Below are 53958 nucleotides of genomic sequence, written 5' to 3'. Positions count from 1 at the left end.
GAGTTCGTCGACGGCGGCGGCAACGCCGGCCTGGTCGCGCTCGAGCTGGAGGATACCGTCACCGGCGAGCATTCGCGGCTCGACGTCGAGGGCGGCTTCGTCGCGATCGGTCACCATCCCGCGACCGAGCTGTTCCGCGGCCATCTCGACCTCGACTCCGACGGTTATATCGCGGTCGAGACGGGATCGACCCGGACCAGTGTGCCGGGCGTGTTCGCCTGCGGCGACGTCGCCGACAAGGTCTATCGCCAGGCGGTGACGGCGGCGGGTACCGGCTGCATGGCGGCGCTGGACGCGGAGCGCTTCCTGGCGGCGGCCGAGTTCGCCGAACTGGCCGAAGCGGCGGAATAGACCGTCGCCTGCGGCTAAGCGGGCAGGGGGGCGGCCGCCGTCAGCGCGCGATGCCAGGGGGGCAAGGATCCTCCAGCGTCGCCAGCACCGCTGCCAGCAGCGCCGCCTGATCCTCCTCTCCCGCGAAGCTGTGCGAGGCGGTGGCGATCGTGGTGGCCGTCATGCCCGGCGCCGCGTCGCGGAATGCGATCGCGGTCGCGTCGCGTTCGGCCAGCAGGATGCGTGCGTTCGCACCCCAGTCCGCAATGGCCGCGAGAATGCGCGTCGTCAGGGCCGCGCGTGGGGCAGGCGCGGCGACCTTGCGCAAACCCCTGATCGCCTTAGGCAGATCGATGCCTCCGCTCAGCAGCCGTCGCCAGGCCGCGGGATCGCGCAGCCGATCCGCGTAATGCACACGGATCGCGGCGGCCGGGGGGAGGTCGTCCGCCGTCGCCACGACCCAGGGATTGGCAAGCAATAGCCGGTCGATGCCCGCCGACCGCCCGAAGAGCGCGAGCGTGGATGCGCCATCGCAATTACCGAAGCCGACGACGTGGATAAGGTGCGGCTGTGCCGATCGGAAGGCGGCGACCGCTGCGGCCAGATCGGCGGCGCCCGCGAGGAAGCCGCCATTGTCGCCGCTCGAGTCGCCGACGCCGCGACGGTCGTAGCGGAAGACCGGATAACCGCGGGCTGCGACCTGCCCGGCGAGTCGCGCCATGCCGCGATGCGCGCCGCAGCGTGTCTCGTTGCCGCCCGAGACGATGAGCAGTCCCGTCGATGCGTCTCCGCCGTCCAGAGTGGCGAGCAGGACTTCGCCTTCGCATGCAAATCGCAGGACCTGTCTCATCCCCGGATCCAGTCGAGGATCGCATCGGCCAGCGACCGCGCGAGCGCCGGATCGTCGCCGGGCTCGCTCGCCCGCCAGACGGCGACACGCGTTGTCGCGGCAAGCGTGGGATGCGGCGACCCGGGCGCGGGAAAGAGCGTGTAGGCCCGATCCGCCGTGCCGGGCTCGGCGTCCATCAACGCTTTCAGCAGCGTGCGATCGATGTGATTGCCCGCGAGTTGGAGCGGCGGGCCGGGGGCGCGGGGATCGTCCGCCCGCACGACGTCGCCCGCGGCCAGCGCGGCGGCACGACGGGCGCGCAGCAAGTCCCTGACCAGGTCCGCGCCGCTTACGGGGGCGAAGTGGAATCGGGGCGCCCGCGCCGCCGCGTCGACCAGCGTGCCGCCACGGATAGCAAGAATGCGGACGGGGACGTCGACCCGCGCACAGGCGGATGCGAAGGCGCTGCGCCAGTGTTCGAGCCGCGCATCGACGGTCGCGACGAGGCTGTCGCCCGTCCCCGGAAGGTCGGGCAGCGCCCCGCCGATCCCCTCCGTCGCGAGCAGACGCAACACGGTAACGATGAGCCGGCGCGTGCGATTGGCTTCCTCGAACAGCGGCTGCGCCACGACGATCGTCGGCCAGTCTGGCCGCCCGAAGCGCAGCATCGCCTCGCGCCCGCCGGCCCAGTCGTAATGGTCTGTCGCAAGGCCGGTCATCCGGCCGCAGGCTAGACCAGCGCCTTGCCCGCGGCAAACGTGACGAGGGCGCCGAAGGTCTCCAGCATCTCGCCGTCGATTTCGTCGTCCTCGATGAGGATGCCGAGCCGATCCTCCAATTCGGTGAGGACGCCCGCGACCGCCATCGAATCGAGCTCGGGTAGCGCGCCGAACAGCGGCGTCGCGTCCTCGAACGCCTCGACACGCTCGCGCGACAGGCCAAGGACGTCGGCAAGCACGCCGCGAACGGTGGTTTCGACTTCGGTACGGCCTTCGGGAACCACGCTCTGGCGCCTTCGATCGGTTGCGGTGCAGCATGCGGTAGAGGCGGGGCGCCTGGAGAGCAAGACACGCAAAACGGGGGCATGGGGGTGTCGTTCGCACGGTGGGTGGCTAAAGGAACGATGATGAAGCCGCTCGATCCGATACCGAAGCCGATCGACCATGTCCTATGTGGGGGAGCGGAGACCGTCGCGCTGATCGAGAAGACGCGGCGCTGGACGTTCGACGACGTGGAGCGCGCGGTGTCGTCCGCTGCCGGCTGGCTGGCGGCGCAGGCGCTCGATCCGGGTGCGCGGATCGCCACCTGGCTACCGAAGACGGCGCTCGCCTGCGTGATGCCGCTCGCTGCGGCGCGGGCCGGGCTCGTCCATGTGCCGGTCAATCCGGCACTCCGCCGGGCGCAGGTCGCGCATATCCTGGCCGACAGCGGCGCCGCGATGCTGGTGACGCAGGACGGGCGGGCGGCAACGCTGACGGCGGACGACGTGCCGGCGCCATGCCGGCTCATTCCCGACGCGGCGGTTCCGCTCGGCGCATCCGGCCCGGGCCGCTCCGCGCACGATCCCGGTGCTTTGGCCGCGCTTCTCTACACGTCCGGGTCGACCGGCCGCCCGAAGGGGGTGATGCTGAGCCACGCCAATCTGTGGCTGGGCGCGGTATCCGTCGCGCATTATTTGCGCCTGACGCCCGAGGATCGCGTGCTCGGCGTTTTGCCACTGTCGTTCGACTATGGGCAGAACCAGCTGTTTTCCACCTGGTTTGCCGGCGCCGCGGTGGCACCGCTCGACTATCTCGCGCCGCGCGACGTGGTGAAGGCGGTGACGCGCGTCGGGGCGACGACGCTGGCGGGCGTGCCGCCGCTGTGGGTGCAGCTGCTCGAGGCGGAGTGGCCGGCGGACACCACGCTCCGGCGGCTGACCAATTCGGGCGGCGCGCTGACCGAGCGGCTCGTACGCGGGCTGCGCGCGCAGTTTCCGCACGCGGATCTCTATGCGATGTACGGCCTGACCGAGGCGTTCCGGTCGACCTATCTCGACCCTGCGCTGATCGACGAGCACCCTGACGCGATGGGGCGCGCGATCCCCTTAGCGGAGGTGACGGTCGTCCGCCCCGATGGGGGCCGCGCCGCGCCGGGGGAACCGGGCGAACTGGTCCATGCCGGGCCGCTTGTGGCGCAGGGATATTGGCGCGATTCGGACCGCACCGCGCAACGCTTCCGCGCCGCGCCTGCCTGGACGCAGAGCGGCGGCACCGCGGTCTGGTCGGGCGATACGGTGGTCGAGGGTAGCGACGGCCTGCTGCGGTTCGTCGGGCGGGAGGACGAGATGATCAAGAGCGCGGGCAACCGGATCAGCCCGCTGGAAGTGGAGGAAGCGGTGTTGGCAGGCGAGGAGGCACGCGAGGCGGTGGCGATCGGCGTGCCGGATCCGCGACTCGGTCAGGCGATCGTCGTCGCGCTTGCGGGCGACTCGGCGCACGAGGCAGCCCTGCGCACCCGGTTGCGGGCGCTGCTGCCGAGCTTCATGCAGCCCGCGCGCTACGTGTGGCGTGCCGAACTGCCGCGCAATGCCAATGGCAAGCTCGACCGGGCGGCGATCCGTGGCGAGCTGTCGGCATGAAGCCGATCGGGCCGTTGCCGCCGGAATTCGCGGGTCAGAAGGGGGCGCTGACCATCGCGGGCCGCGACGCGGAGACCTGGGCGGCGACGGCGGGCGACACGCCGCTGTTCGTCTATGACAGCGACATCGTGGCCGCGCGGGTGGCGCGGTTCCGTACGGCCTTTCCGGCGGTCGACCTCCACTATGCGATCAAGGCCAACCCGCACGCCGACCTGCTCGCCCGCATCGCGCCGCTGGTCGACGGGCTGGACGTCGCGTCGGTCGGCGAGTTGGAGGTGGCACTGGCCGTCAAGCCCGCGGCCGCGATCAGTTTCGCCGGACCCGGCAAGCGCGATGGGGAACTCGCCGCCGCGATCCGCGCGGGCGCGACGCTCAACGTTGAGTCGGAAGGCGAGGCGGCGCGCGCGTTGCGGCAGGGGGAGGCGCTGGGCATCGCGCCGCGACTGGCGGTCCGCGTCAATCCCGACATGGAATTGCGCGGGTCGGGGATGAAGATGGGCGGCCGGCCGTCGCCGTTCGGCGTCGATGCGGCGCGCGCGGCGGCGCTGGTCCAAGCCATCGTCGCGGGCGGCGCCGACTGGCGCGGCTTCCACATCTATGCCGGCAGCCAGGCCTTGTCGGCGGAGGCGGTGATCGAGACCCAAGCGGCCACGCTGACGCTGTCCGAGCGCTTGGCCGAAGAGGCCGGTCACGTGCCGCCGTTGGTAAATTTGGGCGGTGGATTTGGCGTACCCTATTTCGCCGGCGATATTCCGCTCGACGTCGAGCGCATCGGCGCCGCGTTGACGGCTGCCCTCGCGCGCTGCGATCTCACGATCGCGGGTACGCGTTACGCGATCGAACTCGGCCGTTGGCTCGTCGCGGAAGCCGGCGTCTATCTTACGCGCGTCGTCGACGTGAAGGAAAGCGGCGGCGAGATCTTCGTCGTCGTCGACGGCGGCCTCCACCATCAGCTTGCCGCCAGCGGCAATTTCGGCACCGTCGTCCGGCGCAACTATCCGATCGCGGTCGCGGCGCGGATGGGGGAGGCGGCGGAGGCGACCGTCTCCGTCGTCGGTCCGCTGTGCACGCCGCTCGACCGGCTGGGCGATCGCGTGGCGTTGCCCCGCACGGCGGTCGGCGACCTCGTCGCGATCTTCCTCGCGGGCGCCTATGGCGCGAGCGCGAGCCCGGCGGCCTTCCTTGGGCATCCGCCCGCCACCGAGCTCGTCGCGCCGCTCAGCGGATCATGATGGCGGTCTCGATCGGCGCGCCCGGACCGCTGGCGGATCGATCGCGGAACGTGAAGGTCTGGCCGGGCGCGATACGCGGTACGCGATAGGTGATCTCGAGCCCGCCGATCGGCTGACCCGGCGTGCACGCGCCCGCCGCACGCTGCGGACCGCACAGCGGGCGGGTCGACGAGGGCAGGCTGCGTGCCTCCCCGTCGATCATCGTCACGCGGGCGCCGCCGATACCGGATTCCTCGATCACGATGGAAACCGGGCCGGGAGCATGATGCCGCTGCGTGTCCGTCTGGCCCGGCGCGATCCGCTCGACCCCGGCCGTCGACCCGACGGACACGATGGCGACACCGGTCAGCGCTGGCGCCGACTGGCCGGCCACGGGCGCCGCGAGGATCGCCAGACAGAGCGGAAATGTACGCATATCGGAGAGGATAGCGACCGTCGGCCAGCGTTACTAACGCTATCTTCACCTCTCTCCGGCCATAGCGATGCGAAGCCCCCGCCACGTCCGAAGCCGGATGCGGCGGCGGCGTGAAGGAGATCTGCATGCGTTCCGGTGTATCGTTCCGTGCCCTGCTTGCCCTGGGAAGCGCCGCGTCGCTGCTCGCAGGCTGCACGAGCGGCAGCGGCCGTCCCGAACTGCCGCCGGCGACCTATGTCGCAAACAAGGAGCAGCCGGGCGAGGAATATGTGATCGGTCCGCTCGACCAGCTCAACATCTTCGTCTGGCGCAACCCCGAGCTGTCGGCGAAGGTGTCGGTACGGCCCGATGGTCGCATCACCACGCCCTTGGTCAACGACATGCCGGCCGTAGGCAAGACGCCGGCGATGCTGGCGACCGACATGAAGCGGGCGCTGGGTGAATATGTGAAGGACCCGATCGTCTCGGTCATCGTCGAGAACTTCTCGGGTACCTACAGTCAGCAGGTGCGCGTGATCGGCGCGACCGAAAAACCCGCCTCCATTCCCTATCGGGCCAACATGACCTTGCTCGACGCGATGATCGCGGTCGGCGGGCTTAACCAATATGCCGCGGGCAACAAGGCCAAGCTGGTGCGGCACGACCGCGAGACCGGGGAGCAGCACGAATACAAGCTGCAGATCGGCGACCTGCTGAAAAAGGGTGACTCGAGCGCGAACGTCAGCCTGCAGCCCGGCGACGTCATCATCATTCCCGAATCGATGTTCTAAGGGATGAACGGCATCTACGACGAGGCGCGGCTGGCCCTGCACGCGATCTGGACCCGGCGCTGGCTGGCGCTGGCCGTCGCGTGGGGCGTCTGCGTGCTCGGGTGGTTCTTCGTCAGCCAGATGCCCAGCCGCTACGAATCGCGTGCGCGCGTCTTCGTGCAGATGCAGTCGATCCTGCCGCCGACCATGGATGCCCCTGCCGGTCAGGCGCAGCAGGATGTCGACACCGTCCGCCAGACATTGATCTCCGCCGTCAACCTGGAAAAGGTGGTGCGCGGCACGGACCTCGCCAATACGGTGTCGAGCGACCGCGACGTCGCGGATCGCGTCGCCGGCCTCGCGCAGGCGATCAAGGTCGAAAGCCAGCAGAACAACCTGTTCCAGATCACCACGACCGCTGCCAGCCCGAAGCTGGCCAAGGCGATCACCCAGAAGCTGATCGACATATTCGTCGAGCAGAACCTCGGCCGCGACCGCAGTCAGACGAGCCAGAGCCTCGATTTCCTCAACAAGCAGCTGCAGCAGTTGCAAGGGCAGCTGAACGACGCGGAAGCCAAACGCGCGGACTTCCAGAACCGCTATCTCGGCGCGCTGCCCGGGTCCGGCACGGTCAGCGACCGTATCGGCGCGGCGCGCAGCCAGATGGCACAGGTCGACAGCGATCTCGCGGCGGCCCAGTCGAGCGTCGCGGCGGTGCAGGGACAGATGGCGGGAACGCCGCAGACGATTCCCGGTCCCGGCGGCACCACCGGCGGACCCGCGCGCGCCGCGCTCGCCGCGGTGCAGGGCCAGCTCGCCGACGCACGCGCGCGCGGCTATACCGATCAGCACCCCGACGTCATCGCCTTGAAGCGCCAGCTCGCGGCGGCGCAGGCGGCGGCACGCGGTGAACCGACGGGCGCCGCCGGCGGCGGCACGCCCAACCCCCTCTATCTGTCGCTTCAATCGATGCTGGCGGAGAAGCAGTCGACCCTCGCGAGCCTGAGGATGCGCAAGGCGCAGCTGGAGGGCGACCTCGACCAGCTGAACGCGAAGATTGCGGGCGATCCCGCCGTCGCGGCGGAACAGGGACAGATCGACCGGGACTATCAGGTGCTCAAGGTGCAATACGATCAGCTGCTCGCGCAGCGGCAGCAGATCGCGATGCGCGGCCAGGCGCAGACGCAGACGGACAGCATCAAGTTTTCCGTGATCGATCCGCCGACGCTGCCGCGGACGCCGGTCGCGCCGAACCGCATGCTTTTGCTGACGGGCGTCCTGATCGTCGGGTTGGCGGCGGGCGTCGCCGCGGCCTTCCTGCTCGGCCAGCTGCGCGCGACCTTCGCCACCGCGACCCGGCTGGAAAAGGCGACGGGTATGCCCGTCATCGGGGCGATCGGCGAAGTGGTGACGCGCATCCAGGCGGATCATCGCGCCAAGCGGCTCAAGCTGTTCCTGGGCGGGGCAGCCGGGCTGGGCGCCGCCTTCGTCCTGTTGCTGTGCGTCGAAGTGCTCCAGCGCGGCATGGCGGCCTGACGAGGATGAGCAACATGTCCCCCCCGAAGCGCCCGATCCGGCCAGGCGGCGATTCGCTGCTGGAGCGCGCGGCGAAGGTCTACGACTTCGGCGCGCATGCCCGCTCGCGCCCGCCGATCCCCGACTCGGTTATTCCAGAGGCCGTGCCGTTGGTCCGGCCGGCGCCGGTGGCGTCGCGCGATGTCGTGTCGATGGTCCCGCCGATGGCCCCGGCGGATGATTGGAGCAGCGTCGATCAGGACGCGGAACCGGTCGCGCCGAGCGACGATCCGACCTTTCTGGCGATTCCGGAGGAGCTGCGCGCCCCGGTCGGGCATGAGCTGCCCGCCGCCTTCTACGAGACGCCCGAGCTGTCCGACATCGCGAGCATCGATCGCGGCCTGCTCGCCGAGACGGGCATGATCGTGCCCGGCGCGCCGGTGGGTCCGCTGGCGGAGGAATTCCGGCTGGTGAAGCGCCAGCTGCTGATCACGCGCGAGCGCGTCGCGCAGGGTGTCGAGGCCGACAAGGCGCGTACCGTGCTGGTCTGTTCGGCCCGACCGGGCGACGGCAAGACGTTCTGCGCGATCAATCTTGCCCTATCGATGGCGGCGGAGCGCGACACCGAGGTGCTGCTGGTCGACGCCGATTTTGCCAAGCCCGACGTGCTCGCCCAGCTCGGCCTCGCGGAAACGCCGGGCCTGCTCGATGCGCTGGCCGATACGACGATCGACGTCGAGACGCTTGTGGTCCGCACCGATGTCGGCGGCCTGTCGATCCTGCCCGCGGGCACGCGTACAGCGACCGATACCGAGCTGCTCGCGTCCGCGCGCACGCGCGCGGTGATCGCGCGGCTACTCGCGGCCAATCCGCGCCGCATCGTGATCTTCGATTCACCGCCGGCGCTCGCCGCGTCGCCGGCAGCGGTGCTGGCGATGCTGGTTGGGCAGGTGATGCTGGTGGTGCGCGCCGATCGCACGCCGGAAAGCGAGCTGAAGCAGGCGGTGCAGCTGCTGGACGGCTGCGACCATATCGCACTGGTTCTCAACGCCGTGTCGTTCGTTCCGGGGGCGCAACGGTTCGGCACCTATTACGGGCAGGAGGCGGGGAAATGATACGGACACTCGTCCTCGGCGGCGCCGGCGTCCTGTGCACGGCAAGCGCCGCGCTGGCGCAGGATCGCGGCCATGTCGCGGTTACTCCTTATGTCGAGGTCGGCCAGTCGCTGATCGCCGATCTCAACAACGACGACGTGCTGACCTATTCCAGCCTCGCCGCCGGGATCGACGTCGCATCGACCACCCGGCGGGTGCAGGGGCAATTGTCCTACCGGTACGAGCGACGATTCTCGTGGGACAAGGCCGTCGGCGACGACGACATTCATTACGGCCTTGCCCGCCTGTCGGCGCATGTCGCCGCGGGCCTGAGCCTGGAGGCGGGCGGCATCGCGACGCGGACGCGCGCCGATATCCGCGGCGCCGCGCCCGGTATCGTCACCGCCAACGACGCCAACATCAGCCAGATCTATGCCGTGTTCGGCGGCCCCAGCTATGCGACGCATGCCGGGCCGGTCGCGGTCGCCGCCAGCTATCTGGCCGGCTATACCAAGGTGAAGGTTCCCACCTTCACCGGCCTGCCCGCGGGTTCGCCGCGCCTCGACTATTACGACAGCAGCTTCGGCCAGGTCGCTGGCGTCAGCCTGGGCGTCAATCCGGGCGATGTCGCGCCGGTCGGTGCGACGCTCTCCGCCGGCTGGAATCGCGAGGACGCGGGCCAACTCGACGGCCGTTTCGAATCGTGGCGGGTTCGCGGCGACGTACTGGCGCCGGTGTCGCCCTATGTCGCGCTGACCGCCGGGCTTGGCTACGAGCGGATCGAGACGAGCCAGCGGTCGCCGCTGTTCACGTCGCCCGGGGCGCCGGCGCTCGATTCCAGTGGCCGCTACGTCACCGACGACAGTTCGCCGCGCCGTATCGCCTATCGTACGGACGGCGTCTATTACGATGCCGGCGTGGTCTGGCGGCCCAACCGTCGAGCCTCGGCGGAGGCCCATGTGGGCAAGCGATACGGCAGCATCAGCTACACCGGCCTCGTTACCTATCGCGCCTCGCGCAGCGCCACCATCGCCGCCGACGCCTATGATACGGTGACGACTTTCGGACAGCAGCTGCGGAGCGGGCTCAACAGCCTGCCGACCAGCTTCATCTCGGCACGAGACGCGTTCACCCAGCAATATAACGGCTGCGTCTTCTCGACGAGCGGATCGACGCCGGGCGGCTGCCTCAACGACGTTTTCCAGTCGATCACCACCGCCAGCTATCGCGCGCGCGGCGTCGACGCGGTGTTCAGCGCCACGCGCGGGCGCAATACCTATGGCGGCGGCGTCGGCTATGCCAACCGCAGGCTCTACAACCCCGATACGGTCCAGGGCGTGACCCTGTACGGGATCGAGGATCAGAGCGTCTATGGCCAGCTGTTCTTCAACCGCACGCTGACCGCGGTGTCGAGCATCGACGCCACCGTCTTCGTCAACTATTACGAGCCGGGGGCCGCGCGCAGCGCGGGCGTCTGGTCCTATGGCGCGACGACGAGCTACGGCCGCAGGTTCGGCCGGATCACCACCAGCGCGTCGGCGGGCCTCTACGCCTTCGATTTGCCCGACGTCGATACACAATGGTCGGCGCAGGCGCAGGTCGCCGCGCGCTACTCCTTCTGACGGGACCTGGCATGTACGAGGACCATTACGGGCTGACGGGCCGCCCATTCCAGCTGACGCCGGACGCACGTTTCTGGTACGAGACCGCGACGCACCGCAAGGCGATGGCCTATCTGGGATACGGACTGGCGCAGGGCGAGGGCTTCATCGTGATCACCGGCGAGGTCGGCGCCGGCAAGACCACCCTGGTCGGCCACCTGACCGAGCAGCTCGACCGCCAGGCGCTGAACGTCATCACGATCGTGTCGACCGCCATCGAGGCGAGCGACCTGCTGCGCATCGTCGCCACTGGCCTGGGCGTCGATCCCGGCGGCCTGACCAAGGCGCAGCTGCTGACGGCGATCGAACGCGGGCTGCATGCCGTCGCGCGCACCGGACGGCGCACCTTGTTGATCGTCGACGAGGTGCAGGCGCTGCCGGTCGATTCGGTCGAAGAGCTGCGCATGCTGTCGAATTTCCAGGCGGGTGGGCACGCGCTGCTGCAGATACTGCTGCTCGGCCAGCCCGAGTTCCGCGAGCGCCTGCAGGGATCGGCACGGCTGGAGCAGCTGCGCCAGCGCGTCATCGCCATCCACCATCTCGACCCGATGGAGCCGCACGAGGTCGCCGACTATATCGCGCATCGTCTGTCGCTGGTCGGCTGGCAGGGGCAGCCCGATTTCAGCGAAGACGCCTTCGACGCTTTGTATCGCGGATCGGGCGGCGTGCCGCGCCGGCTCAACCTGCTGGCCGGACGCGTGATGTTGCAGGCGTCGCTCGAGGACCGCGCTCTGATCGACGGCCGCCTGGTGCGCAGCGTCGTTCGCGACATCAGCGCCGATTTGCCGGGGGCCGGTGCGCAGCCTGCGGGCGAGACGCCGGCGCCCGCGTCCGCCGCCGCAGAACCCGAACGGCGGTTCGTCCCCCGCACGACGCGCTGGCTCGATTTCGCGCCCGCGGAAGAGCCGGCGCCGGCCGCATCAACGCTGGAACAGGCCGATGTCGAGGTGCCGCCGAACCCCGCTGTCGCGGAGGACACCGGCTCGTCGACGAACGACATGCCGGTCACGCCAGTCCGGGACGAGGCGCTGCACGAGCGCGTCGCGCTGCTCGAGACGCGGATCGAGGAACAGGAACGCGCGCTTCGCCGCGTGCTGACCCTGCTGGTCGACTGGGTCGAGGCGGATCGCGATGCACCGTCCGCGACCGCCGTCCATGCCGTCGCCGATGCGCCGTCCGCGACGGTCGTCCCCACGGCCTCCGACACGCCGGACGGGGCCGTCGCCATGCCCATCCGCGCACCGACGGCGTGGGACGATGCGGCCTGATCGCGTGCTCAACGGCCTGTCGGTCGACGTCGAGGAGTGGTTCCAGGTCGGCGCGTTCGAACGCGTCATCGACAAGCGCGACTGGGACGGGATGGCGAGCCGCGTGGAAGCCAACACGGGCGCGGTGCTCGACCTGTTCGCCGCAGCGAATGTTCGGGCGACCTTCTTCACGCTCGGCTGGATCGCCGCGCGCCACCCTCGGCTGATCCGCCGCATCGTCGACGCGGGGCACGAGGTCGCGAGCCATGGCTGGGACCATCAGCGTGTCTTCACGATGGACGCCGCGACGTTCCGTGGCGATCTGGCCCGCGCCAAGGCCGCGCTGGAGGATGCGGGCGGGCAGGCGATCACCGGCTATCGCGCGCCCAGCTTCTCGATCGACGCGCGTACGCCCTGGGCGCATGAGGAACTCGCGGCTGCGGGTTACGTATATTCATCGAGCGTCGCGCCGGTCCGCCACGATCATTACGGCTGGCGCGAGGCGCCGCGCTACGCCTTCAGGCCGGTGGCAGGCAGCACGCTCATCGAACTGCCGGTGACGGTGGCCAGCCTGGGCGGACGGCATATCGCCACGGGCGGCGGCTTCTTCCGCCTGCTGCCCGCTGCGCTGACAGACTTCGCCGTGCGCCAGGTCAATGCGGAGCGACAGGCGGCGGTCTTCTATTTCCATCCCTGGGAGGTCGATCCCGGACAGCCGCGTGTCGCGCATGCGCCGCTGCGCTCGCGCGTGCGCCATTATTCGCGACTGGGTGCGATGGCGGGCAAGTTGTCCGGCCTGATCGCGCGACACGACTGGGGGCGCGTCGACGCCGTCGTCGCGCGCGCCGCCGCGGCGCTGCCGGCATGACCCCGTCCTTCGTCGTTCGCGAGGCGGCGCTGGGCGACGCGCGCGAGGCGGCGCGTATCGACGATTTCGTGAACGCGGCCGAGGGGGCGACGCCCTTTCACCTGAGCGGATGGAGCCGCGCGGTCGCGATCGGCACCGGACAGCGCGCGCGATACCTCGTCGCGGAACGGCCCGGCGGAACGCTGGCGGGGGTGCTGCCGCTCAGCGAGATGCGCTCGCCGCTGTTCGGCAAGGCGCTTGTATCCGCCGGCTTCGCGGTCGATGGCGGCATTTTGGGGGACGGCGCGGAGGCGCTGGCGGCGGCGGCCTGGGCGCTGGCCGCGCGGATCGGCTGCCCCTCGGTGGAACTGCGCGGCGGACCGTCGCCGGAAGGCTGGTCGATCGACTCGACGAGCTATCTCGGCTTCGCCCGTGGCCTGGCCCCGGACGACGCGACCGAGCTGCTCGCCGTCCCGCGCAAGCAAAGGGCGGAGGTGCGCAAGAGCCTGGAGCGCGATCTCACCGTCGAGACCGGCGACGACGCTGCGATGCGCCGCGAACATTATCGGGTCTATGCCGAATCGGTGCGCAATCTCGGCACGCCGGTATTTCCGGCCCGGCTGTTCAGCGCGGTTGCCGATGCGCTGGACAGCGACGTGCTGACCGTGCGCCATGCCGGGCGCGCGGAGGCGAGCGTGCTCAGCCTCTACTTCCGCGGCACGGTCTATCCCTATTGGGGCGGGGGCACCGCCGCAGCGCGCAGCCTGCGCGCGAACGACCGGATGTATTTCGCGCTGATGAGCCATGCGCGTGCGCGCGGCTGTTCCCGCTTTGACTTCGGTCGATCGAAAACGGGGACGGGGGCGGCGGCGTTCAAGAAGAACTGGGGCTTCGTGCCGCAACCGCGCATCTACGCGACGCGGCACGCGGGGGCGGCGCGCGCGGTCAATCCGCTCAATCCAAAATATGCGCTGATGGTGCGTGCGTGGCAGCGGTTGCCCCTGCCGATCGCGAACGTGGCGGGGCCGTGGATCGCGCGCGGACTGGGCTGATGGACATCCTGTTCCTCGCGCATCGCGCGCCCTATCCACCCGATCGCGGCGACAAGATCCGCAGTCACCACGTCCTTCGCCATCTCGCCGCGCAGGCGCGCGTTCACCTGATCGCCTTCGCCGATGACGGGGCCGACCAGGTTGTGCCGCATGACCTCGCCGCGGCGCTCGCGAGCGCGACAATCGTCCCGCGTCGCAAGCAGCGGGCGCTCGCCCTAATCGAGGCGTTGGCGACGGGGCGTCCGGTGTCGCTGGCTGCGTTCGACGCGGTGGCGATGCGCCGTGCCGTCCGCGACCTGCTGGATCGCCATCCGATCGACGCGATCTACGCCTTTTCCGGCCAAATGGCGCAATATCTTCCCAGCGGCGGCGCGCGGGTCGTGATGGACTTCGTCGACGTCGATTCCGCGAAGTTCGCCGGCTACGCCGCGGAGGGCCCGGCCCCCGCGCGCTGGATGATGCGCCGGGAGGCGAGGCTGCTCGGCGCTTTCGAGCGGGAGGTCGCGGCAAGGGCGGACGCCAGCCTGTTCGTCAGCGCGGCGGAGGCGGCGCTATTCCGCAAGGGCGGCGGCACCGGGCGGATCGTCGCGATCGAGAACGGCATCGACGCCGCTTATTACGATCCCGCGCGCATCGTGCCGGTCGCCGCCGACGGCCCGCTGCTGCTGTTCACGGGTCAGATGGATTATCGCCCGAATGTCGAGGCGGTCTGTTGGTTCGCGCGGGACGTGCTGCCCCTGATTCACGCGACGCATCCGGATGCTACCTTTGCCATCGTCGGGCGTGCGCCGACGGCGGCGGTCCGTGCGCTCGCCTCCGATCGCATCCGCGTCACGGGTGCGGTCGACGACGTCCGGCCGTGGCTGGCGGCGGCAAGCGTCTGCGTCGCTCCGCTGCAACTGGCCCGGGGTATCCAGAACAAGATACTCGAAGCCATGGCGATGGCGCGCGCGATCGTCGCTTCGCCCGCCGCGGCGGAGGGGATCGACCATCTCGGCACCATCCGCATCGGCGCGGACGCGGCCGGCTTCGCGCAGGCGGTGACGACGCTGCTAGACAGCCCGGGAGACGCGGCGGCGCAGGGACAGCTGGCACGGATGCAGGTGATGGCACGCTATGCATGGCCGGCGCGGCTTGCGCCGCTGGACGCGTTGCTGGCGCTGCCGAACGGGCGCGCGGCGGCGTGAGCGCGACGCTCGTCCTGGCGACGCCCCGGGTCGCCGGCGCGTGGCGTCGTCATCTCGTCGCCCTCGCGGCCGCTGCGGCGGTGATCGTCGCGATCTTTCATCGCGATGTCGCGCGGCTGGTCACGATCTGGTGGACGAGCACGACGTTCGGCCACTGCCTGTTCATCGGTCCGGTCATCGGCTGGCTGGTCTGGCAGCGGCGCGAGGAACTCGGCCGATTGACGCCGCGCGCCTGGTGGCCCGGCCTCGCCCTCGTCGCGTTGGGCGGTTTGGGCTGGCTGATGGGGGAGGCGGGGGGCGTCAGCTTCGCCCGCCAGTTCGGCCTCGTCGCCATGCTGCAGGGCGCGGTGGTGACTCTGTTGGGGGCGCAGACCGCGCGCGGGCTGCTGTTCCCGCTCGGCTATGCGCTGTTCCTCGTTCCGTTCGGCGAAGCGATCGAGCCGCCGCTCCAGCAGCTGACGGTCGCGATCGTCATGCCGCTGCTGCATCTGTCCGGCATTCCCGCGACGTCGAACGGCGTGCTGATCCATGCCGGCCGCTATTGGTTCGAGGTGGCGGAGGCCTGTTCCGGCGCGAAGTTCGTCATCGCGATGGTGGCGTTCGGCGTGCTGGTCGCCAACACCTGCTTCCTGTCGTGGCGACGGCGTGCCGCCTTCCTCGCGATCAGCGTGATCGTGCCGATCCTGGCCAACGGGCTGCGCGCCTTCGGCACCATCTACGCCGCCGACCTGACCAGCGTCGAGGCCGCCACCGGCTTCGATCATATCGTCTATGGCTGGGTGTTCTTCGGCATCGTCATGGCCGCGGTGCTCGCCTTGGGCTGGCGCTGGTTCGATCGCGCGCCCGATGGGCCCGCCTTCGACCCCCGGACCCTGTCCGCGCCGGCGGGCGGCGCGATCGGGCTGCCGATCGCGACGCTGCTGACGGTGGCGGTGGCGGGCATCTGGCCGATGTGGGCAGCCGCGACCGCGCATGCGACGGTCGTGGCCGGCACGCTCGCCCGGCCGCATCCGCCGGGCTGGCGCGACATCGGCGACGTGCCGGCCGGCGCGTGGCGCCCCTATTATCCGGGTGCGAATCGCCGGCTGTCGGTGCGCTACGTCGGCGCCGGTGCGCCCGTCGATCTGTCGATCGCGGTGTTCGCCTTCCAGGGCGAGGGGCACAAGCTCGGCGCGTTCGGCACCGGCGTGCTGCGCGAGGAGGGGCGCTGGCTGCGTGTGGACGACGAGGCGCCGATCGACGGCGCGTCGGTGATGCGCATCACCGCACCCGACGCAGGTCGCCATGCGGTGGAGCGGCTGGTCGCGACGTGGTACGTGGTCGGCGACACGGTGACGGCGGACGAGCGGCGAGTGAAGATCGAGACGATGAAGGCGAAGCTGTTCGGCGGTTCGCAGCGGGCGGTGGCGATCCACCTGTCCACCCCGATCGTGCCCGGGCGCGACGCACGCGCCGATATCGCCGCGATGGCCCGCGCCCTCGGCTCGATCCGCACGCTCGGCGACCGCGCCGCGGGCCTCTGACCCCATGTGCGGCATCGCGGGGATCTTTCACCCCAATACTCCCAAGCCCGTCGATCCCGCCCGCGTTCGCGCGATGATCGACGTGCAGGCGCATCGCGGACCTGACGGCGACGGCATATGGACCGGGGCCGGCGTCGGCCTCGGCCATCGGCGGCTGTCGATCATCGACGTCGCCGGCTCGCCGCAGCCGATGCACGACGGTGCGCTCTCGGTCACTTACAATGGCGAGATCTACAATTTCGCCGCGTTGCGCACGGAGCTTGCCGGCAGGGGCGCACGGTTCCGCACCCTCGGCGACACGGAAGTGCTGTTGCACGGCTGGCGTGCCTGGGGCGTCGGCCTGTTGGATCGGTTGCAGGGCATGTTCGCCTTCGCGCTTCACGATGCCGACGCGGGCCTGTTGGTGCTCGCGCGCGACCGGTTCGGCGTGAAGCCGCTGCACTATGTCGAGCTGGCCGACGGCAGCGTCGCATTCGCGTCGGAGCTGAAGGGATTGCTGGCGCATCCCATGCTGCGGCGGATGCCGGATCTGACCGCGGTCGAAGATTTTCTGGCTTATGGCTACGTCCCCGACGACAGCTGCATCGTCGCGGGCGTGCGCAAGCTGCCCGCGGGTCATGTCCTGATCCTGCGCCGCGGCCGACCGGTGCCGCGCCCCAGCCAATGGTGGGACCTCAGCTTCGCCGACCGCGCCGGCGGATCGGCCAAGGCGCTGCAGGGCGAATTGCTCGCGCGGATGCGCGACGCCGTGCGCAGTCGCATGGTCGCCGACGTGCCGCTCGGCGCGTTCCTCTCCGGCGGCGTCGACAGCAGTGCCGTCGTCGCGCTGATGGCGGAGGCGAGCCCGCAGGCGGTACGTACGTGTACGATCGGTTTCGACGAAGCCGGCCATGACGAGCGCGCGCATGCCGAGTCCGTGGCGCGCCGCTTCGCCACCGATCATCATGCCCAGGTCGTGCGCAGCGATGATTTCGCGCTCATCGACACGCTGGTCGCGCATTTCGACGAGCCCTTCGCTGACGGCAGTGCGCTTGCGACCTATCAGGTATCCGCGCTCGCGCGGGAGCGTGTCACGGTGGCGCTGTCCGGCGACGGGGCGGACGAGGCGCTGGCGGGATATCGCCGTTATCGGTTCCAGGCGGCGGAAGAGCGCGTGCGCGGCCTGATGCCCGCGTCCTGGCGTCGGCATGCCTTCGGTGCGCTCGGGAACGCCTATCCGAAGGCGGACTGGGCGCCGCGGCCCCTGCGCGCGAAGACGACGCTGCTGGCACTGGCGATGGACGGCGACGAGGCCTATGCGCGTGCCGTCGGCGTGACGTCTCCCGAATGGCGTGGTCGCCTGTTCAGCGCCGGCGCGCGTACCGCGCTGCAGGGGCACAGGGCGGAGGACCGCTACGTCGCCGCGATGCGCGACGCGCCAGCCCGCGATCCGATCGACCGGGCGCAATATGCCGATATCAAGATCTGGCTGCCGGGCGATATCCTGACCAAGGTCGATCGAACCAGCATGGCGGTGAGCCTGGAAGCGCGCGAGCCCCTGCTCGACCATCGGCTGGTTGAATTCGCCGCGCGGCTGCCGGCGCGGCTGCGCTTGCACGGCGGCGAGGGCAAATGGCTGATGAAGCGGGCGCTGGAGGCCTATCTGCCGCGCGAAACACTGTACCGACCCAAGATGGGTTTCGTCACGCCGATCGGCGCGTGGTTTCGCGGCGACCTCCGTCCCGCGGCGGAGGCCTTGGGCACGTCGCGCTTCCTCGCCGACACGGGCTGGTTCGATATGGCGACGATCGGGCGCATGGCCGGCGATCATGCCGTCGGGCGGGCTGACCATGGCCGTACGCTGTGGCAGCTGCTCATGCTGGAGCGGAGCTGCCGCAGGCTGTTCGGATGACGGCAAAGCGCCGTGACGGCGGTTTTGTCGAAAAATGACCGTTTGTCATCGTAGCGTCATCAAACCCTAACCCGGCGTTTACCGTCGGGCGCTAGCGCCTGCCGCATGTTTCTCGACCTCGACATGCTGCGTGACGGATCGATCTCGAGCCGTGGGCGCGACGAATTGGGAGACCTGCGCTCGCTGCGGCGTACGGCGAGCCTCGCCCAGGCGATCGAACAGTTCCGGGCCTTCCCCGATCTGCGCCTGCTCGCCATCGTCGATGAACACGATCGCCCCGTCGGAGTGGTGCGCGAGCTCGACGTGCGGGGAATCCTTTTCAATCCGTTCGGCCATGCGCTGATGCAGAATCCCAGCTTCGGCAGCTCGCTCGACGTCGTCATCCGACCTTGCGTCTGCGTCGAATCGGATTTGCCGCCTGAGACGATCCTGGCGGCTTATGCCCGGCAGGGCGGCGATGGACTGGTGCTGACCCGCAATGGCCGGTTCGCGGCGATGATGGACGCGGACGCGATCGCCGCCTTGGCCGCGAAGCGTGAGGCAGACCTGGCCGCCGAGCGCGACGCGCGCGCGGCGCGTGTCCGCGCGGCGGGCGAAGCCTTCACGGCGGAGGTGACGGCACTGGCGACCGAACTGGCCGGTATCGGCGGGGACATAGGCTCGGTTGCCGCGTTGCTGGCGCGGCGTGCGGGCGTCTCGCACGGTGATGCGGCCTCCGTCGCCGCCGCTGCCATCCAGACCGCGCAGGCGCTCGACGAAATCGCGGGCCGCGGCCACGCGCTGTCCGCCGCGCTCGATCGGATCGGCGAGAATACCGTCGCGGCGCGGCAGATGCGGATCGGCGCGCGTGATGCCATGCGCGATGCGGGCGACCGCATAGAGGCGCTGGCCAACTCCGCTGCCGCCGTCGACGACATGCTCCAGCTGATCCAGAGCATCGCCCGCCAGACCAACCTTCTCGCGCTCAATGCCGGCATCGAGGCCGCGCGGGCGGGGGAGGTGGGACGCGGCTTCGCGGTCGTGGCGAGCGAGGTGAAGTCACTGGCCAGCCAGACAGCGGCGACCGCAAAGGATGTCGGCGCGCGTGTCGACGGCATGCACGCCCTGCTGCGCGAGGTGGTCGAGGGGCAGCGCGCGGCGCAGCGGGCGATGGACGCTATCGCCGGGCTGGGACAGTCGATCGAACAGGCGATCGGCGAACAATCGGACGCAACCCGCATCATCGCCGACAATGTCGATCACTCGGTGGCGGCCGGCACCGATATATCCCATCGCACGCGCGCCATCAGCGACGAGGCTGCCGCGGTCGGCGAAGATGCGATGCGGCTGGAGGGGCTGTCCGAAACGCTGTCGGACACGACCACGCGGCTGCGCATGCGGGCGCAGGCGTTCGTCGAACTGACGGCACGCGTCTAGAGTTTATCCACGGGCGTGGGAGCGATACCGGCGCTCGCCCCGCCCGGCTGCCCACTCTGCCTATCCCGGATGGGCAGCCGGGTGGGGGTGAGGGCGGGTACCGCGCCGATCCAGTCTTGCTGGATCGGAAACTAGGGTCGGACCCGCCCGCGCGGCACCACTCCGCCTCCCGCTGCCCCGTGTTCGGCGCCTCTGCCAGGGGGCATCAGAACACCGCCATCGCGGCATGGAGCGTCAGCGCGACCAGCGCTAGCGTCGACAGGCCGAACAGCACGAAGCGGATCGCGACGCGGTTGATCGTCGCCTGAACGAGGCTGTGCGCGATGCGCAGGGCGACATAGGCCCAGGCGATCCAGGCATTCGGGCCATCGCCGGTACCGGAGAGCGCGATCACCGCGCAAACGGCATAGAACAGCGTCGGCTGCTCGGTCAGGTGATTGTAATTGTGCGCTTTCCACTGGACGTTTGGCGGCAGTACACGATCGGCGTCGCTGGCCTTGCTACCGACCAGCTTGCGGATATCCACGCCCGCCGCGCGCATGGCGGGCATGCGCGTTGCGACGGTCCAGACGAGCATGACCAGCGTCCACGCGATCAGCGCGACCATCGGCCGCAAAATTTCACTGTGCATCGACGTTCCCCCTCATTGCCCGGTGCCGATCTGGTGGACGAAGCGCAGCGGGCTCGACACCGAGCCCGGTTCGAGCAGCGCGGCGTCGACGACCTTCTGCTCGACGACGAGCAAGTTTTCAAAAAGCTTGCCGGGTAGCGGACGGCCCTGCATCTCAGCATGGATCTTGATGCCGCCGCGTATCATGTCCATCGGCTCGCCCGCGGTGAAGCCGCGGTGGCTGGCCATGAAAGCGTCGGCAACCGCGCGATAGGGCTGGAGATCGCCCGTCGCGACCATCGGGTCGCTGGTACGCACCGAACAGGCGTGGAAGGGCGGCAGCTCGAGCACGACGTCATAGACCTGGTCGCCTTCGCGCAGCGTCCAGCCGCGGCCGGGATCGTCGCGCAGCGTCACCTTGACGTGCGCCGCGGTCATCGGTGTCGCCTTCTTGCGGATCATGAGCGCGTCGACCGCGGCGTCGATCGGGAAGGTCTGCAGGCATACTTCGTCGTAGAGCGCCGCCATGCGCGCGATGTCGATCGCTACGGCCGCAGGGCCCGCCACGGGCGTCGTGGGCGGCGCCGTCGTCGCGGCCGCCTGGAGTAGCAAGGCGGCGGCCAGCATCATCATCGTTCATCCCCCCGCTTGGGTGGGGAGAGTGTGCGCCGACGCGCGCGGGGGCTCAAGCCCCTTCACGGAAAGGGGCGGCGGGTTTTCCCGCCGCCCCCAATGGACTTACTTGTTGCCGAAGATCGCGCCCCACTTGCGGACGGGGCGATCCTTCCAGTGGCCGCGATGATAGGCGTCCGACGCCAGCAGCGGCATGACGCTGCCCGCTTCCGCGAACACCATCTGCTCGATGCCGGTGTTGACCTTGCCCCAGCTTGCCGCCTCCTGCAGCGTCGAGGAGGAGCAGGCGCCGTCGCGCACGTCGGCGACCGTGATCTGCACGGCGTACTTATGCACCTGCACATCGTCATGGCCGAGGATCTCGGCGCAGACGACGGTGTCCTGGATGAAGTTCTTCGGCACGCCGCCGCCGATCATCAGCAGGCCGGTGGTGCCCGCCTGGATCTTGATTTCCGTCAGCTCGCGGAAGTCCGCCACCGCGTCGATCATCAGATAGGGCTTCCCCGCCTTCATCTGGTCGACCTGATGCTTGACGAGGCCGAAGCCCGCCGACGAGTCGACGAACGCCGGGCAGAAGATTGGCACGTCATGCTCATAGGCGAGCTTGACCAGGCTGTTCTCCTTCTTGCCGTGCTCCGACAGATACTTGCCCATCGCGCGGATGAATTCGCGGCTCGAATAGGCGCGCGGCTCCAGCTCGTTCGCGATCTTGTTGATCGTGAAGTCGCAGTCCTGGAGCTGCTCCTCGTCGATATAGGTGTCGTAGATGCGGTCGATGTACAGCGAGCGCAGCGTATCGTCGTCGGGGATTTCGAGCGCCTGGTAATGCTTGTGGCCGAGGCCTTCGAAGAAATCCATGTCGACGATGGTCGCGCCGGTCGCGACGACGACATCGACCATGTTGTTGCGGATGAGCTCCGCATACAGGTCCATGCAGCCGCCGGCCGAGGTCGAACCGGCGATGACCAGGCACACGGTGCAGTCCTTGTCGGCCAGCATCTCGTTGTAGATCTTCGTCGCGCGGCCGAGGTCGCGGCTGGTGAAGCTCATGTCGCTCATCGCGTCGACGATCGGGCGCGCGTCGAAGCTCTTGATGTCGATATGCTTGACCTGCTTCGCCAGCAGCTCCGCCTTGCGGGTGTCGTTGATCGGCGCGTTCGCACCGGCGGTTTTGGTGAGAGTATCGGTCATGACTGGCCTTTGCCTGTTCCAAGACCCGCCGTCGTTCGATTGGGGACGCGGAAAACCCAAATGGCCCCCTCCCGCCGTGAGGCGGGAAGGGGAAGCGGTTGCATTAGGAAGACGGCGTTACAGCTTGACGACGTTCGATTGAACCGCCGGCTGTTCGCCCATGTACATGGACGCCATCGGCTCGTCCGAAACGGTGACCGTCTCGCCGGTGCCGAATCCGTTGAAGCCGGTCCGCATCGCCGCGCCGTAGGCGCCCAGCATGCCGACCTCGATGAAGTCGCCCGTGCCGACGTCAGCCGGCAGGGGGAAGGGGCCCTCCATCCGGTCGAGGTCGTCGCACGTAGGGCCCCAGAAGCTGAACGGATGGTCGCGGACCGTCGACTCCGGCTCGCGCAGCAGCGCGACCGGATAGTTCCAGCCGATGTGCGCCGCGTCGAACAGCGAGCCATAGGCGCCGTCGTTGATGTACAGCTCCGAGCCGCGGCGACGCTCGACGCGCACGACGACCGAACTGTATTCGGCGCACAGCGCACGGCCCGGTTCCGCCCAGAGTTCCGCCGAATAGCTGATCGGCAGGCTCTCGAAGGCGCGATGGATCGTCTCGAAATAGCGCTCCAGCGGCGGCGGGGTCATGCCGGGATAGGCCGAGGGGAAACCGCCGCCGACGTCGATCACGTCGACCGTCACCGCCGCCAGCACGATCGCCGCGCGGACGCGCTCCATGGCATTGGCATAGGCCTCGGGCGTCATCGCCTGGCTGCCGACATGAAAACATATGCCGAGCGCGTCCGCGACCTGGCGGGTGCGGATCAGCAGGTCCTTCGCCTCGTCGGGACCGACGCCGAACTTCGAGCCCAGCGACAGCGCGGCATGTTCCGACGATACGCGCAGGCGCACGCACAGGGTCAGGTCGCTCGCGCTCCGGCCCTCTTCGTCCGTCGTCGCCACGACGATCTTCTCCAGCTCCTCGATCGAATCGAGGCTGAAGGTGCGCACGCCATGGACGAAATACGCCTCGCGGATGGCCTCCGGCGCCTTGACCGGGTGCATGAAGCACAGGCTGGCCTCAGGCTCGGTACGCGCGACCAGCCGCACCTCGGCGATCGAGGCGACGTCGAACGTCGTGATGCCGTTCGCGAACAGCGTCGCGATCAGCGCGGGATCGGGATTCGCCTTCACCGCATACATGGCCTTGCCCGGAAACTTCTCGGCGAAGAATCGGGCAGCCCGTGCCGCGGCGTGCGGACGAACCAGCGTTACCGGCTCGACCGGGTTACGCTTTGCGATGTCGATGCCCCCCGCGAGAACGGCGGAACGGGCGGTCGAGAGGGGCGCTAGCCCCAGCGCGCGATGATGCTGGTGCAACTCAAGGGACCTCCAATTGCCTTGCGGCATGACGACAACAAAAGCTGCCTTGCGGTTGGAAGTCCCATGGGGCAGCGGAGGCGCGAGTTAGGAGTGATGATCCCCCATGTAAAGTGGGTTATGGGCCGAAAGGATAAAAAGTGACGATTTTGCGACAGCCGACGCGCGCCGGGGTCAGGGACGCCGCGGAGAAGGTCGCCCGCATCCTGCCGCCGACGCCGCTATTCGTGAAGGAAATCAAGGGCATAGAGGTCGCGTTCAAGGCGGAATCGCTGCAGCCGGTCGGTGCCTTCAAGATTCGTGGCGCATGGCACCGCCTGACTGCGCTGGACGAGGAAACGCGCGCGCGGGGTGTCGTCGCCTTCTCGAGCGGCAATCACGCGCAGGGCGTCGCCTGGGCGGCGAGGCGACTCGGCATGGCGGCGACGATCGTCATGCCCGCCGACGCGCCCGCCGCGAAGCTCGCCGGGACGCTCGCTTTGGGTGCGGAGGTCGTGCGCTATGACCGGGCGACGGAGTCGCGCGAACGGATCGCGGCGCAGCTCGCGGAGGCCCGCGGCGCCACGCTCGTTCCGAGTTTCGACGACCCCTGGATCATCGAAGGGCAGGGCAGCGCCGGGGTCGAGGCGGCGGTCCAGATGCATGCGGCAGGTCTGGGTGCCCCCGCACGCGTCGTCGTTCCGTGCGGGGGCGGGGGCCTGGCGGCGGGGATCGCCCTCGCGCTCCAGGACGCGGCGATCACCGTGGTCGAGCCGGAAGGTTGGGACGACATGCGCCGCAGCCTGGAAGCAAGCTGGATAGAGCCCGTCGGACCCAATCCGCCGCCGACCGCGTGCGACTCGCTGCAAACCCAGCGCGTATCGCCGCTGACGTTCGACGTGCTGTCGCGGCGCGACGCCACGGGGGTGGCGGTCAGCGAGCGCGAGGTGCGGGCCGGGCAACGCTGGGCCGCGGAGCATCTGCATCTGGTCGTCGAGCCGGGCGGCGCCGTCGCGCTCGCCGCGCTGCTGGCGGGCAAGGTCGAGCCCCAGCCGCGCACGCTGGTGATCCTGTCGGGGGGCAATGTCGACATGGAAGCCTATGCGCGCGCGATCGGCGTCGAAGCCGCGGCCCGGGCCGGGGAAATGGCATGAACGGGCCGCTCGGCGCCATCGCCCAAGCGGCACCGGCCATCGCGATGATCGCCTGTTTCGCCTGCCTGATCGGCGGCGGCGCGCTCTGGGCCAAGGGGCAGGATCGCAAGAAGGCCCTTCTGCTGCTGATCATGGCGGCAGTCCTGCTCGGCAATGTCATGATCTGGTCGCTGTGACGGCGCGCGCCGGCTCCCGACTATGGTTTTGCTTACAAAATTCTATTCAATCATATTTCGAATAGAACTGAATTGGTTCGTAGAACTTCGCTTGCTCATGACGGTGGTGCTAATATCCAACCGCGGCGGTTCAATCTCCTGTCGCTCGTAAACCTTCCATTATCTCAAATTGATCAGAATACGCGCAACGCTTGGCGGTTATTGGGTGGGGCGGTGTTCAACGTTTTGGAATGTGTGATCGGCCAGCACGATTACCGGCTGGTGATCCTGGCCGCGGCGATCTGCACGATCGGCATCGGGTCGCTGTTCTTCCTGCTGCGGCGATCGCTCGATTGCGTCGAACGGCGACGGCGGCACTGGATCGCCGCGGCGGCGCTGGTCGCCGGGGGCGCGATCTGGGCGACCCATTTCATCGCGATGCTCGCCTATCGCGGCGGCATGCCGATCGGTTTCGACGTGGCGCTGACCACCCTGTCCGTCGTCGTCGCCGTCGCGGCATTCTGGATGGCGTTTCTGGCGCTGGGCCGGTCGCCGGGCGCCGTTCGGGCGACGGCCGCGGGATGCATCTCGACGCTGGGTATCGCCGGCATGCATTTCACCGGCATGGCGGCGATCATCGCGCCGGCGACGATCCGCTACGATCCCCGGCCGATCGCCGTGGCCTTCGGCATTGCGTGGCTGGCGCTGTCCGGCGCCTTCGTCGCGTTCTACGCGCTGCGTGGCTGGCTGCGGCTCGCGGCGCCCAGCGGAGCGACAATCCTGGCGATCGTGACGCTGCACTTCACGGCGATGTCGTCCGCCACGCTCGTTCCCGATCCGACGCTGGGGCTGAGTGCGGACGGCGGATCGGGCGCATGGCTGGTATGGGCGATCGTCCTCGTCACGCTCGTGCTGGTCGGATCGTCGATCGCCGCGGCGGTGTTCGATCGGCTGCTCACCGATCTCCACGGGCTGGCGGACGCGACGCGCGAGGGGCTGGTCATCGTCAACGACGGCAGGATCGTCGAGGCGAATGCCCAGGCGTGCGCGATGTTCGGTTGCAGCCTCGGCGATCTCCTCGGCACCGCGCCATCGCGATGGCTCGAGGGGTGCGACGCCGGCGAGCCCGGCGGTCCCGCGACGGAAGCCCGTGACGCCCGTCCCTTCGAAACGCGGTTCCGCCGTCGCGATACCGAGGACCAGGTCGTCGAGGTTGCGGTCCATCACCTCGAATACCGGGGGCGGGACTGCACCGTGCTGGCGATCCGCGACCTGACCGAACGCTATCGCGCCCAGCGTGCGGTCGAACATCTCGCGTCGCACGATCCGCTCACCGACCTGCCCAACCGGGCGGCGTTCGACCGGCAGCTCGCGCTGGCGATCGTGCAGGACCGGCCGTTCTCGTTGATCGCGGTGGACCTGGACCGGTTCAAGGCGGTCAACGACGTCTTCGGCCACGCCGCCGGAGACGAGATCCTGCAGCGCGTGTCGGGGATGCTGCGCGCCAGCGTCCGCGAGGGCGATGTGGTCGCGCGGATCGGTGGCGACGAATTCGTGATCCTCCAGCGCCACGAAACCGGCGCGGACGGCGCCCGCGTGCTGGCCGCGCGCATATTGGCGATGTTCGCGGGCGAGATGGATCCCGCGCGCGATCCGATGGCGGTCGGCTGCAGCCTGGGAGTCGCCAATTACCCGCAGGACGGTGCCAGCGCGGACGTGCTGAGGCACAATGCCGACGTCGCCCTCTATCGCGCCAAGCAGGAGGGGCGGGGCCTCGCCTGCTTCTTCGACGACGAGATGGACCGGCTGGCGCGCGACCGGCGGGCGCTGGAGCACGATCTGCGCCATGCGATCACGCGCGACGAGCTCCACCTTGCGTTCCAGCCGCTCGTCTCGACCGCCTTCGGCTCCGTCGTCGGTTACGAGGCGCTGCTGCGTTGGACGCACCCGGAGCGCGGCGACGTGCCGCCCGAACTGTTCGTGCCGATCGCGGAGGAAACGGGCGCGATCATCCCGATCGGCGAATGGGTGCTGCGCCAGGCGTGCCGTGCCGCCGCCGGCTGGCCGGACGGGATCAGCATCGCGGTCAACGTCTCGCCCGTCCAGTTTCGCCTGCCCAATCTGGCGGCGGTGGTGCGCGCGGCGCTGGAGGACAGCGGCCTCGCGCCGGGGCGACTGGAACTGGAGATCACCGAATCCGTCCTGCTGCGCCATCGGGAGACGACGCTGCGGACGCTGCACGCCGTCAAGGCGTTGGGCGTGCGCGTCGCGATGGACGATTTCGGCACGGGCTATTCCTCGCTCAGCAACCTCCAGTCCTTCCCGTTCGACAAGATCAAGATCGACCGCAGCTTCGTCAGCTCGGTCGGCGACGACGAAACCGCGCGATCGATCGTCCGCGCGATCGTCGGCCTGGGCAGGAGCCTGAACTTGCCCGTCGTCGCCGAGGGCGTGGAGACGGAGGCGCAGCGCCAGATGGTGCTGGAGGAGGGGTGCCCCCAGGCGCAAGGCTATCTGTTCGGTGCGGCGCGAAGCGAAGCGCCGTTCGCGATGCCGCAGCAACGCCAGGCCTGAGCGCGGAACGGCCCCCGCCGTCCCGCGCCCGACCAACGATCAGCGGATCGGAGAGTTCGGGTCGAGCCGCATGTCCAGATAACGGTCCACCGACGCCATCAGCTCGGGCGTCTCGTGCTCGAAGAAATGGTTCGCCTTCGGGATCACGTCGTGATGGATCGTGATGTGCTTCTGCGTGCGCAACTTGTCGACCAGCTTCTGCGTCGCGCCCGGCGTCGCGACCTCGTCCGCCTCGCCCTGGATGATGATGCCGGAGGACGGGCAGGGGGCGAGGAAGCTGAAATCGTACATGTTGGCGGGCGGCGCGATCGAAATGAAACCGCGGATCTCAGGCCGACGCATCAGCAGCTGCATGCCGATCCAGGCGCCGAAGCTGACTCCCGCAATCCACGTCGTCGAGGCCTCGGGGTGGAAGCTCTGCACCCAGTCGAGCGCGCTCGCCGCATCGCTCAGTTCGCCGACGCCATTGTCGAACACGCCCTGGCTCTTGCCGACGCCGCGGAAGTTGAAGCGCAAGGTGGCGAAACCGCGGCGCTGGAAGGTCTTGTAGAGTTCCTGCACCAGCCGGTTGTTCATCGTGCCGCCGGCATTGGGATGCGGGTGGAGGATCATCGCGACGGGTGCGCGCGGGCGTGGAGCGGGGGCGAAGCGCCCTTCGAGGCGGCCTTCCGGGCCGGGAAAGATGACTTCGGGCATGGGTCTCGCGCCGTAGAGGGACGCGCGCCGCGCAGGTCGCATCCTGGATCAGGACGCGACCCGGTGGAGCGCAGGGATTGCCGCGCTATATAGGCGGACCGCCCCTTCACGCAATTGGAACCCGCCGCCTTGGCTGCCCGCATCTATCTCGACCATGCCGCGACTACGCCGACGACCGCCGCCGCACGTGCCGGCGTCGAGCGCGGCTTCGCGCTCTGGGCCAATCCGTCGTCGCCGCACCGCGAGGGCCGCGCCGCGCGCGCCGCGCTGGAGGAGGCGCGCGCCGCGATCGGCGCGGCGCACGGCTGGGTAGGCGAAGTGCTGCTGACCAGCGGTGCCAGCGAGTCACTGGCGATCGCGCTCGGCCGCACGACGGTATCGCGCCGCCTGATCACCGCGGTCGAGCATGATGCGGTGATGCGCGCCGGCGCGGAAGCCTCGGCGGTGATTCCGGTCGGCGCCGATGGCATCGTCGACCGCGACGCGCTGCAGGCGGCGCTGGCGGGCGCGGAGCCTACCCTCGTCTGCGTGCAATGGGCCAATAGCGAGACTGGCGTGCGCCAGCCGATCGCGGAGATCGCCGCGATCGTCCATTCTGCGGGTGGCTGGCTGCTGGTCGATGCGGCGCAGATGCCCGCCTCGGTCGCGCTTGCCGATCACGCCGACCTGGTCGCCCTGTCCGCGCATAAGCGGGGCGGGCCGCCGGGCGTGGGCGCTCTGCTCGTCCGCGACCTCGCGATGCTCAGCCCGAGCGGCGGGCAGGAACGCGGCTATCGTCCCGGCACGGAGAACCTGCCCGGCGTACTGGGCTATGCTGCCGCGCTCGCCGAGGAGGAGCCGCAGCATGCGGCGCTGCGGGCGCATCTCGACGATGCGATCCGCCGCTCGGGGGGAGAGATCGTGGCGGATGCCAGCCCGCGCCATTCCGCCATCGCCTCCTATCGCCTGCCCGGCGTCGCGGCGGCAGTGCAGCTGATCCGTCTCGATGCGGCCGGCTTTTCGGTGTCGGCCGGCAGCGCCTGCTCCAGCGGCAGCATGAAGCCCAGCCATGTCCTTGCCGCGATGGGCTGGGACGAGGCGGCGGGGCGGGAAGTGATCCGCGTCAGCTTCGGCCGCGACACGGATGCGGCGGACGTCGATGCCTTCATCGCCGCATGGCGCGCGATGGCCAGGGCGACGCGGCGCTTCGCCGCATGATCTATCTCGATTATCAGGCGACGACGCCGCTGGCGCCCGAGGCGCTCGCCGCGATGCTTCCCTGGTTGCAGACGCAGCATGCCAATCCGCATTCGGCGCATCGCGCGGGGCGGCAGGCGAAGGCGGCTATCGAGGTCGCGCGGATGCAGGTCGAGGGGATCGGCCCGGCCGGTGCGGGCGCGCTGGCCTTCACGAGCGGGGCGACCGAGGCGCTCAACTGGGCGATCAAGGGCACGACGGGGCCGATCGTCACGCTGGCGACCGAGCATGCCGCTGTGCTGGACACCGTCGCCGCGGAGGCGCGACGCGGCCGCGACGTCACCGTGGTGCCGGTCGGGGCGGACGGCCTCGTCGACCTCGACAGGATGGCGGACGCGATCCGGCCGGGGACGGGGCTCGTCGCCGCGATGCTGGTCAACAACGAGATCGGCGTGATCCAGCCGATCGCCGAGATCGCCACCATGGCGAAGGCCGCTGGCGCGCTGATGCTCTGCGACGCGGTGCAGGGTTATGGCCGCGTGCCTCTTCCGGCGGGCTGCGACCTCGTCGCCATGTCGGCGCACAAATTGCACGGCCCCAAGGGGATCGGAGGCCTGTGGATCGGCGATGGCGTGATGCTGGAACCGCTGCTGCACGGCGGCGCGCAGGAGGCGGCTGGCCGGTCGGGTACGCTGTCGCCGGCTTTGTGCGCCGGCTTCGGCGCCGCCGCGTTGGAGATGCACGATCGCGAGAATGACGACGATCGCCACCTCGATCGCCTCTGGACCCTTGCGACGGACATGCTGGCGGGCTGGACGATCAATGGGTCCGTGCGGCATCGCTATCGCGGCAATCTGAACCTCCGCCGCGCCGGGCTCGACGTCGCGCGGCTGATGAGCGACTGCCGCGATATCGCCTTCTCCGCCGGGTCGGCCTGCGCGAGCGGATCGGGTCGGTCGAGCCACGTGCTGCGCGCGCTCGGGCTCAGCGAAGCGGAGGCTCGCTCCAGCATCCGCATCGGTTACGGCCGTTACACGACGCAGGACGAGCTGGCGGCTGGCCTGGATGCGATCAAGGCGGCCGCCGATCGGCAACGGGTGGCCGCATGATCCGGGTCCGGTTCGTCGGCGCCGACGGCGCAGCGATCGACGCGGTCGCAGCGGAGGGCGCGAGGCTGCTCGACGTGGCGCAGGCACAGGGCTTGCCGCTGGAGGGCACCTGTGATGGCGACATGGCGTGCGCGACCTGTCATGTCGTCGTCGCGCCCGCCGACTTTCCCCGCCTGCCAGCCGCCAGCGAGGAGGAAGAGGATCTGCTCGACCTCGCGCCGGATGCGCGCGCCACCAGCCGGCTGGCGTGCCAGGTCCGCCTGACGCCTGCGCTTGACGGTATGACGGTGCACGTCCCGGGCTGACCGTGGCGCCGCGTCAGCGAGCCTGACATTTTCACAACGACGGGTTCAGCACGCGTGCATCGCCGCTGATGCATCCTTTGTGCATGCTCGGAAATTACTGAGCGCATGAAAGGAGTAGATGCGTCATGAAACTCGTAGCTTTGCTCGGAGCCGGCGCGCTTGCCGCCGGTATGCTCACCGCCGCCACCACGCCCGCCGCGGCGCAGGGTTGGGGTGATCGCGGCTGGCATGGTCGCGGTTGGGATCATCGTGACGGCGGCCGGCGCGACTGGGATCGCCGCGACTGGGATCGCCGTGGCTGGGACAATCGCGGCTGGGGCCGCGGTGGATGGGATCGCGGCGGCTACGGCTGGGGCGGCGGCTATGCACGCAGCCGTGTCGTCTGCCGGATCGAGCGCGGCTGGTACGGCCCGGAGCGCCGCTGCTTCCGCGTCTACCGCTAAGTTCCAGCAAGAGGAGGACCGATGATGAAGATGCTGACCATGATCACCGCCGGCGCCGTCGCGCTGACCGGCCTCGCGCCGATCGCCGCCGCACCCGCCGCGGCGCAGCGCACCGTGGTGACCGAGCGTACCGTGGTCCGCCACGATGACGGCCCGCGCTGGCACCGTGGCCCGCACTGGCGCGGTCGCGCGCATGTCCGTCGCGTTTGCGACTGGCAGTGGCGCCACCACCATCGCGTCCGCGTCTGCCGCACCGCCCGCTGGTAAACGCTTGATCATCCCGCCCGACCCCGCCATATGGCACGCGGGAGTCGGGCGGACGTGGTCGTCGCCAACCCGGTCAGGTCCGGAAGGAAGCAGCCGCAACGATTTCGCCGCGGGTCGTTCCGGCTCCCACCTCGCAGCGCGACAGCGTCGCGTCTACGTCGGTCCCGCGCCGGGGCTCCCGGAGGTGTCCGGCCCAGCCGTACTTGTGGCACACTCGGACCGCGCTCAAACCATTCCCTTGCCATCAACTAGGCGGCACGAGTCCGCCGTGGCCGCTGTCGGCAACCGTGCGCCGGCTGCCACACGCCGCTACCAATCCCGGTCTGTTCCGCCTATCTAACCGCCAATGTCCGACTCCTTCGACCTCGGCGAGCCGCCGCAGCCCGCGGGCAAGGCGAATGCCTATCGCGTGCTCGCGCGCAAATACCGGCCGCAGACCTTTTCCGAGCTGATCGGTCAGGATGCCATGGTCACCACGCTCGGCAACGCCATCCGGCGCGGCCGGCTGGCGCATGCCTTTCTGATGACGGGCGTGCGCGGGGTCGGCAAGACGTCGACCGCGCGGCTGATCGCCAAGGCGCTCAACTGCATCGGGGCGGACGGACAGGGCGGTCCGACGATCGATCCGTGCGGCGTGTGCGAGCCGTGCCGCGCGATCGCGGAGGGGCGGCACATCGACGTCATCGAGATGGACGCCGCCAGCCATACCGGCGTCGACGACGTGCGCGAGATCATCGACGCGGCGCGCTACGCGGCGGTCTCGGCGCGCTACAAGATCTACATCGTGGACGAAGTCCACATGCTCTCCAAGAACGCCTTCAACGCGCTGCTGAAGACGCTGGAAGAGCCGCCCGCCCATGTGAAGTTCCTGTTCGCGACCACGGAGGTGAACAAGGTTCCGATCACGGTGCTGTCGCGCTGCCAGCGTTTCGATCTGCGCCGCATCTCCGCCGAGCAGCTCGCGGCGCATTTCCGCTACGTCTGCGAACAGGAAGGCGTCGCTGCGGAGGACGAGGCGCTGATGCTGATTGCCCGCGCCGCGGAAGGGTCGGCACGCGATGGCCTGTCGATCCTCGACCAGGCGATCGCGCATGCCGGGCTGGAGGGCGGGGCGGTCGATGCCGCAGCGGTGCGCCAGATGCTCGGACTGTCCGATCGCGGTGCGGTGCGCGACCTGCTCGCGCTGGTCCTCGCGGGCGATGGTCAGGGTGCGCTCGCCGCGCTGCGCCGTCAGTATGACTATGGCGTCGATCCGGTCTCCGTGCTCCGTTCGCTGCTGGAGACGGTGCACGCAGTCACGCTGACCAAGGTCGGCACGCCCGACGATCCTGCCCAACCGGCCGAGGAGCGCGCCGCCCGCGCCGAATGGGCGCAGGCCTTGTCCTTCCCCGCGTTGCACCGTTTGTGGCAGTTGTTCCTCAAGGGGCATGACGAGGTCGCGAAGGCCGCGCTGCCGATCGAGGCGGCGGAGATGGCGCTGCTTCGCGCCATTCACGCCTCGACGCTGCCCGATCCGGGCGAGTTGGCGCGGCAGATCGCCAGTGGCAGGATCGCGGCCCTGCCCGGCGGGGCTGCGCCGACCGCGGCTGGCGTATCCGCCACGGCACCGGCGACGGCCGCGCCTCCCGTCCCGGCGGCCGAGGAACGCCCCGCCGTGCCCGCCGATTTTCCGGCGATGGTCGATGCGATCGACGATATGGGCCAGCTCGCGCTTGCCGCGCGCTTGCGCCATGGCGCGCGTCTCGTGCGTTATGCTCCGCCGGAGATCGTTTTCAGCGGCTCCCGGCCGATGACCGCGGACACCCTGTCCGAACTTGCGGCCGCGCTGAAGACGCTGACGCGGCAGGTGTGGAAGGTGTCGCTGGACGACGTGCCCGGCGAACCGACGCTGACGGAGGCGGAGGAGATGAAGGAGGGCGTCGCGCGCGAGGCGGCATGGGCACATCCGATGCTGCAGGCCGCGCGCGCCGTCTTCCCCGAAGCCGAACTCGAAGACTTCCCCGGAAAACGGAGGCTTGCATGAAGAATCTCGATGAAATCCTCGCCATGGCGCAGAACGTGCAGAGCGAGTTGCAGAAGGCGCAGGAACAGCTCGACACGATCGAGGTCGAGGGCGTCGCCGGCGGCGGCCTCGTCAAGGTCAAGGCGAGCGCGAAAGGCCGCATCATCGGCATCTCGATCGACGATTCGCTGATCGAAGTGTCGGAAAAGCAGATGCTCGAGGACCTGCTCGCCGCGGCGTTCAACGATGCGCGGACCAAGGCCGATGCCGCAAGCGGCGCGGAAATGTCCAAGATGACCAACGGCTTGCCGCTGCCTCCCGGTTTCAAATTGCCGTTTTGATCCGTTGCGCGGACGGAACGGCATCGTACCGTACGGCGTTGCGCTCTCCATCATTCACAAGGAGAGGAGACGCACATGGTTGAGGAACGTATCGTCGAGACCCCGACCACGCACACTACGGTCGTGGAGCGCAGCGGCGGCGGTGGCGGCGTTGCCATCGCCATCGTGTTACTGATCGCCGTGCTGATCGGCGGCTATTTCCTGTTCGTCAATCAGAGCAGCGAGAGCGCGAAGAACAACGCGGTGACTTCGGCCGCCAAGAGCGTCGAGAAGACCGCCGACAAGGCGGGCGACGCGATCGACGCGAACAAGTAACTGTCCGGGCCCCCTCCCACTCGCGGGAGGGGAAGACCCGGTTCCACCCTCACGTCATTCCCGCGAAGGCGGGAATCCAGAAACGCTGTCGTTGTGCTCCCAGCCAGCCTCCGCGCGTCTGGATCCCCGCCTCCGTAGGGATGACGCGGGTGGACATGCCCGCTACGTCCGCAGGCAGGCGTCCAGCCCGCTCCGCCGCACCACCCCGACATAGCGCGCCAGCGCATTGCCGTGGCTGCGCACGAATCCGTGCGGGTCGATCGCCGCGCGCTTCTTGGGCAGCGGCAGCACGGCCGCGATCCGCCCGGCCTCGGTCGGCGAGAGGTGCGTTGCATCATGGTTGAAATAGCGGATCGCCGCCGCATCCGCGCCATAGGTGCCGATCCCGGTCTCGGCGACGTTGAGATACACCTCCATGATCCGCCGCTTGCCCCACAGCGTCTCGATGAGGACGGTGAAATAGGCTTCGGCCGCTTTGCGCAGATAGCCGCCCCCCTGGAAGAGGAAGACGTTCTTCGCGGTCTGCTGGCTGATCGTCGAGCCGCCGCGCAGCCTCTTGCCCTTGGCGTTGCTATAGGCGGCGCTCGCGATCCCCTTCCAGTCGAAGCCGTGGTGTTCGCAGAAACGCGCATCCTCTCCGGCGATCGCGGCGCGCGGCATGTCGGGGTCCATCGCGTCGAGGGACATCCACTGTTTCGTCACGCCGCGGCCCTGGATCACGTCGCCCATCATCGTCCAGGTGAACGGCACCGGGACGAAGCGATAGACGCCGACCATCAGCACCGAGAGGAGCACGAAGACCAGCGCGGCCTTGAGGAGGATGCGGAGGATGCTGCCCATGACGCCCGCGTCTCTGGCCTGTCCCCGCGCGGCGGGCAAGTCAGTCCGCGCGCTGCGTCAGGATCGCCGTGGCGGCGGCGAGTCCGGTATCATGCGCGCCATGCGCGGTCGAGAAGTCGTGGCGCGAGCAGGCCTCGCCCGCGAAAAACAGCCGCCCGTCCACCGGCTCGGCAAGGATCGCGCGCGCGCCCGCGCGCCCCACGCGCGCATGGCTGTAGCTGCCGTGGATGAACCGCTCGCCTCGCCAGTGGGTCGCGGCGAGGGGCAATAGCCGCGCGCGCCATCCGCTGCCGAGGAGCCCGACAAGCTCGTCCACGGCGAAGGCGATCGCGTCCTCGCGTGTCGCCATCGCCTCGGCACAGGCGCCCCCGAAGAAGCTCTCGATGATCGGCCGCCCGAACGGCGACAATCGATGGCTCGCGGTGCACCCGCTGTGCGGATTGCCGGTCAGATGGGCATGCGCCGGCCATTCCGGGCGATCCACCGCGATGAAGACCTTGTCGGCGAGGCCAAGCGGCAGGTCCGCCGCCGCCTGCAGCTTGTCGGGCAGCGGCGGATCGAAGGCGATGCCGGCATAAGCGGTGGTCGGCAGCGCCAGGACGACGCGATCCGCCTCGATCGTACCGGCCGGCGTGTCGAGGCGGATCATGCGGCCGCGATGGTCGATCCGCGTGACGGACGTGCCGAGCCGCACGGGCAGCCCCTTCGCATGATGCGCGATCAGCGTGCCGTACCCTGCGGGCAGGGCCCAATTGTCGTCCGTCGCTTCATCCTCGTAGGCGGCCCAGTCGTGCAGCGAGACGCGGTCGAGCGGCGCGCCGTTCACATAGCCGGAGATGGCGTCGAGCATCGGTCGCCACGGATCGTCGGCCGCGACGAAATCGGACAGGGGCCGGTCGGGGCCGTCGAGCGCGGCATACGCGGCGGCATCCCAGCGGTCATAGGCTTCTCCGAAGGACTGCTGCTCGGCGGGCGGAAAGCCGAGATCGCGCCACTGCACGTCCCAGTTTGGCGAGGACCGGTCGATCGCGAAGCCGCTGGCCTGCGCGATCGCCGTCCAGCTGTTGCGGCGGGCGGAATGCAGCCATCCGCAGCCCGCATCGACGGGGACGGTATTTTCGGCACCGTTGCTGTCCGCGTCACCTCCGGTTCCGTCACCGCGGCGGACGCCGGAGCCCAGGCGGGAAACGGTGATGGAAGAAGGCGGCGCGTCGTCATGGCGGCCGTCCCGAGCGGAGCCCGGCGTTCGCCGGCTCGGTACGGCGGGAAAAGAGGAGGGGCCGCGCCCGTCGCCCCAATCCGGCAGCGCCAGCGACCAGCTTTTCGCCCGTCCGCCCAGCGTCGCGCCTGCCTCGACCAACAGGACGTCGGCGCCGTGATCGTACAGATGCCACGCCGCTGCGATCCCGGCCGCACCGCCGCCGACGACGACGGTGCGCATCGGTCAGGCCGCCGCCAGCAGCCGCTTCTCGCCGGCGATCCGCATCATCGCCTTCTGCAGCTTCTCGAACGCCCGCACCTCGATCTGGCGGACGCGCTCGCGCGATACGCCATAGACCTGGCTGAGCTCCTCAAGCGTCTTGGGATCGTCGGTCAGGCGGCGCTCGGTAAGGATATGCTTCTCGCGATCGTTCAGGTCGTCCATCGCGCTCACCAGCATGTCGTGACGCACGTCTGCCTCCTGCGCCTCCGCGACCACCTGGTCCTGCAGCGGGCCGTCATCCGCCAGCCAGTCCTGCCATTGACCCTCGCCGTCCTCCCGCATCGAGACGTTGAGCGACGTGTCGCCGCCCATCGCCATGCGGCGGTTCATGCTGATCACCTCGTCCTCGTTGACGCCGAGGTCGGTGGCGATCTTCGTGACATCCTCCGGCTTGAGGTCGCCGTCCTCGAACGCATCGAGCTTCGACTTCATCCGCCGCAGGTTGAAGAACAGCTTCTTCTGCGCCGCGGTGGTGCCCATCTTCACGAGGCTCCACGAGCGCAGGATATATTCCTGGATCGACGCGCGGATCCACCACATCGCATAGGTGGCGAGGCGGAAGCCCCGGTCGGGCTCGAACTTCTTCACGCCCTGCATCAGGCCGATATTGCCCTCGCTGATCAGCTCCGACGTGGGCAGGCCGTAACCGCGATAGCCCATCGCGATCTTCGCGACGAGGCGCAGGTGGCTGGTGACGAGCTGCGCCGCCGCCTCGGGGTCGCCATGCTCCTGAAAGCGTTTGGCGAGCATATATTCCTGCTCGGGCGCCAGGATGGGGAATTTCTTGATCTCGGCGAGATAGCGGTTGAGGCTCTGCTCTCCGCCGAGGGCAGGAATCGTCGCCGGGACGTTGCTGCGGGCTGCCATGATCGTCTTCTCCCTTTCCTGGGGTCGCCCGTCCCGCATCGCGGCGACGGGGACGCGAACCTATACGTGAAGCTCGGTGAACAGTTCCTGCATATCTGCAGGCATCGCGCTCTCGAAGGCCAGGGCATCGCCCCGGATCGGATGGATGAACCCCAGATGCGCCGCATGCAAGGCCTGGCGGCGGAAACCGAGGGTTTCGAGAAGCGCTTTCTGAACACCTTTTGTTCTACCATAAACCGGGTCACCCAGCAAGGCGTGCCCGATCGAGGCCATGTGGACGCGGACCTGGTGCGTGCGGCCCGTTTCCAGCCGGCATTCGACCAGCGCCGCGTCGCGCAGCGGCTGGATCGTCCGGTAATGTGTGACCGCGCGCTTGCCGTGCGCCTGGATCGCGATTTTCTTGCGATTGGCAGGCGACCGCGCGAGCGGCGCGTCTACCGTCCCTTCGGGGGGGCGCGGCACGCCGCCGGTGATCGCGCGATAGCGCCGGTCGATGCTGTGATCGTGGAACTGGCGCGCCAGCCCTTCATGCGCACGGTCGGTCTTTGCGGCCACTATCAGGCCGCTCGTGTCCTTGTCGATGCGGTGGACGATGCCAGGCCGCGCGACGCCGCCTATGCCCGACAGGCTGCCGTGGCAGTGATGGAGCAGCGCATTGACCAGCGTCCCGTCCAGATTGCCCGCGGCGGGGTGGACGACCAGGCCGGCCGGCTTGTCGACGACGATCAGATGCTCGTCCTCGAAGGCGACGACGAGCGGAATGTCCTGCGCCTCGTTATGCGCGGGCGTAGGGTTGGGAACGGCGACCGCGAAGCGATCCCCGGCGGCCGCACGCTTGGCGGGATCGCGGACCAGCCGCTCGCCCTGCGACACCGCGCCCGCGTTGATCAGCACCTTCAGCCGCTCGCGCGACAGTGTCGGCACGGCGTCGGCGAGCGCACGGTCGAGCCGCCAGCCATCCGCGGCCGGCGCGATCGTCGCATCGATGATGGAAACCCCCCGGTCCATACCGTAACGATGTGGGAACGATGCTTTGGATTGCAAGCGACCTGCTCGATCAAATCCGCGTCCATGCCGCCGCGGCGCCGGGACGCGAGGTATGCGGCCTGCTGCTCGGTCGCGACGATCGCGTCGAGGCGGTCGTCGCCTGCGACAACGTGGCCGACGACCCGGCGCGGCGGTTCGAAATCGATCCCGCCGCGCTCCTGGCGGCGCATCGTGCGGCGCGTGCCGGGGCGCCACCGATCGTCGGCCATTACCATTCGCACCCGACTGGCCGCGCCACCCCGTCCCCCCGCGACGCGGCCGATGCGGCACCCGACGGCACGATCTGGCTGATCGTCGGCGGCGGCGACGTGCGCGCCTGGCGCGCCGTGGCAGCGGGCGAGGTGGAACGCCGGTTCGATCCGGTCGCGCTGGTGACCGCGTAGCCGCTTGCGCACCCGACTCGGGTCGGCCACACACGCATCAGCAACAAAGGGAACAGCATGTCCGTCAGCCCGGTCGATTTCGCCAGCCTGCTCTGTTCGCGGCTGTGCCACGACCTGCTCTCGCCCGTCGGAGCGCTCAACAACGGGCTCGAACTGCTCGGCGACGAGCCGGACGAGGAGATGCGCGCCCGCGTCTTCGTGTTGCTCAGCGAAAGCGCACGGACGTCCGCGAACAAGCTCAAGTTCTTCCGGCTCGCCTTCGGCGCCGGCGGGGGTTTCGGCGAGCGGATCGACGTCCGCGAGGCGAAAACGGCGATCGAGGGCCTGCTGGCGGACAACAAGCGGACCAGTCTCGGCTGGATGGTGGAGGGCGACGCGCTGCCCAAGACGGCGATCAAGGTGCTGCTCAACCTCGCGCTCATCGCCAACGAGGCGCTGGTCCGCGGCGGGACGCTGGATGTCGCCGGCGAGGAAAACGGCGGGCAGATCGAGATCGCGGTGAAGATCGAGGGGCCGCGCATCATTCTCGACCCCGACCTGCGTCGCACGCTCGCCGACGGCGCGGGGGAGGGGGACGTGACGCCGCGCGCCGCCGCCGCCTATCTCGTGAACACGCTCGTCGCGGAGGCCGGCGGCACCGTCCAGGTGTCGGAGCCGGCCGAGTCGGTGATGATCCTGGGCGCGGTCTTCAACGCCGGCTGAAGGAGCCCGCGTCACTAACCCCGCCTTAACCCTTGCCGGTCCATGGATCGTCCCCGAACCGACGGGGGCCCATGGACGACCTGCTTCAGGATTTCATCGCGGAAACGCGCGAGACGCTCGAGGCGCTCTCGGGCGAGATCGTCGCGTGGGAAGCCGAACCGACCGATCGCGCGCGGCTCGACGCGATCTTCCGCTTCGTACACACGGTCAAGGGTAGCTGCGGCTTCCTCGACCTACCGCGGCTGGCGCGGCTCAGCCATGCCGCCGAGGACGTGCTCGCGGCGGTGCGAGACGGTCAGCGCGTGCCAGACACCGCGCTCGTCAATGCCGTGCTGGCGATCGTCGACCGGATCGGCGAGATCGTCGAGGCGATCGACTCCGGGTCTGCTCTCGACGATTCGAGCGAGGACCTGCTGATCGCCGCACTGGCGGAGGACGCCGCGCCGACGGCCCAGTCCCTGCCACAATCTTCCATGCCGAATCGCACCAACGCGCGCTCCGTCCGGCTGAACGTCGACCTGCTCGATCGCATGATGAGCAGCATGTCGGAAATGGTGCTCGCTCGCAACGAACTGGCGCGGCGACTGCGCGACCAGCCGATCGAGCCTCTCGTCGAGGGCGCGCTGGAGCGGCTGTCGCTGACCGTCGCGGAGATGCGCGACACCGTCACGCGGACCCGCATGCAGAAGGTCGAGGCGCTGTTCTCCGCGCTGCCGCGCATGGTGCGCGACACCGCGGCGGAGCTCGGCAAGCAGGTCCAGCTGACCATCGAGGGCTCGGACGTCGAGCTCGACCGCGAGATGATCGAGCTGATGCGCGATCCCCTCGTCCACATCATTCGCAACGCCGTCGACCATGGCATCGAGGCGCCGGCCGATCGCCGCGCCGCGGGCAAGCGCGAAGCCGGGCGGCTGACCGTTTCGGCGCGCCAGTCCGGCAACCAGATCCTGATCGAGATATCGGACGACGGGCGGGGCATCGATACCGACCGTCTCGCCACGAAGGCGATCGCGCAGAAGCTGCACACCCCTGCCGAGATCGCGATGATGGACGCGAAGGCGCGGCTCGATCTCGTCTTCCATGCCGGCCTGTCGAGTCGCGACGTCGTGACCGCCGTGTCCGGGCGCGGCGTGGGCATGGACGTGGTGCGCGCCAACCTCGAGAATATCGGCGGCCGGATCGAACTGCTCAACCAGGCGGGGCGCGGCCTGACGATCGTCATCTACGTGCCGCTGACGCTCTCCATCATGTCGACCGTGGTCGTCGGTGCGGGCGGCCAGCGGTTCGCCATCGCGCGTCAGTCGGTCGAGGAGATATTGAACGTGCGCGGCGAAGCCGTGCGCGTCGATCGCATCGGCGACGCCGCCGTCGCGACCGTCCGCGGTCGCCGCCTGCCGATGGTCGCGCTCGGTTCGCTGCTGGGCCTCGACCGCGCCGACGCGGCGGAAGACGCGAATGGCAAGCTCGCCATCATCGCGACGCGCGACGGCGACTATGCGCTCGCCATCGACACGGTCCTCGACACCGAGGAACTGGTGGTGAAGCCGGCCGCGCCTGCGGTGATGGCCACCGGCGTCTATGCCGGACAGACTTTGCCCGACTCCGGGCTCCCGATGCTGCTGCTCGATGGCGCCGGCATTGCCGCCGTCGCCGGATTGCGCTTCCACCGCGCCGCGCCCGTCGAGGAGACGGAGACCGTCGAGGCGGAGCGCGGCATCAGCGCGCTGCTGTTCGAGGACCTCGACGGCGAGCGTCGCGTGCTCCCGCTCGCCGCGATCGACCGGGTCGAGCCGGTGCCGACGGAAGCGATCCGGCGCACCGGCGGCCGATTGCGACTGGCGATCGGCGGTGCCCTGGTGCCGCTCCATGCCGTCGCGCCGATCGGCAGCCGCAGCGAGGTGCCCGTGCTGCGCCTCACGGACGGCGAGACGGACATTGCCTATGCGATCCACGAGGCGATCGAGATCGTGACGCTGCCGCGCGACGTCGCGCCCGCTGAGGGCGCGGGGACCGTCGCGGGCGTCGTCATCGTGGAGGGCGAGCAGATCGAACTCGTCGATGCGCTGGCGCTGTTCGCGGCGATCGATACCGCGCCGCCCGCGGACCGACTGTGCCTGCTGCAGCAGGATGCGGGCGGCTGGATGGATACCTTCCTGCGGCCGGCGATCGAGGCGGCGGGCTATCGCTGCGTCGCGACCGTTCCCCCGGGGGCCAGCGCGGACGTGATCGTGACCATGGATGCGCCGCCACCGCCCGATGCCGATCCCGCACAGGTGGTGCGCCTGCGCCGGGAGCGGACGGGCGGCGATGCGATGAGCATCTATCGCTACGACCGGCCCGCCCTGATCGCCGCGCTCGCGCGCGCGGCGGGAGAATGACGATGGACCTGTTCCTGATCGCCCATATCGCCGGACGCGGGGTCGCCATCGACACGACCCAGATCGATTCGGTCGTCGACCTCTCTCCCGTCGTCGCGGTGCCGCGCGCGCCCTCCGCCGTCCGCGGCCTCGTCGCGCTGCGCAGCCGCGTGGTGACGGTGGTGGACACCGGCATTGCGCTGGGCCTCGCCGCCATGCCCGCTGACGCGCGCCGCGCCATCATCACGCGGCTCGACGGCCATCATTACGCGATGCTCGTCGATTCGCTGGAGGACGTCGCCTCCTTCGCCCGTCAGCCGCTGTCGTCGGGCCTCGCGCTCGATCGCGGCTGGGCGGCGGCGGCGGACGGGATGGTGGAACGGGACGGCGAGCCGATGCTGGTCATCGACCTCGCCCGCCTCGTTCCCGCGCCGCAGGCGATCGCGGCTTAACGCGGCGCTTACGCTTCCCTCCGTATACCGATCACCGCGCGATTCGCAGCAAGAAGGCCCTGCCAGCATGAAGACCTGCCTCGTCGTCGACGACTCCAAGGTGATCCGCAAGGTCGCCCGCCATATCCTGGAGACGCTCGACTTTTCCGTGACCGAGGCATGCGACGGCCGCGAGGCTCTCGACGCCTGCATGGCCGCCGCGCCCGACGTCATCCTGCTCGACTGGAACATGCCGGTGATGAGCGGGATGGATTTCCTGCGCGCGCTGCGCGATTCGAACATTCCGACGCGGCCGAAGGTCGTCTTCTGCACGACCGAGAACGGCATGGCCTATATCCGGGCTGCCATAGAGGCGGGCGCTGACGAATATGTGATGAAGCCCTTCGATCGCGACACGCTGGAATCGAAGCTCCAGATCGTCGGCATGGCCTGATCCCGGCGGCGAACCTGTCATGGCGCCTGCCACGCCCCTTGCCGCATCGGTGGATGCCGAGCCGCCGCTGAAGGTGCTGATCGTCGACGATTCGGTCGTCGCACGCGCGGTGATGACGCGGATCGTCGACGCCGACGCGCGCTTCGTCGTCAGCGGCAGCGTGGCGACCGCGTCCGCCGCGCTTACCCTGTTGGCGCGCGAACGCGTCGATCTGATCCTGCTCGACCTGCAGATGCCCGGCGTGGACGGCATCACCGCACTGCCCGACCTGATCGCGGCGGGGCAGGGGGCACGCATCCTCGTCGTTTCCGCCCAGGCCAGTGACGGCGCGGCGGTGACGCTGCAGGCGCTGGCGCTCGGCGCCGCCGACACGTTGGTCAAGCCGGCCGCCGGCGCACGGATGGCGACGTTCGGAGAGAGCCTGATCGGCAAGCTCGCGAGGCTCGGCACCAGCACCTCCGAGACGCCGCCCCCCGCGCCGACTCCGCTGCGACCCGCTACGGGCATGGAGACCATGTCGGCGCGCGCGGACTTCGATCTCGTCGCGATCGGCGCCTCCACGGGTGGCATCCACGCGCTCAGCCAGGTGCTGCGGACGATCCCGGCCGGCTTCCGCCTGCCCATTCTGATCACGCAGCATCTGCCGGCGTCGTTCATGCCCTATTTCGCGGCGCAGCTCGCGGTGCTCGCCGGGCGCCCCTGCGAGGTGGCGAGCGATCGGCTCCGCGTCCAGCCGGGCCGGATCGTCGTCGCCCCCGGCGACGCGCACATCCGCTGCGTCGCGCTGCCCGACGGCGGTGCGGCGATACGGCTGACCAACGATCAGGTGGCGAGCGGCTGCCTGCCCTCCGTCGATCCGATGTTCGCGTCCGCCGCCGCCGTCTACGGGCCGCGCCTGCTGGCGATCGTGCTGAGCGGCATGGGCCGCGACGGCGCCGATGGAGCAAGGACGGTGCGCGATGCCGGCGGCTGCGTCGTCGTGCAGGACCAGGCGAGCTCGGTCGTCTGGGGCATGCCCGGCGCGGTCGCGGCGAGCGGCGCCGCCGATGCGATCCTGGCGCCGGATGCGATCGGCCGGCTGGTCGTGCGCGGGGAGCGGCCCTGATGCCGATCCGTCCCACCTCGACGTCGCCCGCAGCGGCGACGGCCACCGTCTCGCAGCGGGCCGTCAACGCGTTCAGCGCCCTGCTCGAATCGCGAACGGGGCAACAGATATCCGCCTATCGCTCGTGGCGGATCGATACCGCGCTCAAGCCGCTGATGCGGGCACGGGGCCTGGATACGCTCGACCAGCTCGCCGCCGCGCTGCTGGAAACCGGCGACCGGTGTCTCAGCGACCAGATCGTCGACGCGCTCCTCAACGGAGAGACGTCCTTCTTCCGCGAGGCCCCGGTCTTCGACCTGATCGTCGAGGCGGTGGCTGCGCTGGAGGCAAGGCAGCGGCGCGTGCGCATCTGGTGCGCCGGCTGCTCGACCGGGCAGGAGCCGCTGTCGCTCGCGATGTTGTTCGCCGAGCGTGCGGAGGAACGCGGCGCGCCCATGCCCGACATCGTCGCCACCGACGTGTCGGAGGCTGCGCTCGCGCGGACGCGGGCGGGTCGCTACACGCAGTTCGAAATCCAGCGAGGCCTGCCGATCCGCCGCATGATGCGCTGGTTCGACGCGGTCGGCAACGATTGGGCCGCCAAGCACGAGCTGCTTCGCGCGATGACCGTGCGCAGCCATAATCTGGCGGCCGATGCCCCGCTGCCGGGCATGTTCGACATCGTCCTGTGCCGCAACGTGCTGCTCTATCTCGATCCGCAGACCAAGACGGAGGTGTTCGCGCGCTTCGCCGCGGCGTTGCGGCCCGGCGGGCTGCTCGTCCTCGGGGCGGGGGAGACGGTGATCGGCCAGACAGACGCCTTCGCGCCCAGCCGCGACCTGCGCGGGCTGTACGAGCGGGTCGACGGCGCGACCGTGGCGGCGGCAACGGCGGCGGGCTGACGCCCCCGGTCGGCGCTGCGCCTTGGGGCCTTACGCGCGCCTCCGGCTTGGGCTACGCAGACAGGCATGACCTTTCTCGACACGCCCTCGCCGAACTTCGACGAGCGGACGCTGCCGATCACCATGATCGTGCTCCATTATACCGGTATGCAGGATGGAGCCTCGGCCCTCGCGCGACTGCGCGACCCGGAGGCCAAGGTGTCCGCCCATTATATGGTCGAGGAGGACGGTCGTATCTTTCGCCTCGTTGCGGAGGAAAAGCGCGCCTGGCACGCCGGACGTTCGCACTGGCGCGGTCTGACCGACGTCAATTCCGCCAGCATCGGCATAGAGATCGTCAATCCCGGTCATGAATGGGGCTATCGGCCGTTTCCCGATGCGCAGGTCGAGGCCGTGGTGCGGCTGGTCGCGGAGGTGAAGGATCGGCACGCGATCACGCGCGGCAATGTCGTCGGCCATTCCGACATCGCGCCGCAGCGCAAGCGCGATCCGGGCGAGCTCTTTCCCTGGGCGCGTCTGGCGCGGCTGCGTCTGGCCCTGCCGCGCCCGACGCAGAAGCTGATGGACCCGATGTGGACGAAGGCGGGCTTTCTGCTCGCGCTCGAACGCTTCGGATACGACGTCACCGATCCTCTCGCCGCGACCATGGCGTTCCAGCGGCGCTTCCGTCCCGAACTCGTCGACGGCGAGATCGACGCCGAATGTCGCATGATCCTGCTCGCGCTGCTGCTTCCCAAGCCGCAGGGGGACGAGTAAGGGGGAGCGGCCAGAGGGTCGGGCGGCCGCGTCGCATGTTCGCATGCGCCGAGGAAAGTCCGGGCTCCACGGAACGACGGTGCCGGGTAACGCCCGGCGGGGGTGACCCCAGGGACAGTGCCACAGAGAGCAGACCGCCTGCCTTCTACGGCAGGTAAGGGTGAAAGGGTGCGGCAAGAGCGCACCGCGCTTCCGGTAACGGCAGCGGCACGGCAAACCCCACCGGGAGCAAGACCGAATAGGGGCGGCATGGCGCGCGGCAACGTGCGTCGGGGTGTGTTCCCACCCGCTGCCCGGGTTGGTTGCTGGAGGCGGCGTGCAAGCGTCGCCCGAGAGGAATGGTCGCCTATTCCCCGCAAGGGGATGGACAGAACCCGGCTTACAGACCCTCTGGCAAGTCTTCGTCAAATGGTGCACGATCCCGCGATAGAAATCGTCTTGGGGGATTCGGTGTCGGGCAAGTTTTGGGTCGGGTCGGCACTCGCCGCCTTTGCTTCGGTGGCCACGGCGCAGCAGACCGCGCGGACCGTGCAGCAGGATTTCGATGCCGCCGAAACGCTCGATGCCGGCACCGACAAGGCCGCCGCGCTCGCGGCGTGGGAGGCCTTGGAGAAGCGCGTCGCGTCCCGGCCGCGCAGCCGCGCGATCGTGCTGGTCCGAAAGAGCGCTGCCCTGCTGGCGCTGGATCGCAAGGACGAGGCGAACGCGGCCGCCCGGGAGGGGCTGGCGATCCTGCCGGCTGACGACCCCTCGTTGCGGGCCGATCGGTTCAAGGCCAGTTTCAATTTGGGCCGGATCGCGATGACCAGCCTCGATTACGCCACCGCCGCCGATTGGTTCGGCAAGGCGGAGGCGATCGCCGACACGCCGCGCGACAAGATGGTCGCCGCGCTCGCCGTGGTGCAGACGACGACCTTCACCGATCCCGCCGCCGCCGCCGCCGCGCAGGCGCGGATCGATGGGCAGCTCGCGTCGGCCAAGCTCGATGCCGCCTCGCTCGGCACGATCGCGGAAGCGAAGGGGACGATGCAGCTCAATCGCGGCGACATCGCCGCCGCCCAGGGGACCTTTCGCGACGCCGTCCGCGACTTCGGCGGCATGGACACGTCGCGCATCGATATCCGGGACGTCTCCGTCCGGTCCGACGCGGCGATCGCCTATCTGCTCGGCGGCAACGAGGACGAGGCGCGGCGCTACGTCGCGATGACCGGCGCCGGCGCGACTTCGATCGGGCTCATCGACCCCGGCGTGGCGATGGTTCCGCCCGATTGCGGCGGCGAGGCGGGGTTGAAGCCGGCGGACATGGCCGTGGTCGAATTCTCGATCGCTGACGATGGCACCGCGCAGGCGGTGCGGCCAATCTACGCGGCCGGTGGGGGCAAGGTCGCGCTCGAATTCGCTCGCGCGGTGCGGCAATGGTCGTGGACGGCTGAGCAGGTGAAGGCGATGCCGACGTTCCTGCGCTTCAACGTCCGGGTGGAGATGCGCTGCAACCTCGCGTTCCAGCGCCCGTCGATCAGCGACGCGCTGCAGGCGGACATGATCGTATGGGGGCGGGGGAAGGGCCTTGCCTTCGTCGACCAGTCCGAAGCGCCGGCGACGGCACTGATCGCGCAGCGACGCGCGCTGGCCGCGTCGTCGGCAAATGGCGACACGCTGGCGACGCTGCCCGCGCTGTTCGCACTCGTGCACAATCCGGTGTTGCCGCGCGACGAGCGCGGCGCGCTGGCGCGACGCGCTTTGGCCCTTGCGATCGCCAACGACGCGCCCGCCCGTGCGCGGCTCGACCTTGACCTCGAGGCGCGCACGGCGGCCGTGGCCGATCTGTACAAGCGCGGCATGTTCCGCCGCGTCGTCGAACCCATGCTGTCGGAAGCGCCCTATGCCGCGGACGCGCCGTCGCGCGCGGCGCTCAGGCTCATGCTTGCCGATCACGAGGACGGGCGTTCCCGCAGCGAGGCGATATTGCAGCAGGTCGCGCAGGATGCGGCGTTGCCCGCGGCCGATCCGTTCAAGGTCGGTGCGATGATCCGCCTCGCCTCGATCGCGCAGACCCGGGGCGATCTCGCCGCCGCACGCAATGCCTTCACGGCCTCCGGCCTATCGGCCAGCCAGTGCGCGCTGATCGACAAGCCGCCGAAGATGATCTCGGTCGGCGGCACTTTCCCGCAGGAGGCACGGCGCTGGGGCATGGAGGGGTGGACGCGGACGCAGTTCGACGTCGACGCCGATGGCCACGTTCGCAACGAGCGCGCGATCATCTCCTATCCCCCGTTCGTCTTCACGAAGTCGGGAACGGAAACGCTCCGCACCGCGCGCTATGCCAAGACCTACCGTCCCGATGGTGGACTAGGCTGCGGCGCGCTGACCCGCGGGGTGCGCTTCAGCCTTGACCATTGATCGGACGCGACCGGTGCTTGCGCGCTGCCGCCGAAGGCTTATGTCGCGGGGGTAATGGCGCGCAGCACCTCACGATCGAACGACTGGGGCTTCCCCCGCTGGCGGGGCTATGGCTCCGGGCGAGAGGCGCAGACGGTGCGGCTATGCGACCGGCACGGCTGCGACCGGCCCGGCGACTGCCCGGCACCGAAATCGCCCAACAGCCCCGATCGCTGGTATTTCTGCACGGATCACGCCGCCGAATACAACCGCGGCTGGAATTACTTCGAAGGCCTGTCCGCCGAAGAGGCCGCGCAACGCGAGGCGTCGGAAAGCCGGACGGCATCGGGCTATGCCAGCGCCAACCATTACGCCTGGGGCGGGCCCGGCGACGGCACGCGCTCGCGCGACGAGATGCGCGCGCTCGACGTGCTCGGCCTCGACGGCGATGCGGACTTCGAAGGGGTGAAGGGCGCCTGGCGTCGCCTCGCCAAGGAAAACCATCCGGATGTCCGCCCCGGCGACGCCGATGCCGCCGTCCGATTCCAGGCGGTGCAGGCCGCCTATGAGGTGCTCAAGACCGCGGAGGAGCGCCGGACGTGGCGCCCCCGCTGAAGCAGATCGGCGCGCACTGGCAGGGGGCGGTGCTGGTCTGCGGCAAGTGTACGAAGAAGCTCGACGGCGGCTTCGGCAGGAAGGCACGCTCTCCGCTCGCCAAGGTGCTGCGCAAGGTGCTCGGCCTGAAAAAGGGGCGCAAGGCGCCGCTCGGCATCGTCGAGACGCGCTGTCTCGGCCTGTGCCCGAAGAACGCCGTGGCGATGGTCGACACGCGCAAGCCCGATACCTGGCTCGTCGTGCCGCAGGGCGCGGATGTGGCGGAACTCGCGGCGCGCCTGGCGTGCGGGCAATAGCGCACCGTGCTCGGCCCCACGCGCCGGCGCTTGGGATCAGGCGTAGCGCACGGCCGTGTCGCGGATCAGCGCGATCATGTTCGGAATGCCCTGCGTCCGGTTGGAGCTGAGCTGGTTCTTGAGGTCGAACGGTGCCAGCTCGCCCTCGATGTCGGCGGCGGCGACGGTGCCGGGGGGCTGGTCCTGCACCGTCAGCAGTACCAGCGCGATGATCCCCTTGGTGATCGCCGCATTTGAATCGGCGAGGAAATGCAGCGTCCCGTCGTCGCGCATCGTCGGATAGACCCAGACCGCCGCCGAACAGCCGCGCACCAGCGTCGCCTCGGTCTTCAGCGCATCAGGCATCGGCTCCAGCGCGCGGCCCAGGTCGATCAGCAGCCGATACCGGTCGTCGGGATCGAGGAAGCCGTATTCGTCACGGACGTCGGCAAGGCTCGCGGTCTGGCTGGTCATGGCACCGCGCGGTACAGCGCGCGGCGGGACGGGGCAATGTCCGTGCCGGAGATACCGCGCGACGCTCGGGGTCCTCGATCTCTCCCCCCTCCCGCGGGCGGGAGGGGCCTGGGGCGCGCCTGTCGCGACAGGCGGACAAGCAGGTCCTACAGGTCGACGCCCGCGGCGATCGCCTCCAGCTTGCGGATACGCTCCTTGAGGTCGGCGATCTCGATCCGCGATCCCGCGGTGGGCACGGCCGGCAGCTGGTCCTGCGCATGATCCAGTTGCTGGTGCTTCAGCGCCAGCCAGCTGCGCCATCCCGACAGGCCGGCGGTGGTGATCATCGCGAGCCCGGCGAGGCTCGACAGCGATACGGTGAGATAGACGTTGGGGTCGGTCATGTCCGCCTCCTTCAGCGGTCGCGCAGCCGGTCGATCTCGCGGTCGAGATCGATGCTGCTCCGGTTGTCGGTGATCACGCGTTCCAGCACCTGGACGCGTTCCTTCAGGGTGCGCACCTCCTCGCGAAGGCGCCATGTGTCCTCGTCGACGGCCGTGCCGGGTGTCGTCCCGGCGTCCGGACGATGCGCGCCGAAGCGGCTGCGCACGATCCCGCCGATGACGAGGAGGGCGACGATCGCGACGAGCATCTCTGCGGGGTTCATGGGAAAAACGACCTTTCCTGGGACGATGCGGTCAGTTGGTCGGTAGTCGCGGATCGGCGCGTTCGACCCGCAGCGCCTCGATCTCCTGCGCCAGGTCGGCGCCGCGATCGGTCACGATGCGTTCGAGGACGCGGACCCGCTCCTCCAGTCGCTCGGTCTGGGCGGCATATTGCGCCGCCTTTTCCGCGACCTTGTTCGCCTCGATCTCCATCCGCCGCTCCTGCAGCTTGAACCAGGGGCGGATGAACACGCCGCCGAAGATCGCGAGCAGGCCGCAGCAGATGCCGAGGATGGGAATGAGCAGGGGGGACATCGGCGTCGCTCCTCAATTCGCCTGGAGGCGCAACTGGTCGATCGTCTCGGCCAAGTCGGCGCCGCGGTCGGTGGCGATCCGTTCGAGCACCCGCACCCGCGCCTCCAGCCGTTCGACATGGGCGGCATATTGCGCCGCCTTCTCCGCCGCCTGGGCATTGAGCGCGCCGGCCATCGTCTCCTTGTGCTTCAGCCAGCGCTTGAACATCTCGGATCCGATGCCGAGGCTGACGGGCAGGCCGACGACGACGACGGCGAGCATGAAGAGGGTGAAGCCGTTCATCAGCGGAGCCTTTCGATCTCGCGGTCGAGCATGTGCGACCGGTCGGTGACGATCCGCTCGACGGTGGCGAGCCGCTCCTGCAGCCGGTCGATCTGGCCGATGCGCTGGGCGTTCTCGGCGTCGAGCAGCTGGATGTCGCGGCGCGCCTCGACGTCGGGGGCGGCGATTGCCTGGCGCACCTTGCGCCGGCCGTACCATTGGACGGCGAGCGTGATGGCCGCACCGAGAAGCATGGCAAAGAAATGGTCGGGACCCATGGCGCGTGTCCTTACCGGTCGCGGAGGGCTTCGATCTCGCGGGCGGTACGCTCGGCGGGATCGGTGGCGATGCGCTCGAGGACGGCGATCCGTTCCTCCAGCCGGCTGACCTGTCCGGTCAGCTTGTCGTTCTCGTTGGTCAGCAGCATGATCTTGCGCTCGGCCTCGAGGTCGGTCTCCGCGGCTCCGCCGCGGCGCCGGCGGCTGCTGCGATAGTCGAGCGGCGGATAGCCGTGCCTGGCGCGCAGCCAGTTGTTCGCGATCCAGGATACCGGCCCGATGGCAATCGCCGTGATCGGGATCAGCAGAGCAAGGTCGGACATCGTCTTCTTCCCCTTTTGAGACGCCGCGTCTTAGCGCAGGCTGTCGATTTCCTCGGCCAGCCGGCTGTTGCGGCTGGTATAGTGCAGCTCGATGTCGGCGAGCCGGCGATCGATGTCGCGGAACTTGCTGCGCACCTCGGCGGTCGACCGCGTCGGGTTGCTGCGCACGCCCTGCCAGAACTTCTGGTCGTCGGCGTCCTGGTACAGGCCGTGCGGCTTTTCCGGCGCGAGATGCGCGGTCGCCCAATAGCCGAGCAGGATCACGCCGCCGGTCGCCCAGAGCAGGGCGAGCATCGCGATGCGCACGATCGTGACGTCGAGCCCGGTATAGTCGCTGATCCCTGCGCAGACGCCGGAGATCTTCTTGTTCTGGCGATCGATGTAGAATTGCGTACGGGCGGCCATGTTACATCCTCCCTTCGAGGCGATAGCTGTCGGACGTGCGGTCCATGCCGGGGCGATCGAGACCCGGGCGGGCGGTGTCGGCGGCGAAGCCGACGCGGAAGTCGGGGTTGTCGGCGGCGACGATCCGCTCGACCGTGTTCAGGCGATCCTCCAGCCGGCGGGCGAGATTGTACATCTCGTCGAGCAGCCGTTCGTCCTCGTCGGTGATCTTGGGCGCCTGCTTCCACTTGGTGATGTAGTGGAAGATGACCCAGGGCAGGCCGATGAAGATCGAGGTGATCGCGATCAACGGGACGATGATGTCTTCCATCTCAACCCTCCTGATTGCGATTGTTCATCCGTGCCTTCAGCGCCGCGAGCTCGGCATCGACCTTGTCGCTCTGGCGCAGCTCGGCGATCTCTTCCTCCAGCGTCTTCTGCACGCCCAGGCCCAGCGCCTCGGCGCGACCCTCGGCATCGTCGACGCGGCGCTCCAGGACATCGAAGCGGCTGAACGCCTCGTGCGTCTTGGGGCCGGCGTACATCTCGCGCAGGCGGAAGCGGTTGTTTGCGCTCTCCAGCCGCGTCTGGACGTTGGCCTGCTTGGTGCGCGCCTCGGTCAGCTTCTTCTGCAGCTTGGCGATATCCTCTTCCGACGCGCGCAGCGCATCGTCGAGCACCTGCACCTCGGCCTTGAGCTGGTCGGCCATGTCGGCCGCCTTCTGCTTCTCGACCAGCGCCGCCTTGGCCAGATCCTCGCGGTCCTTCGACAGCGCCAGTTCCGCCTTCTCGGTCCAGTTCGCCTGCAGCTGCTCCAGCTTCATGATGTGCCGGCGCATTTCCTTCTGGTCGGCGATGGTACGGGCGGCAGAGGCGCGCACCTCGACCAAGGTCTCCTCCATCTCGAGGATGATCATCCGGATCATCTTCGCCGGATCCTCTGCCTTTTCGAGCAGGTCGGCGAAGTTGGCGGCGACGATGTCGCGGGTGCGGGAGAAAATGCCCATCTGTCGTGATGCTCCTGGAAAATCTGGGGCCGGGGCGGGCGAGGGAAACATGGCCCGCCCCGGGTCGCCGCTTACGCCGTCAGGCGGGCGGCGGACGCGACGGTCGCGGCGCCATGGCCGGTCGCCGGACCGATCGCGCCGGCCACGCAGGTGGCGCTGAAGACGATCGTGCAGGCGATGGCGGCGAGGGTGCGACCGATATCGGACTTGAACATGGGAACCTCCTGAAATCTGAACCTTGTGAACCGCCGCATCGGCGGGTTGCCCAGAGCTTTGCAGGAGCCGTGCCAATTTCAGAAATGGCGGATTTCCGCGGTTCTTGGGTGTATTATTTGCATGAACCACGGATGAACGCTTGCGGACCATTGGGATTTTGCGCCAAGAGTTGGCGATGCAGCGCACGACCCAGGTCATCGGCCAATCCGGCGCCTTCTTGGACGCGCTCGAGCGCGCCAGCCGCGCCGCCGCGCTCGATCGCCCGGTGCTCGTCATCGGCGAGCGCGGGACGGGCAAGGAACTGGTCGCGGAACGCCTCCACCGCCTCAGCCCGCGCTGGGACCAGCCGCTCGTCGTGATGAACTGCGCGGCGCTGCCGGAGACCCTGATCGAGGCGGAGCTCTTCGGGCACGAGGCGGGCGCCTTTACCGGTGCGACCAAGGCGCGGGCGGGCCGGTTCGAGGAGGCGCACGGCGGCACCCTCTTCCTCGACGAGCTCGGCACCCTGTCGATGGCGGCGCAGGATCGGCTGCTGCGCGCGGTGGAATATGGCGAGGTGACGCGGATCGGGAGCAGCCGGCCGCTGCGCGTCGACGTCCGCATCGTCGCGGCGACCAACGAACATCTGCCGGACAAGGTCGATCGCCACGAATTCCGCGCCGATCTGCTCGACCGGCTGTCGTTCGAGGTCGTGACCCTGCCGCCGCTGCGCGCGCGCTCGGGGGACATCGTCGTGCTGGCCGACCATTTCGGGCGCCGCATGGCGTCGGAGATCGGTTGGGAACGCTGGCCCGGCTTCGGTCCGACCGCGCTCGACACGCTGATGACGCATCGGTGGCCCGGCAACGTCCGCGAGCTCCGCAACGTCGTCGAACGCGCGGTCTATCGCTGGGAGGGGGAGGGGCCCGTCGACCGGATCGAGATCGATCCCTTCGCCTCGCCCTATCGGCCCTCCGGCGTCCATGGCGGCGCCCCGATGCCGTCGCCTGCGCTGCCCAAGACGGACGCGCCGCCGCGGCCGGAGCCGGAGGACAGCCCCGTCGCCGCGTGCGACGCGGGTCCGTCCGATTTCAAGTCCCGCGTCGCCCGGTTCGAGCGCGAGCTGCTCGCGAAATCGCTCGCCGAACATCGTTTCAACCAGCGCGCTACCGCCGAATCGCTCGGCCTCACCTACGACCAGCTCCGCCACGCGCTGCGCCGCCACGACTTGATCAACGCCGGCGGGTGACACGGGGTCGCCGGTCCGCTCGGCCACAGCCCGCCACGCCGCCTCCCCCTCGTCGTCCCGGCGCACGCCGGGACCCATGGACACGGTGCGCGGCCGAGGTCGCGCGCCATTCGCGCCGATCGCAACCGTAGATCCCGGCGTGCGCCGGGATGACGAAGGGGGGGGGCATGTCTCCGCTTCCGGGTAGGCATCCTGTCGGTTTCGCACCCCTCCAAGAGCGTCATCCCCGCGCAGGCGGGGGCCCAGACGCGCGGTCCCACGATGGAGCCGCGCCGTCAGCATCGCTGGATTCCCGCCTGCGCGCGAATGACGAACGTGGGAAAAGCCCGC

The 53958-nt window shown here is 69.3% G+C and carries 61 protein-coding genes and 2 other RNA genes (1 of these 63 only partly in view); 39 read left to right on the top strand and 24 right to left on the bottom strand.

Annotation, left to right across the window (positions count from 1 at the left end; all coding sequences use genetic code 11):
- Positions 1-351: the 3' end of a thioredoxin-disulfide reductase gene (gene trxB / locus IQ292_RS06065; protein WP_203309439.1), read on the top strand. 618 nt of this gene lie to the left of the window's left edge; only the last 351 of its 969 coding nucleotides appear in the window; its start codon lies off the left edge, out of view; it ends in the stop codon at positions 349-351.
- Between the two features lie 40 nt (positions 352-391).
- Here trxB and IQ292_RS06060 read toward each other — a convergent pair whose 3' ends face one another.
- Genes IQ292_RS06060 through IQ292_RS06050 form a run of 3 tightly spaced genes read right to left on the bottom strand, consistent with a single transcriptional unit; the run spans position 392 to position 2162 of the window.
- Positions 392-1180, bottom strand: coding sequence for a hydrolase 1, exosortase A system-associated (locus IQ292_RS06060; RefSeq protein ID WP_203309438.1), 789 nt, complete (start codon positions 1178-1180; stop codon positions 392-394).
- Complete coding sequence (locus tag IQ292_RS06055; protein ID WP_203309437.1) at positions 1177-1878, bottom strand: alpha/beta hydrolase family protein; 702 nt, start codon at positions 1876-1878, stop codon at positions 1177-1179. Before IQ292_RS06055 ends, IQ292_RS06060 begins: the two co-directional genes overlap by 4 nt.
- A gap of 11 nt (positions 1879-1889) precedes the next feature.
- Positions 1890-2162: an acyl carrier protein gene (locus IQ292_RS06050; RefSeq protein WP_203309436.1), complete on the bottom strand. Its 273-nt coding sequence runs from the start codon at positions 2160-2162 to the stop codon at positions 1890-1892.
- A 123-nt stretch (positions 2163-2285) separates the two neighbouring features.
- On the opposite strand from IQ292_RS06050, the gene IQ292_RS06045 reads away from it, so the two are divergent.
- On the top strand, positions 2286-3779 hold the full coding sequence (locus IQ292_RS06045) for an AMP-binding protein (RefSeq protein ID WP_203309435.1): 1494 nt from the start codon (positions 2286-2288) through the stop codon (positions 3777-3779).
- The gene (locus tag IQ292_RS06040) at positions 3776-5011 is read left to right on the top strand and encodes a pyridoxal-dependent decarboxylase, exosortase A system-associated (protein WP_203309434.1); all 1236 of its coding nucleotides are present in this window, start codon (positions 3776-3778) and stop codon (positions 5009-5011) included. Before IQ292_RS06045 ends, IQ292_RS06040 begins: the two co-directional genes overlap by 4 nt.
- Here the strand turns inward: IQ292_RS06040 and IQ292_RS06035 are convergent.
- Positions 4998-5426, bottom strand: coding sequence for a DUF4879 domain-containing protein (locus IQ292_RS06035; protein ID WP_203309433.1), 429 nt, complete (start codon positions 5424-5426; stop codon positions 4998-5000). The genes IQ292_RS06040 and IQ292_RS06035 overlap by 14 nt on opposite strands.
- Positions 5427-5551: 125 nt before the next feature.
- Here IQ292_RS06035 and IQ292_RS06030 point away from each other — a divergent pair, with 125 nt between their 5' ends.
- From IQ292_RS06030 to IQ292_RS05980, 11 genes are all read left to right on the top strand, one after another.
- Positions 5552-6196 carry an XrtA/PEP-CTERM system exopolysaccharide export protein gene (locus tag IQ292_RS06030; RefSeq protein WP_203309432.1) on the top strand — a complete coding sequence of 215 codons (645 nt, stop codon included), beginning with the start codon at positions 5552-5554 and terminating at the stop codon, positions 6194-6196.
- 3 nt (positions 6197-6199) lie between these two features.
- A complete protein-coding gene (locus tag IQ292_RS06025) occupies positions 6200-7711 on the top strand; it encodes an XrtA system polysaccharide chain length determinant (protein ID WP_203309431.1) in 1512 nt (503 codons plus the stop codon).
- A gap of 5 nt (positions 7712-7716) precedes the next feature.
- Positions 7717-8805 carry an AAA family ATPase gene (locus IQ292_RS06020; protein WP_203309430.1) on the top strand — a complete coding sequence of 363 codons (1089 nt, stop codon included), beginning with the start codon at positions 7717-7719 and terminating at the stop codon, positions 8803-8805.
- Entirely contained in the window at positions 8802-10406 is a 1605-nt protein-coding gene (locus IQ292_RS06015; RefSeq protein ID WP_238940855.1) for a hypothetical protein, read from the top strand. Before IQ292_RS06020 ends, IQ292_RS06015 begins: the two co-directional genes overlap by 4 nt.
- 11 nt (positions 10407-10417) lie before the next feature.
- A complete protein-coding gene (locus IQ292_RS06010; RefSeq protein ID WP_203309429.1) occupies positions 10418-11713 on the top strand; it encodes an ExeA family protein in 1296 nt (431 codons plus the stop codon).
- Positions 11703-12560 (top strand): XrtA system polysaccharide deacetylase, encoded by an 858-nt coding sequence (locus IQ292_RS06005; RefSeq protein WP_203309428.1) that lies wholly within the window; start codon positions 11703-11705, stop codon positions 12558-12560. The genes IQ292_RS06010 and IQ292_RS06005 overlap by 11 nt, the downstream gene beginning before the upstream one ends.
- A complete protein-coding gene (locus IQ292_RS06000; RefSeq protein ID WP_203309427.1) occupies positions 12557-13591 on the top strand; it encodes a FemAB family XrtA/PEP-CTERM system-associated protein in 1035 nt (344 codons plus the stop codon). The genes IQ292_RS06005 and IQ292_RS06000 overlap by 4 nt, the downstream gene beginning before the upstream one ends.
- The gene (locus IQ292_RS05995) at positions 13591-14778 is read left to right on the top strand and encodes a TIGR03087 family PEP-CTERM/XrtA system glycosyltransferase (protein ID WP_203309426.1); all 1188 of its coding nucleotides are present in this window, start codon (positions 13591-13593) and stop codon (positions 14776-14778) included. Before IQ292_RS06000 ends, IQ292_RS05995 begins: the two co-directional genes overlap by 1 nt.
- Positions 14775-16301 (top strand): exosortase A, encoded by a 1527-nt coding sequence (gene xrtA / locus IQ292_RS05990; RefSeq protein ID WP_338057593.1) that lies wholly within the window; start codon positions 14775-14777, stop codon positions 16299-16301. The genes IQ292_RS05995 and xrtA overlap by 4 nt, the downstream gene beginning before the upstream one ends.
- 4 nt (positions 16302-16305) lie before the next feature.
- Positions 16306-18192, top strand: a complete 1887-nt coding sequence (locus tag IQ292_RS05985) for an XrtA/PEP-CTERM system amidotransferase (RefSeq protein ID WP_203309424.1) — start codon at positions 16306-16308, stop codon at positions 18190-18192.
- 105 nt (positions 18193-18297) lie between these two features.
- On the top strand, positions 18298-19608 hold the full coding sequence (locus tag IQ292_RS05980) for a methyl-accepting chemotaxis protein (protein ID WP_203309423.1): 1311 nt from the start codon (positions 18298-18300) through the stop codon (positions 19606-19608).
- 205 nt (positions 19609-19813) lie between these two features.
- Here the strand turns inward: IQ292_RS05980 and IQ292_RS05975 are convergent, their stop codons facing one another.
- From IQ292_RS05975 to IQ292_RS05960, 4 genes are all read right to left on the bottom strand, one after another.
- Complete coding sequence (locus IQ292_RS05975; protein WP_203309422.1) at positions 19814-20239, bottom strand: MAPEG family protein; 426 nt, start codon at positions 20237-20239, stop codon at positions 19814-19816.
- A gap of 12 nt (positions 20240-20251) precedes the next feature.
- The gene (locus IQ292_RS05970) at positions 20252-20851 is read right to left on the bottom strand and encodes an NMCC_0638 family (lipo)protein (RefSeq protein WP_203309421.1); all 600 of its coding nucleotides are present in this window, start codon (positions 20849-20851) and stop codon (positions 20252-20254) included.
- 105 nt (positions 20852-20956) lie between these two features.
- Entirely contained in the window at positions 20957-22042 is a 1086-nt protein-coding gene (locus tag IQ292_RS05965) for a 1,9-bis(guanidino)-5-aza-nonane synthase (protein ID WP_203309420.1), read from the bottom strand.
- 117 nt (positions 22043-22159) lie between these two features.
- Positions 22160-23407 carry a type III PLP-dependent enzyme gene (locus tag IQ292_RS05960; protein WP_203309419.1) on the bottom strand — a complete coding sequence of 416 codons (1248 nt, stop codon included), beginning with the start codon at positions 23405-23407 and terminating at the stop codon, positions 22160-22162.
- A gap of 140 nt (positions 23408-23547) precedes the next feature.
- Between IQ292_RS05960 and IQ292_RS05955 the strand changes: the two genes are divergently transcribed.
- The 3 genes from IQ292_RS05955 (at position 23548) to IQ292_RS05945 (ending at position 27269) form a co-directional block, all read left to right on the top strand.
- Positions 23548-24540, top strand: coding sequence for a pyridoxal-phosphate dependent enzyme (locus IQ292_RS05955; RefSeq protein WP_203309418.1), 993 nt, complete (start codon positions 23548-23550; stop codon positions 24538-24540).
- The gene (locus IQ292_RS05950; RefSeq protein WP_203309417.1) at positions 24537-24716 is read left to right on the top strand and encodes a hypothetical protein; all 180 of its coding nucleotides are present in this window, start codon (positions 24537-24539) and stop codon (positions 24714-24716) included. Before IQ292_RS05955 ends, IQ292_RS05950 begins: the two co-directional genes overlap by 4 nt.
- A 213-nt stretch (positions 24717-24929) precedes the next feature.
- Positions 24930-27269: an EAL domain-containing protein gene (locus IQ292_RS05945; protein WP_203309416.1), complete on the top strand. Its 2340-nt coding sequence runs from the start codon at positions 24930-24932 to the stop codon at positions 27267-27269.
- Between the two features lie 39 nt (positions 27270-27308).
- Here the strand turns inward: IQ292_RS05945 and IQ292_RS05940 are convergent, their stop codons facing one another.
- Positions 27309-27965: an alpha/beta hydrolase gene (locus tag IQ292_RS05940; protein ID WP_203309415.1), complete on the bottom strand. Its 657-nt coding sequence runs from the start codon at positions 27963-27965 to the stop codon at positions 27309-27311.
- 129 nt (positions 27966-28094) lie between these two features.
- Here IQ292_RS05940 and IQ292_RS05935 point away from each other — a divergent pair, with 129 nt between their 5' ends.
- The 9 genes from IQ292_RS05935 (at position 28095) to IQ292_RS05895 (ending at position 33923) form a co-directional block, all read left to right on the top strand.
- Complete coding sequence (locus IQ292_RS05935; protein WP_203309414.1) at positions 28095-29162, top strand: cysteine desulfurase family protein; 1068 nt, start codon at positions 28095-28097, stop codon at positions 29160-29162.
- Positions 29159-30250 carry a cysteine desulfurase family protein gene (locus IQ292_RS05930; protein ID WP_203309697.1) on the top strand — a complete coding sequence of 364 codons (1092 nt, stop codon included), beginning with the start codon at positions 29159-29161 and terminating at the stop codon, positions 30248-30250. The genes IQ292_RS05935 and IQ292_RS05930 overlap by 4 nt, the downstream gene beginning before the upstream one ends.
- Entirely contained in the window at positions 30247-30555 is a 309-nt protein-coding gene (locus IQ292_RS05925; RefSeq protein WP_203309413.1) for a 2Fe-2S iron-sulfur cluster-binding protein, read from the top strand. Before IQ292_RS05930 ends, IQ292_RS05925 begins: the two co-directional genes overlap by 4 nt.
- Before the next feature lie 125 nt (positions 30556-30680).
- Positions 30681-30998, top strand: a complete 318-nt coding sequence (locus IQ292_RS05920) for a hypothetical protein (RefSeq protein WP_203309412.1) — start codon at positions 30681-30683, stop codon at positions 30996-30998.
- A gap of 21 nt (positions 30999-31019) precedes the next feature.
- Complete coding sequence (locus IQ292_RS05915; RefSeq protein WP_203309411.1) at positions 31020-31265, top strand: hypothetical protein; 246 nt, start codon at positions 31020-31022, stop codon at positions 31263-31265.
- A 36-nt stretch (positions 31266-31301) separates the two neighbouring features.
- Positions 31302-31399: signal recognition particle sRNA small type (gene ffs / locus IQ292_RS05910), an RNA gene on the top strand.
- A 212-nt stretch (positions 31400-31611) separates the two neighbouring features.
- Positions 31612-33288: a DNA polymerase III subunit gamma/tau gene (locus IQ292_RS05905; protein WP_203309410.1), complete on the top strand. Its 1677-nt coding sequence runs from the start codon at positions 31612-31614 to the stop codon at positions 33286-33288.
- Positions 33285-33608, top strand: coding sequence for a YbaB/EbfC family nucleoid-associated protein (locus IQ292_RS05900; RefSeq protein ID WP_203309409.1), 324 nt, complete (start codon positions 33285-33287; stop codon positions 33606-33608). Before IQ292_RS05905 ends, IQ292_RS05900 begins: the two co-directional genes overlap by 4 nt.
- 75 nt (positions 33609-33683) lie before the next feature.
- On the top strand, positions 33684-33923 hold the full coding sequence (locus tag IQ292_RS05895) for a hypothetical protein (protein ID WP_203309408.1): 240 nt from the start codon (positions 33684-33686) through the stop codon (positions 33921-33923).
- 162 nt (positions 33924-34085) lie between these two features.
- Here IQ292_RS05895 and mtgA read toward each other — a convergent pair whose 3' ends face one another.
- Genes mtgA through IQ292_RS05875 form a run of 4 tightly spaced genes read right to left on the bottom strand, consistent with a single transcriptional unit; the run spans position 34086 to position 38121 of the window.
- Entirely contained in the window at positions 34086-34763 is a 678-nt protein-coding gene (gene mtgA / locus IQ292_RS05890; RefSeq protein WP_203309407.1) for a monofunctional biosynthetic peptidoglycan transglycosylase, read from the bottom strand.
- A 40-nt stretch (positions 34764-34803) separates the two neighbouring features.
- On the bottom strand, positions 34804-36204 hold the full coding sequence (locus IQ292_RS05885) for a flavin monoamine oxidase family protein (RefSeq protein WP_203309406.1): 1401 nt from the start codon (positions 36202-36204) through the stop codon (positions 34804-34806).
- Positions 36205-36207: 3 nt separating this feature from the next.
- Entirely contained in the window at positions 36208-37113 is a 906-nt protein-coding gene (gene rpoH, locus IQ292_RS05880; RefSeq protein ID WP_198353375.1) for an RNA polymerase sigma factor RpoH, read from the bottom strand.
- 60 nt (positions 37114-37173) lie between these two features.
- Positions 37174-38121 (bottom strand): RluA family pseudouridine synthase, encoded by a 948-nt coding sequence (locus IQ292_RS05875; RefSeq protein ID WP_203309405.1) that lies wholly within the window; start codon positions 38119-38121, stop codon positions 37174-37176.
- Between the two features lie 20 nt (positions 38122-38141).
- On the opposite strand from IQ292_RS05875, the gene IQ292_RS05870 reads away from it, so the two are divergent.
- The 12 genes from IQ292_RS05870 to IQ292_RS05815 all read left to right on the top strand — a co-directional run bounded on the left by IQ292_RS05870 (position 38142) and on the right by IQ292_RS05815 (position 48519).
- Entirely contained in the window at positions 38142-38543 is a 402-nt protein-coding gene (locus tag IQ292_RS05870) for a M67 family metallopeptidase (RefSeq protein ID WP_203309404.1), read from the top strand.
- Between the two features lie 57 nt (positions 38544-38600).
- Positions 38601-39245 carry a histidine phosphotransferase family protein gene (locus IQ292_RS05865; RefSeq protein WP_203309403.1) on the top strand — a complete coding sequence of 215 codons (645 nt, stop codon included), beginning with the start codon at positions 38601-38603 and terminating at the stop codon, positions 39243-39245.
- A gap of 71 nt (positions 39246-39316) precedes the next feature.
- Positions 39317-41623: a chemotaxis protein CheA gene (locus IQ292_RS05860; protein WP_203309402.1), complete on the top strand. Its 2307-nt coding sequence runs from the start codon at positions 39317-39319 to the stop codon at positions 41621-41623.
- Between the two features lie 2 nt (positions 41624-41625).
- Positions 41626-42054 carry a chemotaxis protein CheW gene (locus IQ292_RS05855; protein WP_203309401.1) on the top strand — a complete coding sequence of 143 codons (429 nt, stop codon included), beginning with the start codon at positions 41626-41628 and terminating at the stop codon, positions 42052-42054.
- 67 nt (positions 42055-42121) lie between these two features.
- Positions 42122-42487 (top strand): response regulator, encoded by a 366-nt coding sequence (locus IQ292_RS05850; RefSeq protein ID WP_203309400.1) that lies wholly within the window; start codon positions 42122-42124, stop codon positions 42485-42487.
- Between the two features lie 19 nt (positions 42488-42506).
- Positions 42507-43592 carry a chemotaxis-specific protein-glutamate methyltransferase CheB gene (gene cheB, locus IQ292_RS05845; protein WP_203309399.1) on the top strand — a complete coding sequence of 362 codons (1086 nt, stop codon included), beginning with the start codon at positions 42507-42509 and terminating at the stop codon, positions 43590-43592.
- Positions 43592-44473, top strand: coding sequence for a CheR family methyltransferase (locus tag IQ292_RS05840; protein ID WP_203309398.1), 882 nt, complete (start codon positions 43592-43594; stop codon positions 44471-44473). Before cheB ends, IQ292_RS05840 begins: the two co-directional genes overlap by 1 nt.
- A gap of 66 nt (positions 44474-44539) precedes the next feature.
- The gene (locus IQ292_RS05835) at positions 44540-45229 is read left to right on the top strand and encodes an N-acetylmuramoyl-L-alanine amidase (protein WP_203309397.1); all 690 of its coding nucleotides are present in this window, start codon (positions 44540-44542) and stop codon (positions 45227-45229) included.
- 10 nt (positions 45230-45239) lie between these two features.
- Positions 45240-45627, top strand: an RNA gene (gene rnpB / locus IQ292_RS05830) — RNase P RNA component class A.
- A 52-nt stretch (positions 45628-45679) separates the two neighbouring features.
- Positions 45680-47629, top strand: coding sequence for an energy transducer TonB (locus IQ292_RS17865; RefSeq protein WP_203309396.1), 1950 nt, complete (start codon positions 45680-45682; stop codon positions 47627-47629).
- A gap of 54 nt (positions 47630-47683) precedes the next feature.
- Complete coding sequence (locus tag IQ292_RS05820) at positions 47684-48223, top strand: J domain-containing protein (RefSeq protein ID WP_203309395.1); 540 nt, start codon at positions 47684-47686, stop codon at positions 48221-48223.
- Positions 48208-48519: a (2Fe-2S) ferredoxin domain-containing protein gene (locus IQ292_RS05815; RefSeq protein WP_203309394.1), complete on the top strand. Its 312-nt coding sequence runs from the start codon at positions 48208-48210 to the stop codon at positions 48517-48519. The genes IQ292_RS05820 and IQ292_RS05815 overlap by 16 nt, the downstream gene beginning before the upstream one ends.
- A gap of 36 nt (positions 48520-48555) precedes the next feature.
- Here IQ292_RS05815 and IQ292_RS05810 read toward each other — a convergent pair whose 3' ends face one another.
- The 11 genes from IQ292_RS05810 to IQ292_RS05760 form a co-directional block, all read right to left on the bottom strand.
- Entirely contained in the window at positions 48556-48972 is a 417-nt protein-coding gene (locus IQ292_RS05810) for a SufE family protein (protein ID WP_203309393.1), read from the bottom strand.
- 146 nt (positions 48973-49118) lie between these two features.
- Positions 49119-49355, bottom strand: a complete 237-nt coding sequence (locus IQ292_RS05805; RefSeq protein WP_203309392.1) for a hypothetical protein — start codon at positions 49353-49355, stop codon at positions 49119-49121.
- A gap of 11 nt (positions 49356-49366) precedes the next feature.
- Positions 49367-49603, bottom strand: a complete 237-nt coding sequence (locus tag IQ292_RS05800; protein WP_238940854.1) for a hypothetical protein — start codon at positions 49601-49603, stop codon at positions 49367-49369.
- A gap of 46 nt (positions 49604-49649) precedes the next feature.
- Positions 49650-49931 carry a hypothetical protein gene (locus IQ292_RS05795; RefSeq protein ID WP_203309390.1) on the bottom strand — a complete coding sequence of 94 codons (282 nt, stop codon included), beginning with the start codon at positions 49929-49931 and terminating at the stop codon, positions 49650-49652.
- A gap of 12 nt (positions 49932-49943) precedes the next feature.
- On the bottom strand, positions 49944-50213 hold the full coding sequence (locus IQ292_RS05790) for a hypothetical protein (RefSeq protein WP_203309389.1): 270 nt from the start codon (positions 50211-50213) through the stop codon (positions 49944-49946).
- Complete coding sequence (locus tag IQ292_RS05785; protein WP_203309388.1) at positions 50213-50470, bottom strand: hypothetical protein; 258 nt, start codon at positions 50468-50470, stop codon at positions 50213-50215. The genes IQ292_RS05790 and IQ292_RS05785 overlap by 1 nt, the downstream gene beginning before the upstream one ends.
- 11 nt (positions 50471-50481) lie before the next feature.
- On the bottom strand, positions 50482-50793 hold the full coding sequence (locus IQ292_RS05780) for a hypothetical protein (protein ID WP_203309387.1): 312 nt from the start codon (positions 50791-50793) through the stop codon (positions 50482-50484).
- Between the two features lie 30 nt (positions 50794-50823).
- Positions 50824-51198, bottom strand: a complete 375-nt coding sequence (pspC, locus tag IQ292_RS05775; RefSeq protein ID WP_203309386.1) for an envelope stress response membrane protein PspC — start codon at positions 51196-51198, stop codon at positions 50824-50826.
- A gap of 1 nt (position 51199) precedes the next feature.
- A complete protein-coding gene (gene pspB / locus IQ292_RS05770) occupies positions 51200-51508 on the bottom strand; it encodes an envelope stress response membrane protein PspB (protein WP_203309385.1) in 309 nt (102 codons plus the stop codon).
- Position 51509: 1 nt separating this feature from the next.
- Positions 51510-52184 (bottom strand): phage shock protein PspA, encoded by a 675-nt coding sequence (pspA, locus tag IQ292_RS05765; RefSeq protein ID WP_203309384.1) that lies wholly within the window; start codon positions 52182-52184, stop codon positions 51510-51512.
- Positions 52185-52255: 71 nt separating this feature from the next.
- On the bottom strand, positions 52256-52399 hold the full coding sequence (locus tag IQ292_RS05760; RefSeq protein ID WP_203309383.1) for a hypothetical protein: 144 nt from the start codon (positions 52397-52399) through the stop codon (positions 52256-52258).
- Positions 52400-52575: 176 nt separating this feature from the next.
- On the opposite strand from IQ292_RS05760, the gene pspF reads away from it, so the two are divergent.
- Positions 52576-53628, top strand: coding sequence for a phage shock protein operon transcriptional activator (pspF, locus tag IQ292_RS05755; protein ID WP_203309382.1), 1053 nt, complete (start codon positions 52576-52578; stop codon positions 53626-53628).
- The last annotated feature ends 330 nt before the right edge of the window (positions 53629-53958 follow it).

The sequence above is a fragment of the Sphingomonas beigongshangi genome, from assembly GCF_016820445.1.
In the GTDB taxonomy this organism is placed as follows: Bacteria; Pseudomonadota; Alphaproteobacteria; order Sphingomonadales; family Sphingomonadaceae; genus Sphingomonas; species Sphingomonas beigongshangi.
Note: the sequence above shows the minus strand (reverse complement) of the source record. Positions and strands in the feature narration are given on the sequence as shown.

Bases quoted from the DNA above. Each gene is read 5' to 3' on its own strand.
- IQ292_RS05800 (WP_238940854.1), bottom strand. From the start codon at position 49,603: ATGCTCGTCGCGATCGTCGCCCTCCTCGTCATCGGCGGGATCGTGCGC.
- IQ292_RS05975 (WP_203309422.1), bottom strand. From the start codon at position 20,239: ATGCACAGTGAAATTTTGCGGCCGATGGTCGCGCTGATCGCGTGGACG.
- IQ292_RS06030 (WP_203309432.1), top strand. From the start codon at position 5,552: ATGCGTTCCGGTGTATCGTTCCGTGCCCTGCTTGCCCTGGGAAGCGCC.
- pspA (WP_203309384.1), bottom strand. From the start codon at position 52,184: ATGGGCATTTTCTCCCGCACCCGCGACATCGTCGCCGCCAACTTCGCC.
- IQ292_RS05980 (WP_203309423.1), top strand. From the start codon at position 18,298: ATGTTTCTCGACCTCGACATGCTGCGTGACGGATCGATCTCGAGCCGT.
- IQ292_RS06035 (WP_203309433.1), bottom strand. From the start codon at position 5,426: ATGCGTACATTTCCGCTCTGTCTGGCGATCCTCGCGGCGCCCGTGGCC.
- IQ292_RS05865 (WP_203309403.1), top strand. From the start codon at position 38,601: ATGTCCGTCAGCCCGGTCGATTTCGCCAGCCTGCTCTGTTCGCGGCTG.
- IQ292_RS05805 (WP_203309392.1), bottom strand. From the start codon at position 49,355: ATGACCGACCCCAACGTCTATCTCACCGTATCGCTGTCGAGCCTCGCC.
- IQ292_RS06000 (WP_203309427.1), top strand. From the start codon at position 12,557: ATGACCCCGTCCTTCGTCGTTCGCGAGGCGGCGCTGGGCGACGCGCGC.
- pspB (WP_203309385.1), bottom strand. From the start codon at position 51,508: ATGGAAGACATCATCGTCCCGTTGATCGCGATCACCTCGATCTTCATC.
- cheB (WP_203309399.1), top strand. From the start codon at position 42,507: ATGGCGCCTGCCACGCCCCTTGCCGCATCGGTGGATGCCGAGCCGCCG.
- IQ292_RS05790 (WP_203309389.1), bottom strand. From the start codon at position 50,213: ATGAACGGCTTCACCCTCTTCATGCTCGCCGTCGTCGTCGTCGGCCTG.
- IQ292_RS05940 (WP_203309415.1), bottom strand. From the start codon at position 27,965: ATGCCCGAAGTCATCTTTCCCGGCCCGGAAGGCCGCCTCGAAGGGCGC.
- IQ292_RS06020 (WP_203309430.1), top strand. From the start codon at position 7,717: ATGAGCAACATGTCCCCCCCGAAGCGCCCGATCCGGCCAGGCGGCGAT.
- pspC (WP_203309386.1), bottom strand. From the start codon at position 51,198: ATGGCCGCCCGTACGCAATTCTACATCGATCGCCAGAACAAGAAGATC.
- IQ292_RS05885 (WP_203309406.1), bottom strand. From the start codon at position 36,204: ATGCGCACCGTCGTCGTCGGCGGCGGTGCGGCCGGGATCGCAGCGGCG.
- IQ292_RS06055 (WP_203309437.1), bottom strand. From the start codon at position 1,878: ATGACCGGCCTTGCGACAGACCATTACGACTGGGCCGGCGGGCGCGAG.
- IQ292_RS05915 (WP_203309411.1), top strand. From the start codon at position 31,020: ATGATGAAGATGCTGACCATGATCACCGCCGGCGCCGTCGCGCTGACC.
- IQ292_RS05905 (WP_203309410.1), top strand. From the start codon at position 31,612: ATGTCCGACTCCTTCGACCTCGGCGAGCCGCCGCAGCCCGCGGGCAAG.
- IQ292_RS05970 (WP_203309421.1), bottom strand. From the start codon at position 20,851: ATGATGATGCTGGCCGCCGCCTTGCTACTCCAGGCGGCCGCGACGACG.
- IQ292_RS06060 (WP_203309438.1), bottom strand. From the start codon at position 1,180: ATGAGACAGGTCCTGCGATTTGCATGCGAAGGCGAAGTCCTGCTCGCC.
- IQ292_RS05780 (WP_203309387.1), bottom strand. From the start codon at position 50,793: ATGTCCGACCTTGCTCTGCTGATCCCGATCACGGCGATTGCCATCGGG.
- IQ292_RS05820 (WP_203309395.1), top strand. From the start codon at position 47,684: ATGGCGCGCAGCACCTCACGATCGAACGACTGGGGCTTCCCCCGCTGG.
- IQ292_RS05850 (WP_203309400.1), top strand. From the start codon at position 42,122: ATGAAGACCTGCCTCGTCGTCGACGACTCCAAGGTGATCCGCAAGGTC.
- IQ292_RS05860 (WP_203309402.1), top strand. From the start codon at position 39,317: ATGGACGACCTGCTTCAGGATTTCATCGCGGAAACGCGCGAGACGCTC.
- IQ292_RS05810 (WP_203309393.1), bottom strand. From the start codon at position 48,972: ATGACCAGCCAGACCGCGAGCCTTGCCGACGTCCGTGACGAATACGGC.
- IQ292_RS05875 (WP_203309405.1), bottom strand. From the start codon at position 38,121: ATGGACCGGGGGGTTTCCATCATCGATGCGACGATCGCGCCGGCCGCG.
- IQ292_RS06025 (WP_203309431.1), top strand. From the start codon at position 6,200: ATGAACGGCATCTACGACGAGGCGCGGCTGGCCCTGCACGCGATCTGG.
- IQ292_RS05985 (WP_203309424.1), top strand. From the start codon at position 16,306: ATGTGCGGCATCGCGGGGATCTTTCACCCCAATACTCCCAAGCCCGTC.
- IQ292_RS05965 (WP_203309420.1), bottom strand. From the start codon at position 22,042: ATGACCGATACTCTCACCAAAACCGCCGGTGCGAACGCGCCGATCAAC.
- IQ292_RS05950 (WP_203309417.1), top strand. From the start codon at position 24,537: ATGAACGGGCCGCTCGGCGCCATCGCCCAAGCGGCACCGGCCATCGCG.
- pspF (WP_203309382.1), top strand. From the start codon at position 52,576: ATGCAGCGCACGACCCAGGTCATCGGCCAATCCGGCGCCTTCTTGGAC.
- IQ292_RS06005 (WP_203309428.1), top strand. From the start codon at position 11,703: ATGCGGCCTGATCGCGTGCTCAACGGCCTGTCGGTCGACGTCGAGGAG.
- IQ292_RS05870 (WP_203309404.1), top strand. From the start codon at position 38,142: ATGCTTTGGATTGCAAGCGACCTGCTCGATCAAATCCGCGTCCATGCC.
- IQ292_RS06045 (WP_203309435.1), top strand. From the start codon at position 2,286: ATGAAGCCGCTCGATCCGATACCGAAGCCGATCGACCATGTCCTATGT.
- IQ292_RS05930 (WP_203309697.1), top strand. From the start codon at position 29,159: ATGATCTATCTCGATTATCAGGCGACGACGCCGCTGGCGCCCGAGGCG.
- IQ292_RS05855 (WP_203309401.1), top strand. From the start codon at position 41,626: ATGGACCTGTTCCTGATCGCCCATATCGCCGGACGCGGGGTCGCCATC.
- IQ292_RS05840 (WP_203309398.1), top strand. From the start codon at position 43,592: ATGCCGATCCGTCCCACCTCGACGTCGCCCGCAGCGGCGACGGCCACC.
- IQ292_RS05760 (WP_203309383.1), bottom strand. From the start codon at position 52,399: ATGTTCAAGTCCGATATCGGTCGCACCCTCGCCGCCATCGCCTGCACG.
- IQ292_RS05785 (WP_203309388.1), bottom strand. From the start codon at position 50,470: ATGGGTCCCGACCATTTCTTTGCCATGCTTCTCGGTGCGGCCATCACG.
- IQ292_RS05900 (WP_203309409.1), top strand. From the start codon at position 33,285: ATGAAGAATCTCGATGAAATCCTCGCCATGGCGCAGAACGTGCAGAGC.
- mtgA (WP_203309407.1), bottom strand. From the start codon at position 34,763: ATGGGCAGCATCCTCCGCATCCTCCTCAAGGCCGCGCTGGTCTTCGTG.
- IQ292_RS05835 (WP_203309397.1), top strand. From the start codon at position 44,540: ATGACCTTTCTCGACACGCCCTCGCCGAACTTCGACGAGCGGACGCTG.
- IQ292_RS06010 (WP_203309429.1), top strand. From the start codon at position 10,418: ATGTACGAGGACCATTACGGGCTGACGGGCCGCCCATTCCAGCTGACG.
- IQ292_RS06015 (WP_238940855.1), top strand. From the start codon at position 8,802: ATGATACGGACACTCGTCCTCGGCGGCGCCGGCGTCCTGTGCACGGCA.
- IQ292_RS06040 (WP_203309434.1), top strand. From the start codon at position 3,776: ATGAAGCCGATCGGGCCGTTGCCGCCGGAATTCGCGGGTCAGAAGGGG.
- IQ292_RS05795 (WP_203309390.1), bottom strand. From the start codon at position 49,931: ATGTCCCCCCTGCTCATTCCCATCCTCGGCATCTGCTGCGGCCTGCTC.
- IQ292_RS05895 (WP_203309408.1), top strand. From the start codon at position 33,684: ATGGTTGAGGAACGTATCGTCGAGACCCCGACCACGCACACTACGGTC.
- IQ292_RS05925 (WP_203309413.1), top strand. From the start codon at position 30,247: ATGATCCGGGTCCGGTTCGTCGGCGCCGACGGCGCAGCGATCGACGCG.
- rpoH (WP_198353375.1), bottom strand. From the start codon at position 37,113: ATGGCAGCCCGCAGCAACGTCCCGGCGACGATTCCTGCCCTCGGCGGA.
- IQ292_RS05995 (WP_203309426.1), top strand. From the start codon at position 13,591: ATGGACATCCTGTTCCTCGCGCATCGCGCGCCCTATCCACCCGATCGC.
- IQ292_RS05920 (WP_203309412.1), top strand. From the start codon at position 30,681: ATGAAACTCGTAGCTTTGCTCGGAGCCGGCGCGCTTGCCGCCGGTATG.